The organism is Psychromonas sp. MME1 (assembly GCF_041080865.1).
GTDB lineage: Bacteria > Pseudomonadota > Gammaproteobacteria > Enterobacterales > Psychromonadaceae > Psychromonas.
Map to the genome: position 1 here is coordinate 1 of NZ_CP160906.1, position 57,671 is coordinate 57,671.

The following is a 57,671-nucleotide window of genomic DNA, read 5'->3' on the forward strand; positions in this document are numbered from 1 at the left end:
CGCATCCACGGAAACGGGCTGGCTACTGTGCCAACACTGAATCCTAGAACAATCCAAGATGCTTTTTAATGACTCGTAGAGTTGATTGAAAAGAAATTAAAATCTTGACATTGTTTGCAGGTAGCGTAATATGCGCACCTCGCCGCAAGGCACGCTCTTTAACAATTTAATCAAACAATCTGTGTGGGCACTTATTGTTGATGTGATTTCAAATAATCAAAAAGTAACGCTTCTGCTTGCAGAAAGTTACACCTAACTTGTTTAGGTAACATCAATAGAAGTGACACACGAATTAATTCATTTACATTGAAAGATTTATCTTTCAATGATTAACAGGCCAAATATTTATATTTGGTGATTAATTCAGAATAACAAGTACTTCGGTACTTAGTTTTAGTCAGTAATATTGAGCTTGGTTAAATTCTACTTCGTAGAAAATAACCTAATTAAACTTTAAATTGAAGAGTTTGATCATGGCTCAGATTGAACGCTGGCGGCAGGCTTAACACATGCAAGTCGAACGGTAACAGAGAATAGCTTGCTATTTTGCTGACGAGTGGCGGACGGGTGAGTAATGCTTGGGAATTTACCTTGTTGTGGGGGACAACAGTTGGAAACGACTGCTAATACCGCATAATGTCTTTTGACCAAAGGTGGCCTCTATTTATAAGCTATCGCGACAAGATGAGCCCAAGTGGGATTAGCTAGTTGGTAGGGTAAAGGCCTACCAAGGCGACGATCCCTAGCTGGTCTTAGAGGATGACCAGCCACACTGGAACTGAGACACGGTCCAGACTCCTACGGGAGGCAGCAGTGGGGAATATTGCACAATGGGGGAAACCCTGATGCAGCCATGCCGCGTGTGTGAAGAAGGCTTTCGGGTTGTAAAGCACTTTCAGCGAGGAGGAAAGGGTGCAGGTTAATACCCTGTATCTGTGACGTTACTCGCAGAAGAAGCACCGGCTAACTCCGTGCCAGCAGCCGCGGTAATACGGAGGGTGCGAGCGTTAATCGGAATTACTGGGCGTAAAGCGCGCGTAGGTGGTTAATTAAGTCAGATGTGAAAGCCCAGGGCTCAACCTTGGAACTGCATTTGAAACTGGTTAACTAGAGTTTTGTAGAGGGTGGTAGAATTTCAGGTGTAGCGGTGAAATGCGTAGAGATCTGAAGGAATACCAGTGGCGAAGGCGGCCACCTGGACAGAGACTGACACTGAGGCGCGAAGGCGTGGGGAGCAAACGGGATTAGATACCCCGGTAGTCCACGCAGTAAACGATGTCTATTAGAAGTTTGTGGCTATATGCCGTGGGTTTCAAAGCTAACGCATTAAATAGACCGCCTGGGGAGTACGGCCGCAAGGTTAAAACTCAAATGAATTGACGGGGGCCCGCACAAGCGGTGGAGCATGTGGTTTAATTCGATGCAACGCGAAGAACCTTACCATCCCTTGACATCCAGAGAATCACCAAGAGATTGATGAGTGCCTTCGGGAGCTCTGAGACAGGTGCTGCATGGCTGTCGTCAGCTCGTGTTGTGAAATGTTGGGTTAAGTCCCGCAACGAGCGCAACCCCTATCCTTATTTGCCAGCGGGTCATGCCGGGAACTCTAGGGAGACTGCCGGTGATAAACCGGAGGAAGGTGGGGACGACGTCAAGTCATCATGGCCCTTACGGGATGGGCTACACACGTGCTACAATGGCAAATACAAAGGGTTGCTAACCTGCGAGGGTATGCGAATCTCATAAAGTTTGTCGTAGTCCGGATCGGAGTCTGCAACTCGACTCCGTGAAGTTGGAATCGCTAGTAATCGTGGATCAGAATGCCACGGTGAATACGTTCCCGGGCCTTGTACACACCGCCCGTCACACCATGGGAGTGGGCTGCACCAGAAGTCATTAGCTTAACCTTCGGGATGGCGATGACCACGGTGTGGTTCATGACTGGGGTGAAGTCGTAACAAGGTAGCCCTAGGGGAACCTGGGGCTGGATCACCTCCTTACGTAAAGAAACACATTAACGAGCCTTTCGGTGAATTTGCTTAGGCAAATAAACCTACCGGCCACGCTAATTTGCTTAGGCAAATTACGTGTTAGTGTTCACACAGATTGTTTGATTAGACTGAAGAAGTGCAGAAGTTCTATGTCCCCATCGTCTAGAGGCCTAGGACACCGCCCTTTCACGGCGGTAACAGGGGTTCAAATCCCCTTGGGGATACCACCTACACTACGATAAAAAAAGATACTTAATCTTTTTTTACTGTTCTTTGTGAAACCAAAAGAATCACTTTATAAATGTTCTCTTTAGAATGCTTATAAAGTGTCTTTCTTTGAAATATAAGTAACACTGCTCTTTAACAATTAGGAAAGCTGATAAAGTTCTGTTTGAACGTATCGATATTAATATCAATATGTTTAAACGAAACGAAATTGTTCTCAATGATTAGAATTTATTCTAGTTATTGTAATCAAGCAAAAATAAAAAGTTCATTTTTCACGTAGTGAAATGTGAACAGTACGTATCTACTCAATCATATGATTGATAGGTGCACGAAAAACGAATGTTGTTTTTTGTATTGTAAAATATGAGAAATCGCAAGCGTCTTGGAAACGACATACAAAACAAAAATCAGTATTAAGTAGTGATGCCAAATGGTGTTGCCCACTCAGACATTGACAAAAAGACGTTAATCTCTTGTTGGGAACAACACCTAAAACGCGTCACTGCGTGACACTTTTTAGGTGTTGTATGGTTAAGTGAATAAGCGTGCACGGTGGATGCCTAGGCAATTAGAGGCGATGAAGGACGTGGTAATCTGCGATAAGTCCAGGGGAGTTGATAACAAGCGTTATATCCTGGAATTTCCGAATGGGGCAACCCGGCACTTAGTGTCATCGTTAAGTGAATACATAGCTTAACGAAGCGAACGAGGGGAACTGAAACATCTAAGTACCCTTAGGAAAAGAAATCAACCGAGATTCCGAAAGTAGCGGCGAGCGAAATTGGAACAGCCCTTAAGCTGTTTAGAAGTTAGTAGAATGGTCTGGAAAGTCCGACGATACAGGGTGATAGTCCCGTATATGACAACTTCTTTGCAGTGAAAACGAGTAAGACGGGACACGAGAAATCCTGTTTGAATATGGGGGGACCATCCTCCAAGGCTAAATACTCCTAATTGACCGATAGTGAACCAGTACCGTGAGGGAAAGGCGAAAAGAACCCCTGTGAGGGGAGTGAAATAGAACCTGAAACCGTGTACGTACAAGCAGTAGGAGCCGACTTAGTTCGGTGACTGCGTACCTTTTGTATAATGGGTCAACGACTTAATTTCAGTAGCAAGGTTAACCGTATAGGGGAGCCGTAGGGAAACCGAGTCTTAACTGGGCGAATAGTTGCTGGGATTAGACCCGAAACTTGGTGATCTAGCCATGAGCAGGTTGAAGGTTGAGTAACATCAACTGGAGGACCGAACCCACTAATGTTGAAAAATTAGGGGATGACTTGTGGCTGGGGGTGAAAGGCCAATCAAACCAAGAGATAGCTGGTTCTCCTCGAAAGCTATTTAGGTAGCGCCTCGTGTATCACTGTTGGGGGTAGAGCACTGTTTGGGCTAGGGGGTCATCCCGACTTACCAACCCCATGCAAACTCCGAATACCAACAAGTGCAATCACGGGAGACACACGGCGGGTGCTAACGTCCGTCGTGGAAAGGGAAACAACCCAGACCGCCAGCTAAGGTCCCAAAGTATATGTTAAGTGGGAAACGATGTGGGAAGGCTTAGACAGCTAGGAAGTTGGCTTAGAAGCAGCCATCTTTTAAAGAAAGCGTAATAGCTCACTAGTCGAGTCGGCCTGCGCGGAAGATTTAACGGGGCTAAACATATCACCGAAGCTGCGGATGCTTATTTATAAGCATGGTAGAGGAGCGTTCTGTAAGCCGTCGAAGGGAAAGCTGTAAGGCATCCTGGAGGTATCAGAAGTGCGAATGTTGACATGAGTAACGATAAGGGGGGTGAAAAACCTCCCCGCCGGAAGACCAAGGGTTCCTGTCCAACGTTAATCGGGGCAGGGTGAGTCGACCCCTAAGGCGAGGCCGAAAGGCGTAGTCGATGGGAAACGGGTTAATATTCCCGTACCCTTATATTTTGCGATGGGAGGACGGAGAAGGCTAGGTGGGCCTGGCGATGGTTGTCCAGGTTCAAGTATGTAGGTGGAAGACTTAGGTAAATCCGGGTTTTCTTAACACTGAGATACGATGTCGAGTCACTAAGGTGATGAAGTCATTGATGCCATGCTTCCAGGAAAAGTCTCTAAGCTTCAGAAATATAAGGATCGTACCCCAAACCGACACAGGTGGTCAGGTAGAGAATACCAAGGCGCTTGAGAGAACTCGGGTGAAGGAACTAGGCAAAATGGTACCGTAACTTCGGGAGAAGGTACGCCGCTGACGGTGAAGTCCCTTGCGGATGGAGCTATTGGCGGCCGAAGATACCAGATGGCTGCAACTGTTTATTAAAAACACAGCACTGTGCTAAATCGCAAGATGACGTATACGGTGTGACGCCTGCCCGGTGCCGGAAGGTTAATTGATGGGGTTAGACTTAGGTCGAAGCTCTTGATCGAAGCCCCGGTAAACGGCGGCCGTAACTATAACGGTCCTAAGGTAGCGAAATTCCTTGTCGGGTAAGTTCCGACCTGCACGAATGGCGTAATGATGGCCATGCTGTCTCCACCCGAGACTCAGTGAAGTTGAAATCGCTGTGAAGATGCAGTGTACCCGCGGCTAGACGGAAAGACCCCGTGAACCTTTACTACAGCTTAGCAGTGAACTTAGAGCCTACATGTGTAGGATAGGTGGGAGGCTATGAAGCGTTGTCGCCAGATGACGTGGAGCCGACCTTGAAATACCACCCTTGTATGTTTTGAGTTCTAACCATGGCCCCTGAATCGGGGTTTGGGACATTGTTTGGTGGGTAGTTTGACTGGGGCGGTCTCCTCCCAAAGAGTAACGGAGGAGTACGAAGGTTGGCTAATCACGGTCGGACATCGTGAGGTTAGTACAATGGTATAAGCCAGCTTAACTGCGAGACAGACACGTCGAGCAGGTACGAAAGTAGGTCATAGTGATCCGGTGGTTCTGAATGGAAGGGCCATCGCTCAACGGATAAAAGGTACTCCGGGGATAACAGGCTGATACCGCCCAAGAGTTCATATCGACGGCGGTGTTTGGCACCTCGATGTCGGCTCATCACATCCTGGGGCTGAAGTCGGTCCCAAGGGTATGGCTGTTCGCCATTTAAAGTGGTACGCGAGCTGGGTTTAGAACGTCGTGAGACAGTTCGGTCCCTATCTGCCGTGGGCGTTTGAGAATTGAGAGGAGCTGCTCCTAGTACGAGAGGACCGGAGTGGACGAACCGCTGGTGTTTGGGTTGTCATGCCAATGGCATTGCCCAGTAGCTACGTTCGGAATCGATAACCGCTGAAAGCATCTAAGCGGGAAGCGAGCCTCAAGATGAGTTCTCACTGGGACTTTAAGTCCCCTAAAGGGCCGTTGGAGACTACAACGTTGATAGGCAAGGTGTGTAAGTGCGGTAACGTATTGAGCTAACTTGTACTAATTACCCGTGAGGCTTAACCATACAACACCTAAAGGGTGTTGGTTTTACCAAGACGAGAGTGTGATCTCTATAAACTAGCAATGCTTGCGAAGCATATTTTACAAGATTGATTAAACGAACAATAAGTAAATTATAACGTAATTTACAGTTTCGTACTGTTTAACGAAGTTAAATAGTGGAAACAGATTAGCTTTTCTAATTAACTTTTTAGCTTGGCGAACATAGCGCTGTGGTCCCACCTGATCCCATTCCGAACTCAGAAGTGAAACGCAGCTGCGCCGATGGTAGTGTGGGGTCTCCCCATGTGAGAGTAGGTCATCGCCAAGCGCCTAATAAACGAAAAATCCCTGTTGACGATGTCAGCAGGGATTTTTTCATTTTAGGGTACTGACGACGATGACCTGCTCGAGAGTAGGGCGAGTATCGCGACAGCAATGTGTCACGAGCTGAGGAGCTCTGCATAAAGTGCCGCCATGCAGTGCAGGGCAAGTTTGTGTATGCTCGTCACTAGTAGAGTAGAGAGGGGAATTTAAATTTTAAATGGGCTGGTTGTTTTATCACTAAAAATAATGCTTATTAAACCTTCTCTTAGTGCGCCTTGGGACGGTTTTAGTTGTTGGATATTGAAAGCTTCAAATATAGCGATAAGTATAGATAAACCGCTCGCAAAAACGGGTATGCGAGATGCTTCTAGCCCTACAATTTGTAATTTATCTATGCTTTCACAGGCAATACACATCTGTTTTACTTTATTTAATAGCGGCAGTGTTAATGTACTACCTAACTGCTGAGCGGTGTTGATTTCCTGCAAGGCTTGAATAGTGCCTGATGCTCCCATTGCTAGATTCCAGCCCTGTTGTGTATAGCTTTCTATCGTTGGTTGTAAAACCACGTTAGCCATCGCGATGGCATGATTGAAATTTTCATTATTGAGTTTGTTGTCTGAAAAGTAATTAGCAAGCCAAGTAACGCAACCCATAGAGAGACTTTGTGCGACGATAATATTTTCACCTTTGCCAATGACTAACTCGGTACTTGCTCCACCTATATCAATAATGAGTAGCTGTTCATCAGTTCTTTCGGTAAAGGCAACACCACGGTAAATGGTTTCGGCTTCTTCAATGCCGGAAATTAGGTTTACAGGATGGGCTAATATACTTTCGGCTTGTGTTATAAAAATATCTCTATTATTAGCCAGTCGGAGTGCTGCAGTCGCTGTGATTATTAATTTTAACGGCTTTATATCGTTTAATACTTCTTTAAAGTAGCGTAAACAAGCTAAACCATTTTCTATCGTTTCAATATTTAAATTATGCTGCGCATCTAATCCTGATGCGAGCCTAACTTTTCTTTTATGTTTAGCCAATACGTTAAAACCATCATCTGTTTTTTCAACTGTTAGCATGTGGAAGCTATTGGAGCCAAGATCGATGATGGTATAACGGTTGTTTTGCATAATGTTAACGCTTGTGGTTGCGATGGTAATTGTCATTACGTTTATTCGGATGCGCTTTGTATTTAGTCACCTTCATAATAGGTAAGGAGTCAAGCAGCGCATCTTTATCATATTCACTGACCGGAATGGAGTGTTTAATATATTCCTCAATGGCAGGCAGATTGAATACATATTTTTCACAGGCCAAGCTGATCGCTAAACCTTTTTCGCCTGCGCGACCTGTTCGACCGATGCGATGTACATAATCTTCGCAATCATCGGGTAGGTCATAATTAAATACATGTGATACTTTAGGTATGTGTAAACCGCGAGCCGCGACATCTGTGGCGATAAGAAAGTCAATTTCACCTTTAGTAAATTGCTCTAAAATCTTAATGCGTTTATTTTGTGGTACATCACCCGTTAACAAACCAGCACGTAAACCATCTCCTGCTAGGTATCCCCAGACTTTTTCGCAGGTATGTTTTGTATTGGCAAAAACAATGGCTTTATCTGGCCACTCATCTTCTATTAATGTTAATAGCAGTAACATTTTATCTTCGTTAGAAGGATAAAATAACTCTTCTTGAATATTGGCAGATGTCATGACCTCTGGTTCGATTTGAATATGTTCAGGGTCATTCATGTGCTCAAAAGCGAGCTCTTGTACTTTATGCGACAAAGTTGCAGAAAAGAGCATATTTAAACGACTATTTGCTTCCGGCATACGTCTAAATAAGTAACGAATATCTTTGATAAAGCCAAGGTCAAACATACGATCAGCTTCATCCAAGACCACACTTTGGATTGATCCTAGGTCAACAACGCCTTGTTTAACAAAATCAATAATCCGTCCTGTTGTGCCAATTAATATATCAACACCTTTTTCTAGTTTAGTGTGTTGAATTTCTACTTTCTCGCCCCCATATGCTAAACCAAGGCGTAAGTTGGATGCTTTTGCTAATATTAGGGCATCTTTATGAATTTGAATTGCAAGCTCACGCGTCGGCGCTAAAATAATAGCCCGAGGTTGATTCTTACGGCGATTTTCAGGTTGTGCATCGCTTAACAAGTGATGAAATACTGCAGGTAAAAACGCCAGCGTTTTACCTGTACCTGTCTGGGCTTGCCCTGCTATATCCTTCCCGGTGAGGGTGATTGGCAGTGATAAAGCTTGTATAGGTGTGCAGTATTCGTAGCCTTGTGATGCTAAAGCTGAAATTAGACTATCCTGAAGAGGAAGGTCTGCAAATTTTATTTGAGTTAAGTGTGTTTTATTCATTTGCAAATGATAACAGTTTATACTTGCAATAAGTATTGAGATCGATTCAAATATCTAAAATTAATTTTTATTATGTTCCATGTTATAGTATTTATATACTTATTAGGCAATAGTTTCTGGAGAGAAATATGAGCGACAGTATCGTAACGTTAAGTGATGCAAGTTTTGAACAAGATGTAGTGAATGCAGAAGGGCCTGTTTTAGTCGATTTTTGGGCTGAATGGTGTGGGCCTTGTAAAATGATTGCCCCTATTCTTAGTGAAGTTGCCGTTGAATATGCAGGTAAAGTAACTATTGGTAAACTAAATATCGATCAAAATAGTGCTACACCACCAAAATTTGGTATCAGAGGTATCCCTACTCTATTACTATTTAAAGATGGAAAAGTTGCTGCAACTAAAGTTGGTGCCCTTTCTAAAGCACAGCTTGTTGAATTTTTAGACGCAAATATCTAAAAAATTAACTTCAGATTGGATAAGTTGTGATCTACAACACGTCCAATCTGGACTAATATTATTTTTAATGCTATCTTATGCTCAAAATGCGAGCAATTATTTCTATAGTTCAATCATCCACTTACCTCAAATCTGATTATCAATATAAATTATGAATTTAACCGAACTAAAACTAACACCTGTTTCTGAACTTGTTAAACTTGGCGAATCAATGGGGCTTGAAAGCTTAGCTCGCTTAAGAAAACAAGATATAATTTTTGCAATTCTAAAAGCTCACGCTAAAAGTGGCGAAGATATTTTCGGTGCAGGTGTACTTGAAATATTACAAGATGGCTTTGGTTTCTTGCGAAGTTCTGATAGTTCTTACCTGGCTGGTCCTGATGATATTTATATATCACCAAGCCAAATACGCCGATTTAATCTGCGTACAGGGGATAGTGTTGAAGGGAAGATTAGACCTCCTAAGGATGGCGAACGATATTTCGCGTTATTGAAAATAATCGAAGTTAACTTTAACAAACCTGAAAACTCCCGCAATAAAATCCTTTTTGAAAACTTAACACCAATTCATCCCGATGAGCGTTTCCGTTTAGAAAACGGTAATGGTAGCACAGAAGATATTACTGCTCGAATTTTGGATTTAGTCTCTCCGATTGGTAAAGGGCAGCGTGGTTTGATTGTAGCCCCACCTAAAGCGGGTAAAACAATGTTATTGCAGAATATTGCTCAGAGTTTGAGTCTTAATTTTCCTGACTCAGTACTTATTGTTTTACTAATAGATGAGCGTCCTGAAGAGGTAACTGAGATGCGCCGTCTAGTTCGCGGAGAAGTCGTTGCATCTACATTTGATGAGCCAGCAAGCCGTCACGTTCAAGTTGCTGAAATGGTCATTGAAAAAGCCAAACGTTTAGTTGAACATAAAAAAGATGTGGTCATTTTATTAGATTCGATTACGCGTTTAGCACGAGCTTATAATACGGTTGTGCCGAGTTCGGGTAAAGTATTGACTGGTGGTGTTGATGCAAATGCACTGCAACGTCCTAAGCGTTTCTTTGGTGCTGCACGTAACGTAGAAGAGGGTGGAAGTTTAACGATTCTTGCTACAGCTTTGATCGATACTGGCTCGAAAATGGATGAAGTAATTTATGAAGAGTTTAAAGGTACGGGTAACTCTGAAATTCATTTAAATCGTAAGTTAGCTGAAAAACGTGTCTATCCTGCAATTGATATTACTCGTTCAGGGACTCGACGCGAAGAGTTACTAACTGAATCTGGTGAGCTACAAAGAATGTGGATTTTACGTAAAATCGTTCATCCAATGGGTGAAGTTGGTGCAACTGAGTTCTTAATTGATAAACTCGGCTTAAGTAAAACCAATGACGATTTCTTTGATGCGATGAAAAATCAGAAATCTAAATAAATAGTTGGGTCATACCAAATAGAGAATAGAACGCTACTTTGGTAGCGTTTTTTTTTGATCTTTAAATAAATAAGTTAGGTTGCTATGAAATTTGATGATTTACGGGACTTTATTGCACAACTTGAAGAAAAGGGGCTTTTGAAACGTATTAGCCAAGAAATTGATCCGCATTTGGAAATGACGGAAATTTCTGACCGTACTTTGCGGGCAGGAGGACCCGCTCTCTTATTTGAAAACCCTAAAGGTTATGACACCCCCGTATTAACCAATTTATTTGGTACGACACAGCGCGTTGCATTGGCGATGGGGAAAGATGATGTTGCGGCTTTAAAAGAAGTGGGGCAATGGCTTGCCTACTTAAAAGAACCTGAGCCACCGAAGGGAATTAAGTCTTTGTTGGAAAGTTTGCCCATATTCAAACAAGTATTGAATATGCCGACAAAACGGGTGCGTAAACCCGCTTGCCAACAGATAATTATGCAGGGTGATGAGGTTGATTTGACCAAGCTGCCAGTGATGACCTGTTGGCCTGGTGATGTTGCTCCTTTAATTACTTGGGGATTAACTATTACCCAAGGTCCCTATAAAAAACGTCAAAACTTAGGTATTTATCGTCAACAATTGCTGGGTAAAAATAAAATGATCATGCGCTGGCTATCTCACCGAGGTGGGGCGATTGATTATCGTGAGTGGCAAGAAGCCAATCCCGGTAAGCCTTTTCCAGTCTCTGTGGCGTTAGGGGCAGATCCTGCGACCATTTTGGGGGCTGTGACTCCTATCCCCGATACGCTTTCTGAGTATGCTTTTGCAGGCTTGCTGCGTGGCTCTCGAACCAAAGTGGCAAAAAGCATCAGTAATAATTTAGATGTGCCTGCCACCGCTGAAATCATACTCGAAGGCTATTTACAGCCCGGAGAGGAAGCGCCCGAGGGACCCTATGGCGATCACACGGGTTACTATAATGAAGTCGATGATTTTCAAGTCATGACAGTGACCCATGTAACGCAACGAGAAAATCCCATTTATCATAGCACCTATACCGGGCGTCCACCCGATGAACCCGCTATATTAGGCGTCGCACTCAATGAAGTATTTGTGCCTATTTTACAAAAACAATTTCCAGAGATTGTCGATTTTTATCTTCCTCCTGAAGGTTGTTCCTATCGAATGGCGGTTGTTTCAATCAAAAAACGTTACCTGGGACACGCAAAGCGAGTGATGTTAGGCATTTGGTCATTCTTACGCCAGTTTATGTACACCAAATTCATTATTGTCTGTGATGATGATGTCAATGTACGTGATTGGAACGATGTGATTTGGGCTATTACTACGCGTATGGATCCAGCAAGAGACAGTACGATTATCGACAATACTCCCATCGATTATCTCGATTTTGCATCACCCGTGTCAGGGCTTGGTTCAAAAATGGGGTTGGATGCCACCAATAAATGGGCGGGAGAAACTGAACGAGAGTGGGGAGTTCCTATTGTTATGGATAAGGATGTAAAACAAAAAATAGATAAGCTCTGGCAAGAGTTGGATATCCTGTCATAATTGGGAATGTTATTTTTTTGTTAAATGAATTTTCACCTAATAGAATAAGAGAACTCAATGCAACCTGTTACTTGTAAAATAAATACCATCGAAAAACTCAATGACTTTTTATACCGTATATTTTTAACTCCGGAGAAAAATACCCCCTACAAAGCAGGGCAATATATATCCATCATAATGGGAGAAGGGGACAAACGTCACTTTTCCATTGCCAATGCGCCACTAAGTAATACTATTGAGCTCCACATAGGCGCAACACCAGAGAATAGCTATGCGATGCAAGTTATTGATAAAATGAAACTCGATGGTGAAATTGAAGCTGAAATTGGTAATGGAGACGCTTATCTACGCGAAGAGTCGAAAAGACCTATTATTTTAATGGCAGGGGGGACAGGGTTTTCCTATGTAAAATCACTATTAGAACAAATAGTTGCATTGCAATTAGCTAACCCAGTTTATCTCTATTGGGGGGTTAAGGAATACGCACATTTTTATTTCGAAACTGAAGCTGCTGAGTGGGCAAAAATGCACAATAATATTCACTTTAATCCGGTCATTGAATTACCAGAGAGTGAATGGCTCGGACGTCAAGGATACGTGCATCAGGCTGTGTTAGAAGAGTTTCCTGATCTAAGTTCTTTTGATATTTATATTGTAGGCCGTTTTGAAATGGCTAAAGTGGCCCGCGAAGATTTTCTCGCTCAGGGAGCGGTTGCAGAGCATATCTTTGGTGATGCCTTTGCCTTTATGTGAGGCATCATCTAATAAATTAGTTTTTAAGGATGTTAAGTATTACCTTAATTGCCATTGATTTTTTGTTATCATGGCAAATCATCCGATCAATTCATATGAATAAAGAACACGACCAATTTATGACGGCAAACAGATCACAAAAAGAGGAACATACTTTAGCTGAATCAATTGATATTTTATTTCTGCGGTTTTTAGTGGGGAAAAATAAAATAGCTAACGAAGAAAGCTATAATGATGGCTTATCAGAAAGTGAACTCGATGAGCAATGCACACCGGGTGCTGCCGATGGTTGGAATAAACGTATATTGTTAGATGTTGAAAAACAGCGAGTTAAACGTGTTGAGGCTGATAAAGCGATTAAAGAGAAGCGTAATGCCGTATTGATGCATCTCTTTCAGAAAACGCTTTTAACGGCTATTCAAAATAGATTAAGTCACCATGATGAAGTTATTACCCATCAGCTACAGTTACGAGAAAGTACCCTTGAATTATTAAAAAAATTGCTGTCGAGTGAGCCTCGTTATTCAATTTTAGCGAGTTTATTAGAATTAAATATAAGCACGCGTAATCATTTAATCTCATTGGTTTGTAGTTCTGATTTCATGGAATCATTAGGGCGAGATGCACGCAATGTCCGTGATATACAAGCCGCTATCGGTTTAATCGGTATTGATGTTTTACGCTATCTTATTCCTGCTATTATTTTTAAATATACAATTAGCAATAACGGCTTACATAATGTTTTATTTACCAAAAAATTATGGCGTTACGAATTAACCCTAGGGCAAGCTTGTACAGCTTTAATGAAAGAGAGTGATTATCGCCGCCCCCATGAAGGTATGTTGTTATCGGCAATGGTCAACTTTGCCTATGTTGCTGCTTATAAACAATACCAAATTTCATTTGAAACTGTACGGGTTGCTTGTTTGGATCAAGCGCGGGATAAAGGAGAAAAGGAGCAACATGATTTCTTCTTTGATTTGCAAACAGACCCTGCAACCTTACAACAATTATTGGTGTCACAGGCAAAATTAGCATTAAGTCTTAGCCTATCAGAAACGTTATTTAGTAAAGATTTTCCTCATCTTGTTAACGCGCTTCGAGAGCAAGTTGAGTGCGTCGAATTTACCGAAATGAGTAGTGTGGGGAAAATATTATTTAAAGCATTGCGTTTTGCAAAATATGATCAATTACGAACGGTGCGTTTATTTAAAGCGGAATGGTTAGATGATTATTTGCAAGCGTCACATATTTCGTCAGACACCTATAAAAATTTAGTACGGCAAGAGCTCTTTCGTTTTAAAACTAATTGGTCATAATAATGCGTGGTGTTGAAATTTACTGCTTTGTTTCTTAGCTGATCATGATTTATTACCCTTTTATATTGATATTAGTGGTTTTTATCAATTAAACTCGCTGCGACTTTTAAAAGAAGGTAGAATGCGCCTTCAATTTTATAGAGAGTGAAAAAATGGTTACCTCATCAGATATGTTCAGTGATATTCGCCCTTATAATGACGATGAAATTCAAGCTGCTATTCAGCGTGTTATAAATGACAATGAGTTTCTTGATGCGATAATTAGTTTTCGTTTTGCTAACCTAGCAAAATTTTTTGGCTTTTTGTTAAAGCCTCTTTTAAAGCGCTATATTTCCTATAAATGGGGCGCTATTAATAGTATTGATGAGTTACAACGAATCGTTGGTGTCTATGTACAGCATATGATTGATTCCACAACGACTCAATTTACCTATTCAGGTTTAGAGCATTTAGATCCAAGCAAAAATTACCTTTTTGTCTCAAATCATCGCGATATTGCAATGGATCCTTGTTTTGTTAATTGGGCGCTATTTACTGAAAATTTCAAAACTGTGCGTATCGCCATTGGTGATAATCTCTTAAAAAAATCCTATGTCTCAGATATTATGCGCATGAATAAAAGCTTTATTGTTAAGCGCTCTGTCTCGGGTGTACGAGAAATGATGAAATCACTATCACATTTATCGGCTTATATTTTTAGCTCATTACAAGAAGAGAGTAGCATTTGGATTGCGCAGCGTGAAGGGCGTGCGAAAGATGGTTTTGATAAAACAGAGCCCGCCATTGTGAAAATGTTTTATGTAAATGGCAAGAAAAGCGGTATTACTTTTACTGACTATATTAAACAACTAAATATTGTTCCCGTTGCTGTATCCTATGAATATGACCCCTGTGATCAACAAAAAGCGCAAGAATTGCACGATAAATCCGTCAAGGGCGAGTATCAAAAAACACAATTTGAGGACATAGAAAGTATTGTTCGTGGTATTGTCGGCAAAAAGGGGCGAGTGCATGTTGCCTTTGGTAAACCGTTAAGTGGGGATTTTAACGATGCGGATCAAGTAGCAGAAGCGATAGATACGCAAATATATCAAAATTATTACCTACATCCTTCGAATTATATTGCAGCCGATGATGAATTACAGGCTGTTACTGCGGAAGATAGAGAGGCATTTGCAAAACATATGGCGTTGATCAAGCCTGAGCTGCACGATATAGTTTTAAAGATGTATGCAAACCCTGTTTATAACCATATCGCATAATAAACAGACTAATTCGCCACTACTTTAATTTGTTATGCACATAATTTTTTTAAAATTATGTGCATTTTTTGTCATATAAGCATTTTATCTTCATGAAACTAAAGTGATCTTTTTTATGTAAATATGACAGTTTATATTTTTATTTAAACTACTAACAGAGTTATCCACAACTGCCCTGTGTTGAAAGTGAATAGCCACTCACCTTTGATTGACTCGCTAATCTTATTTATTTGCCAAATTTTCTCTCTTATTCAGGCCCGAATCGGTATAATCATTCTCTATTTTTTAAATATTGGTAATAAGCGAATGGTTACTATCCCTGAAAACCCTTTTGTACTTGTCGATGGTTCATCTTATCTTTATCGTGCTTTTTATGCGCCTCCACATCTAACCAACTCCGCTGGTGAACCAACAGGTGCGGTTTATGGCGTTGTTAATATGTTGAAAAGTCTCTTAAAGCAATTTTCACCTAGCCATATCGTGGTCGTTTTTGATGCCAAGGGAAAAACCTTTCGTGATGACCTTTATGCAGAATATAAAGCACAGCGCCCCAGTATGCCCGATGATTTACGCTGTCAAATTGAACCTTTGCACAATGTTATTAAAGCGATGGGATTGCCTATTTTAATTGTGCCGGGTGTTGAAGCCGACGACGTTATCGGTACTTTGTCTCGTCAAGCAAGTGCGCAGGGTATTCCGACCGTCATTAGCACGGGTGATAAGGATATGGCGCAACTGGTTGATGAGCATACCTTTCTTATTAATACCATGACTGATACTGTGCTCGATATTCAAGGCGTTAATGATAAATTTGGCATCCCACCTGAGCTGATTATCGATTACTTAGCCTTAATGGGCGATAAAGTTGATAACATCCCTGGTGTGCCAGGTGTTGGCGAAAAGACCGCTCTAGCGATGTTGCAGGGAATCGGTTCATTGAATGATATCTATAATGACCTTGATAAACTAGCGCCACTTGGCTTCCGTGGTAGTAAAACCATGGCAAAAAAAATGCAAGATAATGAAGAGATGGCTCGCCTCTCTTATCAATTAGCAACCATCAAAACAGATGTGGAATTAGCCGTCGCTTATGATGATTTTAAACCGCAAGCGCAAGATACTGATGAATTAGTTAAATTATTCGGTGCGCTTGAATTTAAGCGTTGGTTATCGTCTTTACTAGATGGCGAACAGGTGGTTAGCAAAGCAACATCTTCTGGTGCTGCGATAGCGATAGATGATATGGCAAAACCCGCTTCAGTTATCGATACAACGTGCTATCAAACTATTTATACTAAAGGGCAACTGAGCCAATGGCTTAAAAAGCTTGAGCAGGCTGATCTATTTGCATTTGATACAGAAACAACCAGTTTGGATTATATGCAAGCACGGGTTGTGGGATTATCTTTTGCTGTGCAAACAAATGTAGGTAGTGCAGAGCCTGCTATTATTGAAGCGGCTTACTTACCGCTTGCACATGATTATATCGATGCCCCTAAGCAATTAGATTTTGAGGAGACACTCGCACAGTTAACGCCTTTATTAGAAAGTGAGAGCCACCATAAAGTCGGGCAAAACTTAAAATATGATCGTAGTGTGTTACTTAATCATGGTATTGAATTAAAAGGGATAAAATTTGATACAATGCTGGAATCCTATGTCGTAGACAGTACGGGTAAGCATGATATGGACAGCTTAGCGCTTAAATATCTTGGGCACAAATGCATTGCATTTGAAGATATAGCAGGTAAGGGCAAAAACCAATTAACCTTTAATCAAATCAGCATTAAAGAAGCAGCCCCTTATGCCGCTGAAGATGCCGATATTACGCTACGTCTGCACCTCGATTTAATCGCACGTTTGCAAGAGACGCCGGCATTATTAAACGTATTCACGAATATTGAATTACCCTTACTCACCGTATTATCCGAAATTGAGCGTGGTGGTGTTGAAATTGATAGTGAATTGCTGGGTAAACAGAGTATTGAAATCGCTGAGCGCTTATTAGAGCTGGAATCTGCCGCCTATGAAGAGGCTGGCAAACCCTTTAATCTAAGCTCTCCTAAGCAGTTACAAACAATATTATTTGATGAACTTAACTTACCTGTCTTAAAGAAAACACCTAAAGGTGCACCTTCCACCGCAGAAGAAGTACTTCAAGAGTTGGCGCTTACTTACGCATTACCAAAAATCATTATTGAGCACCGTGGGTTGAGTAAATTGAAATCAACTTATACGGATAAACTCCCTAAAATGGTAAATCCGCAGACGGGACGGGTACACACATCCTATCATCAGGCGGTGACTGTCACCGGACGTTTATCTTCAAGCGATCCAAATTTACAGAATATTCCGATCCGCAGCGCAGAAGGGCGTCGAATTCGCCAAGCTTTTATCGCGCAGAATGGCTATAAAATAGTTGCTGCCGATTACAGTCAAATTGAATTACGTATTATGGCTCATCTTTCTCAAGATAAAGGTTTACTTGATGCGTTCTCAACGGGCAAAGATATTCATAAAGCGACGGCATCGGAAGTGTTTTCCATTCCACTTGATGAAGTTTCAACGGAACAACGTCGAAGTGCAAAGGCGATTAACTTTGGGCTTATTTATGGTATGAGTGCTTTTGGTCTTGCCAAACAGCTAAATATCGGTCGTCAAGAAGCACAAAAGTATATGGATCTTTATTTTGCCCGTTACCCTGGTGTGCTTACCTATATGGAAGATACGCGCGCCTTGGCCAACGATAAAGGTTATGTAGAAACAATTTTGGGACGTCGCTTACAATTGCCAAATATTAAATCCGTTAATGGTATGTTGAAAAAAGCAGCTGAGCGAGCAGCCATTAATGCCCCTATGCAAGGCACTGCAGCTGACATTATTAAAAAAGCAATGATTGATATGGCTGCTTGGGTGAAACAACAAGAAAAAGGAAGTATTCAGTTACTTATGCAAGTTCACGATGAATTAGTATTTGTGGTAAAGGAAGAGTTTGTTGATCTTTATAAAGGAGAAATCCAAAGCATCATGGCAAAGGCTGCTGAATTAGATGTGCCACTGATTGCTGATGTTGGCGTGGGGAATAATTGGGATGAGGCGCATTAATTAAAATATATTTTAAATTGCCATGAACTTTTTCTGAGACTCATTGACTAACCTAATGAGTTGATTGATTTCATAGTATCTTTAGCCCCTTTGTATGTTTTTTACAAAGGGGCTTTTTTATTGGGATAGTTAAAAATAAAAAATTTTAATTTAATTAAAATAATTGTGAACTTTTTTCCTTTACAGTGTACTAACTATTGAGTTTGAAAATTTTAAATTTCATAACTTTTCCTTTTCCTCTTTACACTTATTGTGTAAAGAGGCTTTTTATATCTTTATTCCCCTACCTATTATTAATCACCACACAGTTATAGTAAGTAATTTCTATCAATAGGTAAAAATTTACAGTAACTTTGTTACCTTAAAAATATATTTAAAATAGTTAGGAACTTTTTTCTATTACGATGTACTAACCCTATGAGTTAGTTAATTTCATAGTTTTTCTTTTACCTCTTTGCATTGTTTATGCAAAGAGGTTTTTTTTGGAGTATGGGTATTATGCTATTGATTTTATTGCTATATTATTTTCGATAAATAATAAATTATAGCGGAAGAGTGATACGGTTGTTGGGAATTTACTCCCTATTTTATTGATTAAAACAGATTTCAATAAAAGCATTGCCATGTTCAGAATGGAAAGGCATCAATACTTTAGAGCCATCGACTTGATGTTTAATAGTATGGTTTGGTCCCGAGACGACAATCGGGGTTGCCATATTAAATTCAAATCCCTTTTCACCCAACTGGCGTTTTGCTCCACCAGCAACCATATTAGTGATCTCACCTAGCATATCAGTAATATCATCGGATATATCATCTAAGGTTTCCCCTACCATTAAACGAAAAACATTTAGTGCTAGCTTTTTGTCTAAGCTAATGGAAAAGGAGCCTTTCGCCGTTGGGCCGACCATACCAATCAAGCCTGAGACATCGCCATGCGCAATAGCATCTTTTTTAAGGCTTGGTTTACCCGGTTTTATATCTATTTGCGCCATTGTCTGCAATACATTGATAAAGGAAGATAAAAAAGGATTTACAAATTCTGCATTCATAGTTTACACGCTTGTCTTTGATTGTAGGGTAGATATAAGCCGGTATACATTTGTTGTATACATACGCAATTATAAGGACAGTGATAATAAATACTATAGCTTTCTTCACGTTATTGTGACTTGCCAGCTTATACTATTATTTAATTATTAATTAAAGCACTCATAGAGCAAAGCTTATAATTATTTGATTGCTATCGCAAACCAATAATCTCGTAGTTTGAGCCAAAGCTAATTTTTATCATATAAAATTGAGTGTTTCTTAATTAATGGGCGATAGTTTTAGATTAATTGCTTTCCTGATAACCTTGTTCTTCTCTTGTTGAGTTAGTCAGTGCGGTTAATTGGGATGTTTTAGGCAGTACTTGTTTGTAGCTTATTCTAATTTCTTAGCATAAAAAAATCCGCTATTCGTTCAAATAGCGGATTTTTGTATTGATAGGAAATCCCATCTTTATCTAGTCATGTTCAAGTTTAACTAACCTTACTGACTGTTATTGGTAAATGCTATTTTTTCTTCCATGCCTTATGGTCGATATCGAGGTCTGAAAATTTGGCTGGATCAAATACGGGGTGTTCGATCCCTTTTTTCAATTGCTCTTTATAGTCTTTAAGAAGGCGATTTAACGTCGGAAACAGCATTAGCAATGCTAATAAGTTAACAATAGCCAATACCCCCATCATCGGATCGGAGAAGAAGAATATCGCAGTGGCGCCCGGTGCAACAGCGCCGATGAATACAATTGCAATAACAATAATACGCAGAGCATGTAGCGATTTTTTGCTCTTAGACATAAATGTTAATGCATTTTCACCCAAATAATAATTGTAAATAATTGAGCTTATTGAAAAAAGCAAAATAGCACCAGTAAGGTAATACTGAGCCCATGTACCGACATGAGACACGAGAGATTGCTGTGTCAGTACAACGCCATCGATATTTTCAGCCCCTGGAACATAAACATCGCCAAGAAGAATAATAAATGCCGTACAGCTACAAATTAATATTGTGTCGATAAATACCGAAAGAGATTGTGTAATCCCCTGACTGATTGGGTGCGTAACATCTGCTGTTGCAGCAACGTTTGGAGCAGAGCCTAGCCCTGCTTCATTGGAGAATAGTCCTCGTCGCAAACCTTGTGCTAATGCGGCCCCCATGCCTCCGCCAACGACCTCTTCGAAGCCAAAGGCGTTTGCTATTATAGAGTGGAATATAGCAGGAATTTCTGTGATATTTAACAGAATGACAATGATGGCTATTAATACATAACCAACAGCCATGATTGGCACAATCACGTCTGAGACTTTCGTAATACGCTTAATCCCACCATATACAACGAAACCAGTGATGATAGCTAATACAATACCAGTCCAGATCCTATCAATGCCCATACTATCCTGTGCAGCCCCTGCAACGGTGTTACCTTGGAATGCATTAAAACCGATGGCAAATGATGCGATCAAACAAATGGCATAGAGATATGATAGCCATCTGTAATCTTCACCAAGCCCATGAATAATAGTACGTGCAGGACCACCTCGGAACTCCCCATTTTCTTTACGCTTATATAGTTGTGCAAGAGAACATTCCACAAGACTAGTTGCCATGCCAACTAATGCAACAGCCCACATCCAGAATACCGCGCCAGGACCACCTAAGGTGATCGCAACAGCAACACCGGCAATGTTACCACCTCCAACTCGTCCACCCACGGACAATAGCAGCGCTTCTCTACCAGAAATGGCATTTTTATTAGCAGTTTGGTTTTTATTCAAAAGGACTCGAAACATACGCCCAAAGAAGGTGAATTGCACAAACCCTGTTACTAAGGTAAAGAATAAACCTAAGATAACTAAGAATGGGATAAGTGACCAACCCCAAGTAAGATCACCAATGACCCCAAAAAATGACTCTATTAATTCCATTTTTATTCCTCGAATTAATTATACTTTCTGCCTTTCAAAATGAAGATTTCCGTGGAATGTAATATTTCCCACTAAATTTGGAAAGAAACAGGCAAGCGGCAAATTATACGCAAAGAATAAAGTGGAAATAATAGAGCAGATCATTGAAAAGTGGATTAAACCGCTATAAAACTTAAAAAACAATCAAAAAACATGCCAGTTTTATCAGTAACATGAATTTATATAAATGTTTTATCTGTGCCGTAGCTATGTCGGGTTGTGGGCTGTCGAGTGAAAGTCAATGTTGCCTTGTAAACTTTCTGTTATTAGATAGACGATTAATTTATTTTACCTATTTTTCATTGTAATAAATAATGTTGTAACTCTAATACCAACTGGTGTAATCACTTTATAGGGAATCTATGTTACAGAAAATCATTATCAGCTTAGTGATGTTGGCGGTGCTTATCTCCACCTTTACCGCTGGACTTATCAGTGCAGCTTTAGCACTGTTTGCGTTTTCTCTATTAGTCTATTATGGCATCAATAAAAAAGCGTAGACTTTGCTACGCTAGTTAATGCAACTGGTTTTTTCTACATCAGGAAAACGATGTAACAGAGCGATGCAACAGATATAGTCACCCATAAAGTCACGCCCAATAATAACGGCCTCACACCAGCAGACTTAATACTATGAATTGTTAATCCCGCGCCAATCAAGAATAAGCAGAGCACCAGTAATCGCTTTGAAACGGCAAATATATCTTGGTAAAAAACATCAAATTGTGGCAAAAAATAAGCAACTGCAATCGCTACACAATAAAATAGAATAAATAGCGGTATTGGGATCTTTTTGTTATCACCTTTAAAAATCAGTGCGCTGATAAATGCAACGGGAATGATCCATAATGCACGTGCTAATTTTAAAGTCGTTGCCGTTTGTAATGCTTCATCACCATAAACTGATGCGGCCCCAACAACCGATGACGTATCATGAATTGCAATGGCGCTCCATATACCAAAATCGTGTTGACTCATCGCTAACCAATGACCGACTAATGGAAAAACGAATAACGCGACACTATTTAAAATAAATACGGTTGCTAACGCATGCGATGTTTCGGTCGCATCCGCATCAATGGCAGGGGCGACAGCCGCTATCGCACTACCACCACAAATCGCCGTACCAGACGCAATTAAATGGCCCATCTTTAGGTTGATTTTTAACGCCTTAGTTAATCCTATCCCCAATAATAAAGTCGTAAAAATTGAACAAACAATAATACCGATATTATTTGAGCTAATCGCAATCGCTTCTGGCAAGTTAATTCCAAAACCCAATCCAACGATAGAATAAGCTAATAATTTTTTGGTGATTTTACCGGTATCAATTTGCTCAGGAACAAGCCCTAACGTAGAAATAGTAAAGCCAATAACTAATGCAATAGGTGACGAGATAACAGGAAATAAACAGACGACAGCGAGTGTAAAAAAAACAAAATAACGTTTATTGAACTGTACTTTATTAATAGTGTTAAGCATTGGTTATCCTCAAATTTATAAACACAGTTTATGCGATAAATTTTATTAAGGATATTCTAAAGAATTTAATTTGAGGTTAAGTAAAATTGAACGCTTGGTTATTTTAAGAGGATAGAGGGCTCCTCAAAAATAACACCGCGAATGGTATAACTTAGTTAATTATTGTGCTGATTTAATACCGTTTTGAGTTTCTGATTTTAGTTCACGACTTTGTTGAAACCAAAAACGTTTTCTTCCCGTAGTACGAGCCATAGAAATATCCTTTTAGGAGATGTAAAAATTGAACCAATATAGTAGAGAACAATGACAATATAAAACGACATGACACAAACAGAAGTGGGTGTTAATGGAGTAAATATTTGTAGTAAGTAAACTGTATTACTGATTCAGTGAATAAAGGGGATGTAGCCTAAGCTTACATCCACCATGATTAATCGGACTAAATTATAGTGCGATTACATTTGCAGCTTGCAGACCTTTTTGGCCTTGCTCAACTGTAAAAGAAACCTTTTGGCCTTCTGCTAATGTTTTGAAGCCTTCAGATGCAATTGCACGGAAATGACAAAATACGTCAGCTCCGCCGTTATCTTGAGTTAGAAAACCGAAACCTTTTGCTTCGTCGAACCATTTTACTAGACCAGTTGTTGTATTAGACATGTTGTGTCCCTTATATAAATTCATTAAAAAATATCGCCAAAATGCGAAGCGCTGAGAACTGAATTATTGAATGTGAGGGTGAAGCTAAGGGATACACTAAGGACAACTACGATAACGCGGGAGTAACTGAGATAATAACTTGGACTTTACATTTTCATTAATAACTCTGACTTACAGAGCGAGCGCATATTAACCTACAAAATAAAGAACACCTAATTTTATTTTCAATATGTAAATAAAGATGGTGAAAGATGGAAGGGAGTGCAATTAAATTGTATCCGTGATTTTCAGCTATATTTTTTGGCGTGGCAAATAGCCAATATACGACTCTTTTTATATTAATGTTAGAAACATCATATTAAATTCATAAAATATAACGTTTTGTTTGTAGGGGGCGTACCAATATGATTCTATGCAGTTTTCCTCTAATAATTAAAAACCTATGAAAAAATCAGATATAGAACGATTCAATTATATTGAATATATAGTTTGGTGGGAGGGGCAAATTAATGCATCACATTTAATGCGCCATTTTGATTTGTCGCGTGATTCCGCATCTTCTATATTGAAAAATTATGATAGCCAATACCCCAATAATTTACAGTACGATCAATCGATAAAAGCGCGAGTTATAACAGAAAATTTCCAACCATTAAATGATGTTAGTAGCTTCGATGGGTACCTCAACTTAATTAAAAACGCTAACCACGAAGCAATATCAAATTGTATAGAAGAAGTTGCAACACCGCTTAGAAACATTAATGCGCAATTATTACGCCCTATTTTAAAAGCGATACGTGAACAATTAGCGATTGATATCGGCTATATATCCTTAACAAGTCCCGATTATTTAGATCGGATCATCGAACCCCATTCATTAATATTCGATGGGTTACGTTGGCATGTTCGAGCGTATTGTCGAAAAAATGCCGCATTTCGAGATTTTGTTTTATCGCGTTTTAATGGCATTGCCGTTTTTGAAGGTGAAGCTCAATGCAAGGTGGAACAAGATGAACTATGGCAAACTTATACAGATGTCGTCTTTATGCCAGACCCAAGGCTGGTGGATAAACAACAAGCTATTATCGCCAGCGATTTTCAAATGATAAACAATCTAAAAACAATAAAAACACGTATCGCGTTATTGAATTACCTATTAATTCGTTTGCGTCTCGATACCTATAAAAACAGACCAGAAGAACAGCAAATAGTATTAACACCCGATTGCCGAAACAGCATATCAAAATATTTACCCTAACCTGCCGAATAACTCGACATGTTTGGTTTTACAGTATTGAGTACTTGAACTTACAGGTATAACTTAGCTAAAACATCATCATGGCGGAAGCAAAATGAAAGATTTATCTCCATCTGATTTAAAAAGTATTCTTCATTCCAAACGTGCCAATATCTATTACCTTGAGCATTGCCGAGTAATGCAAAAAGATGGTCGTGTTCTCTATTTAACTGAAGCCAAAAAAGAAAATCAATATTTTAATATTCCCATTGCCAATACAACCGTTTTGCTTTTAGGCACTGGCACATCTGTCACCCAAGCTGCAATGAGGATGCTTGCCCAAGCGGGGGTATTGGTCGGTTTTTCTGGGGGAGGGGGCACTCCTCTTTATATGGCGAATGAAATTGAATGGTTAACCCCACAAAGTGAATATCGTCCGACGGAATACTTACAAGGCTGGATGCAATTCTGGTTTGATGATCAAAAACGCTTACAAGCCGCTAAGCAATTTCAACAAGCGCGTATTGAATATTTACATAAAATTTGGAATAACGATCGAGGCATTAAATCGGAAGGCTTTAGTACAGAGAGTAGTGACATCGAAAGTGCATTAGCCTGATTCAAAGAACGTATGGACAGTGCACTCAAACCTGCTGACTTATTACTTGCAGAAGCGCAACTGACCAAGACCCTTTATAAATTTGCAGCTAATGCCACAAAAACAGAAGGCTTTAAGCGTCAACATGAATCGACAGACTTAGCGAACGATTTCTTAAATCACGGTAATTATTTAGCCTACGGCTTAGCGGCTTGCACATTATGGGTATTAGGCATTCCCCATGGTTTCGCCGTGATGCATGGAAAAACACGCCGAGGGGCCTTAGTGTTTGATGTCGCCGATTTAATCAAAGATGCGCTGGTCTTACCTTGGGCGTTTATCTGCGCCAAAGAAAATGCCACAGAGCAAGAGTTTCGCCAACAAATACTGCAAGCCTTTACCGATAACAAAGCGCTGGATTTTATGTTTAACACCGTTAAAGCTGTGGCGCTTTCATTCGGCTATGCGCAAAAAGGAGATGGTCATGACCAGTTGGTGTGAACCAGATTATGCTATTGATATTGAAGAAAGCGAATTAAAAGCGCGCTTAAGCGGTTACGCTATTGAGGTAAAAATACATCGCGCTTCAAAAGCATACCCTTTGTCTGGCATGGTAATAACCAAGATAGCCTGCTTATGGGTTAACTCATTGAAGAGTAAAATAACCATCGGGGAGCCCTTAGAAATTGAGGTATTAGGATGTTGTGATCCCATGAATTTAATTGAAGGTGAACAATATCCCATCACCGAATATATTGGTCAGCGCTTAAAGGGGCAAATAACTCACGCTTTAAAAGTGATAGGACAAAATTCGCAACATATTAGCCACTTTTTAAACAGGCCAACATCATGATGGTCACTTTCGTTTCGCAATGCGAAAAAAACGCTCTCAAAAAAACACGCCGCGTGCTTGATGCTTTTGCTAACCGTATCGGCGATAACACGTGGCAAACCATTATTACCGAAGATGGGTTATTAACCGTTAAAAAAATGCTCCGCCAAACCGCCAGTAAAAGTACCGCAGTGAGTTGTCACTGGATCAGAAGTCGCTCACGTAGCCAGTTTTTGTGGGTGGTGGGTTCAAAATCAAAATTTAATGAGCAGGGAGTAGTGCCTGTGAATACAACAGCAAAAGAGGTTTTTATGGACACGAATAACAACAAACCAATTAAAGGAGTGGCTTATGCTAATACGCATTTACAGACATTGGTTGAGCATTTATTTGCTGTTGGTTATGTCGCTGAATCATTACATAAAAAATTATTTCCTAATTTAGATCAACAATACGCAACAACATGTTTTGTTGCCGGCTGTTTGCATGATTTAGGCAAGCTTGATCCTAATTTTCAAAAGTGGGTTATTGATCCTAAAAAGAAAGATGTAATTGCTGAAGACGGACAGCATATTGACACTGCTAAATTTAGCTTTGAAAAACACCCTAGACATAACGAATTATCATTATTGTTTTATCATTTACTTGATGATGTAAGCCTTAAATTTGTCAGCACAGGTAACAAGCGAACTATTCGCCATGTTATTTATTGGCATCATGCAAGAGCATACCGTAATGACAAAATAGCGCTAGAGTTTGATAGTTATAAAGGCTTGGCTAAAAAATTCTTAGCTAATAACAAAGGTGAATCACTAAACGACTTTATTGCAAAATCGCAAAATATCTTGTTAAAAGTGAGCGATATTGAACTGAAATATCGAGACAGTGAACCAAGTTTAACCAACGCATATTTAAATGGTGCAATTGATGATGCAGAAGATCTTTTACCGAACGCGCCACCATTACCGCAATATAAAGAATATGAAACAGAAGAAGAGGTGGATGATTATCAAAAAAATATCCAATTAAATGCCAATAACAATATCGCAAGAGCTTGTGTGATCACTGCTGACAGGCTGGTCTCAGCGTTAAGTACTCAAGAACTACATCAAGCGATTAAAACTAAAACACTCGATGACATTATTGCCGAAAAATTGGTAACTGATTCTACGTTATCAAGTCACATAACTAATTGTCTGAAGAACTTTGATAATAGTGATCGAACAAAAAAACAACATGAAATAGCTGCATTGTTAACAGAGGTTGAAGATGTTGGCGTGTTAGCTGGCGCGGCAGGTTGTGGAAAAACCAAAATAGCACTGGAATGGGCATTGTTGAAAAATGCGAAAAAAATTATTTGGATTTGCCCAAGAGTACAGGTTTGCCAAGGTTTATTTGCAGAATTAACATCTGATCGTTACTTGCCTGATGCCACCATAGAAATTATGACAGGCGAATTCAAGTTCCAAGATACTTGGGGTAATGAAACACCTATCGAACAGTATTTTTCAGGTGATGTGGTGATTACCACTATTGATCAAATATTGGGTTCAGTCATTAGCCATAGCAAAGCCAATACCCTGATTGACTACTTAAATGCTCATATCGTGTTTGATGAATTCCATGAGTACATCAATATGTCTGCGTTTAACTTATTATTTGCCGAATTAGTTGCCTGTAAAAAAGCTCAAGGGAAGCAAGCTAATACCTTACTCGTTTCTGCAACGCCTCATTATGTCTTTGTTGAAGAAGTCTTGGCTATTGATAAAGAAGATATTATCGAAATGCCTTCTTTTAATTCAAGTACCTATGAAATTAAATTTGAAGTGTTTAACGACGCTAATTTAAGTGATTCAAATCCATTAGTAAAAGCTCATAACAGTAAAACTTTTGTTATTAGCAATACCGCCTTATCTGCGCAAAACAGTTTTATTGCTAACCAACAAAAAGAAAATAATATTCTACTGCATTCCAAGTTCAAAAAAAGTGATAAACAAACATGGTTTAACGAAGTTTATGAATCATTTAAACAAGAAGGCACGAACAAATATGAAGTGTTGCGTAGCGGTCCTATTGTTCAAGCATCACTCAATATTAGTTGTGACTACATGGTTGCAGAAATATCAAACCCTGAAAACACCTTACAACGCTTGGGCAGGCTTGATTGTTTTGGGTTAAATAAAGCAGTAAACACTTATTGCTTAGCGGTTCCTGAAACTATAGCCAACAACAAAGGGCAAAGTGCCGCCTCTCGATTTTTAAATAAAATGTATAGCTTGGCAACCACCAGATCATGGTATCAATTTTTACTGGAAAACTATCAAGGTAAAACCTTTGTTTTGCCCGAGATTTATCAAAAGTATCGTCAATTTAGTCAACAGTCATTAACACGAAAAATGATAATAAGTGATTTAGTTTCAGCGTTAAAAAATAGTGTGGTTGAAATTAATAATAAGGTGGTTGATCCCTTTGTTATTCCCCCTAAAAAACAGCTAGAAAAATCACGCGGCAAAATAAGTAAAAATTCATTACGGGGTAATAATCGTTTTGTACAAATGGCCGTGTGCGATTTGAGCAATGCAAGTACGCCTCAATTCATTAATGAATACGCGTACACAATGCCACTTGATGATACAACTGCTATCGATAATCTCACTTATTCAACCATGGCAATTAAAGGTTATGGCAAAAGCGATCAAGATCTTCTTTCTCATATGTTTAAGCAATGCAAAGCTTTGGTTTGCTCTAAACCCTATAACGATAATGCGTTATTAAACCAAGCGCGCGATCCAGAATTACCGATATATTTAAGCTACACATCAAATGATCTCGATGCCGTTGGCGGTAAATCAGCAAGACATTCACATGCCATTTATTATATGACATGCGAAAAACAACCCATTGGCGCAATGTCGCTAAAACAACTTAATAACACAACAGAAGATGAGGAATAAATCATGGAAAAAGTAACAGGAATTAAAAGTGTAGATTTTAAAATTACCGCATTAGGTCATGGGGTGGTGAATTGGAATGGCTCTCCAAGTTTAACCATTATTAACGATAACAAATTTAAAAATATTACTAACCACTCTATGCCTAAGTTGAGAGGTTATAGCAATGTCAAAGAGTTTAACGAAGATGGAACGGCTAAATTTTATAAGCACCCTGAAGATGTTGATTTGAGCACTGTTGAGTTATATATCAGTCAAAACTGTATTAGACATCATTTGTTTAGAGGCGAACATTATAATTTAAATTCCCCTAAATTAGCTGAGAATATTATTAGTTTATTATGTTCAACCACAGGCTTAATAAGAGGTTATGTTAATCCAAAAAATGAAAATAAAAGAACAAGTCCATTATTGTTAACTGATTTTGTTGATCAGCTAGGTAATGGTAACTTCGAACAAATGGGGCGTTCGGGAAGTAAAGAAAAAGAAACTAATAAAGCAGGTAAAGATTCAAGTAATTCATTATTTTCAAAGTTTACTTTTGGTGATACTAAATATATTTCTTATGGTTCAATTAGCATTGAGCAATTACAGTTTATTCCTTTATGTGCAGATTTTGGCCGTGAATCAATGAAAATTAATAATCATAAAGAAGGGAAAGAAGTTGCAGAAAAATTAACAGATTATCTGCAAACCTTATCTGGAAATAAGAATGTTATAGCTGAATACCATGAAAATTATGTTCGTCGAGGTTCTATTTTTGATGAGGGTGAACAAGGTGTTTTGTTAAATGACGATGCTATCGATGTTTTAGTTAAACAGACAATCGAATTAATTACGGATTTGAGTATTAGGCAAGCCAAAGGCTATATGTACGTTGATGATGTATTAGTTGATTACAATAATAGTCAAACTGCTAAAGATATGTTCCGTATAAAGAAAGATGAAAGTCAAATTTTGCAGGAAAAAGGTTCAAATACTTACGCCGTTTATTATGAGGGTAAGTAATTATGAGGATTACTATTGAATATGACTCTTGTTGGCAAACAGGTTTCTTAAATGGAAATCCTAACAAACCAATTAGTAAAAAAGAAAATGATAGAGCATTTGTAGCTACCTCTAAAACTAGAGGTGAAAAATTTCAACCAATTACTTTAGATACTGTACTTGGTGTACTTAGTCGATTAATTGGTGATCAGCGAAAATTATATCAAGCCAAGAATAGTGATTTTTACTTTGATGATATTCAAAATAAAATAAATTGGCTTGAGCATGATGATCAATCGCACAAAGTTGAAGAGTTAATGTATTTAGTTAATAAATCAGATGATAGATGCGCACAATCTTCTTATTTAGGTGTGTTGGAGGATGATAATCCATGGTTTTTTTCTAAAAACTCACACTATCTTTGGTCTATTTTATTTTTAACCAAACATGAACTTATTAATTTCATTTTAAGTAAAAAAATGAATGGAATTGGTTGTGTTTCTTGTGATCCTAAAAGTTTGATTAGTCGAATTAATGCAATATCTGATTCGAAAAGCGACTTGGGTGCAGTTTTAAAAACCAATGATAGATTAATTCAAGAACATGAATTCATTATCAATAAAAAATGTGAAGCAGTAGAAAAATTTAACAACAAAGTTAAAATTAACCCACCAAAAACACCAGCACAAGAGAGTAAAAGCCAGTCTCAATTAATGAAGTTATTATCGGAATTAAATGATGCTAAAAATGATTTAAAAGTATTGGTTAATGATCCTTTGGCGAATGAAGCAGACACCAAACTAAATACTGTTATAAGTTTTTTATCTCAAAAATTTCCTGATGAAAAAAAACTGGGTGAAGAATATTGTAAAAATGGGGTTATTTATCCTACTAGTCTTTATTCAGCGGCACTGTATTTACAAGCTGAATATTTGCTGAAAAATGGTCATGAATCGTCATTTCTTCTCAATTCCAAGGGTGAAATACAAATACAAGGATTTTCTAAACGAGGGTTTAATGGTGTTAGAGATTGGCTTAATGCTATGACGGGGAAAAGAAAAAAATCGGTTGGAACCCCTGTTGTTGTAAATAAGCACACAGGTAAATTGGATGTAGAGTTATTGCTTGATAAGCAAAAAGATAAAGGCAAGCTTGATAAAAGTATAAGTAGAGCTGATGAATTAGCCCAACTAATAGAAAATGCTGGCGTTTCTTCCTTTTACCTTGGTAAAAAAGGCATTGCTTATGTCACAAAGATAAGGGCTTAATAATGAATTGTTTTATTGATATTACGCTACAACCTGATGCTGAAATGCGTGAAAACGTTTTACTAAATAAGGTTTACACTAAATTTCACAAAGCGTTATGTGATCAACAATCTACCAAGATTGGCGTTAGCTTTCCTGCCTATAAAGTTTTATTGGGTAGAGTAATCCGTATTCATGGCGAGTTAGCAACATTAACTAATTTTCAAAGCGTTAATTGGTTAGGTGGTTTGAGTGGCTATTGCAAAGTAAACGATATTTTACCAATACCTGAACAAGTGCAACATCGCGTGATTTCACGTAAACAAAGTAGCATGACAAACGCCAAACTTAATCGTCTGATCAAACGAAAAACAATATCAGCAGAGGAGGTAAAAGCTTATAAAGCGAAAATGTTTACCAAAGGTTTAGACAATCCATATCTTGAACTGGAAAGTGGTTCAAGTGGTCATTTACATCGTCGATATATTCAGTTTGGTGAGTTATCAGCTAATGCTATTGATGGTGAATTTGACCAATTTGGTTTAAGCAAAACCGCCACTGTGCCATGGTTTTAAATGTCGGTAATAATAACGTCCTTAATTACCGTTTTATAGAGGACCAAATATAGTTTATATCTGGTTCTCTTTCATCAGTAATGTAAGTATATAGAGCATGTTTTTATCAACCTAAATTTAACAGATGAAGATTGTTTAGAGTTATTAACTAAATCATTTAGGCTGATTTATCGAATAGACACAGCGAATGTGTACCATGATGATTCTTTATCAAAGCAAGTGTGGAAAAAAACGCATTTGCGCGCTTGTTACACTAACCCACTAATTTAAACACTCAGTAATTTAACCTAAAAAATTGCTCTTTAAAAATTGGTAAATAAACAATGAGTTACAAGTGTGGTGAAAATAAAGGTCAAAAAATGATTTTTATAACAACTGATTGTTGTAACTTATTTTTTGGCTGTTATTCTATTGTTCACTGCCGCACAGGCAGCTTAGAAATTCTATTTTACGCAATGGGTCAACAACAGAATGTTCACTGCCGCACAGGCAGCTTAGAAAAACAAAGCCTAGTAGCTCGCAGTTTATTACTAGTTCACTGCCGCACAGGCAGCTTAGAAACGATATGCCCTGACCATTGGCCTAGATTTAGGGTTCACTGCCGCACAGGCAGCTTAGAAAAAGTTGAGCAGGGGATGCTTGAAGATCTTAAAGTTCACTGCCGCACAGGCAGCTTAGAAAAGAAGTCGAAGAGCTATTAATGACATCCTGCAGTTCACTGCCGCACAGGCAGCTTAGAAAAAACAGTACCTGAAACACCAGCAGCAGAAACAGTTCACTGCCGCACAGGCAGCTTAGAAAAAAAATGCATGAACGCGCTTAGGATGAGTAACGTTCACTGCCGCACAGGCAGCTTAGAAACTTTAAGAGAACAAGGAGCGCTGAATGAGCCTGTTCACTGCCGCACAGGCAGCTTAGAAAGTATGTTGGTATTTCACTATTCACGGCTAGTTGTTCACTGCCGCACAGGCAGCTTAGAAAACTCGTAGCTTGATTTTTGATTAATAGTTAACGTTCACTGCCGCACAGGCAGCTTAGAAATCTTCATTACTAAAGTCATGCACTAGTCCATAGTTCACTGCCGCACAGGCAGCTTAGAAATTTGTTAGCTCTACGTTTTTACGTTGCTCTATGTTCACTGCCGCACAGGCAGCTTAGAAAGCAGCAACTTGAAGATGAAAAGAAAAGGCAACGTTCACTGCCGCACAGGCAGCTTAGAAAGCTTTACGGAGAGTATGGTGACGGATTGATTGGTTCACTGCCGCACAGGCAGCTTAGAAATTAATCGCTCATAGCTGAACATTTCTTTTTCAGTTCACTGCCGCACAGGCAGCTTAGAAATCTCAATTACAGAAATTCTATAGCGCTGACACGTTCACTGCCGCACAGGCAGCTTAGAAAAACATTATTAGACAAGCAGATCGCAATCAACTGTTCACTGCCGCACAGGCAGCTTAGAAAAACATTATTAGACAAGCAGATCGCAATCAACTGTTCACTGCCGCACAGGCAGCTTAGAAATAACTCTTGAATTAAGTATATTTGAGTTGCGCGTTCACTGCCGCACAGGCAGCTTAGAAAAGTAATGGGCGTTATTCATAGTGATAAAAGTAGCATCCATGCGGCTCACCCAGTTCGGCATCCTTGCCTCTCGCTCGTGACAATTGCTGGTGCAATACTCGCCCGCACAGGCAGCTTAGAAAAGTAATGGGCATTATTCGTAGTGATAAAAGTAGAGCGGGATCGAGAGTCAGGTCTTTAACCTTGATCATCTATAGATTGTAAGTTTATTTTCTATCTCGCATGTGCCCCAGAGCGAGTTAAAAGCCAATTCGAAAACGCCCTCAAGTGATTTAGAAACCTACAAATATCTGGTTAGTATTACTTAGCTACAACAGGTTGCTCAGTTCAGGTCGATAAAATGACAATGCCTTTTTAACGCTAAGTAATATGTGTATATCATCATATAGTTTTTTTTTACTGTGTTGTCAGCCAATATATTGGATAATATGGCAATAATGTATTATTGAAGGAAAAATGTGATGAGTAAAAAAATGACCATGGCGGAGATTTCAAGGCGACTTGGGATCTCAACAATGACCGTGTCACGTTACTTTAATGACGGTTATGTTTCGGCAGAGAATCGCCTTAAAATTGATGCTATCGTCAAAGAAAGTCATTATACCCCTAATATATTTGCTCGCTCAATTCGAAGTCAATCTAATATTATTGGTTTCGTTGCGCCTCGGATTGAATCATATACAACGAGTTTAGTGATTAAAGGGGCTCTGGCTGCGGCAAATGAATCACAAGTCCGAATGCTGTTTCATGCTACAGGGTTTAGTCATGACTCCGAATGCCAAGCAGTGAGAGAGTTTAATGGCTTAAATGCATTGGGTACAATTATTCTTGCTTCAAAGCACAGTGTTGAAGAGCCTTTTTATCAAACCTTAGATAATGTCCTATTTATTGGTAAAAACACCCCCCATCATTGCTGTTTATATTACCCTGAACAGGCTGCGATTAAAGCGCTAGTCTCACAAACCATCACTCAGTTAAAACAGCAGCAGGCACCACTCGCAGCCGTGCATTATATCTATGATGAACGTATGCTATCAAGCCGTACTAAATTGATGCAAACAACTATTACTGACGCAGCACCAGAGCTAAATTTTTCGCTGCAAGCATTGGCTGATTCGGAGCTAAAAATCGGATACCAAGAGATTCAATTACAGCCCAATAATGTCTATTTTTGTGCTACCGATAATATTGCCATTCGTTTATATCGTCGCGCCAAAGAGCAGCAATTAAAAATTGGCCATAACCTGTGGATTGTAGGCATAGGGGATTATGACTACAGTGATTTATTAGTACCAAGCCTTAGTACTGTTGCTTTTAATTACTATCAAGTGGGCTACCAAGCCGTTAAAAAATTGATTAAGCGTGATTTCAGTTCCGTTGAAGGCCAATTTAATATAAAAATGAGAGAAAGCTCACAGTTTTTAGGGTAACATGTTGCATCTAATTAAATTCAACATCACCATATATGTTAACGTTAACACATGCACAAGAAAAAACAGATGACGCGCACTAATAATATGCATTTAACACCACTCGCGTGGTGGAAGAAAGCGACTGCCTACCAAATTTATCCTCGTAGCTTTTATGATACAAACCAAGATGGTATTGGTGATATTGAGGGAATCATTGCCAAGCTGGATTACCTTGCTGATTTGGGGATTGATTTATTATGGATTTGTCCATTTTATGCATCACCGAATGATGATAACGGTTACGATATTAGTGACTATCAAGCAATTCATCCTGATTTTGGAACCCTTGAGGATGTCGATCGATTAATCAGTGCTGCTCATGAACGCGGCATTCGTATTATTATGGACTTAGTGATCAACCACACTAGTGATGAGCATCCATGGTTCATTGAGTCTCGTGAAAGTAAAGATAGCCCCAAACGTGATTGGTATATTTGGCGTGATGGTTGTGAGCCAACAGCTGAAAAGCCGTCTTGCGATCCAAATAACTGGGAAAGTATTTTTCATGGTAGTGCATGGGAATATGATGCTAAAACGGCGCAATATTACCTGCACCTATTTTCTAAAAAACAGCCCGATCTTAATTGGGAAAACCCTGAAGTTAAACAAGCATTATTTAACATGATTCATTGGTGGCTGGCTCGTGGTATTGATGGTTTCCGTGTGGATGCTATTAGCCATATTCAGAAAAAAGCTGGTTTACCCTCTTTACCCAATCCAAAGGGTGAAAATTATGTCTCTTCATTTGACTATCACATGAATGTTGAGGGTATTGATAAGCATTTATATGAACTAAGAGATCAGGCGTTTGCACCTTTTGATATTGTTACCGTTGGCGAGGCAAATGGGGTCTCTGCAGAAAATGCATTAACTTGGGTCGCTGAAGCCAGCGAACATGACCAAGGCGGTGTTTTTAATATGATTTTTCAGTTTGAGCACATGAAATTATGGGCGGAAGAGCAAAGTCTCGAGCATTTTGATTTAGTGGAATTTAAGCAAATTCTATCGCGTTGGCAAAATGCATTAGAAGGCAAAGGCTGGAACGCACTTTATTTAGAGAATCACGATCAAGCCCGTAGTATTAATACCTTTGCTCATCCAGATTATTGGTATGGCAGTGCTACGGCTTTAGCAAGTTGTTATTTTTTGATGAAAGGAACTCCGTTTATTTATCAGGGCCAAGAGATCGGCATGGTAAATAATCAGTTTACTTCTGTGAACGACTTTAATGATGTGTCTGCTAGAAATTTAAGTAAAAAGTTAGAGCAACAAGGACAAACCGACGAAAAGATCTTGGCATTGTTAAATCAAGTATCCCGTGATCATAGTCGTCTACCAATGCAATGGAATGATCGCGATTTTGCTGGTTTTTCTGAGGTGCCACCTTGGTTTGCTGTGAATCCAAATTACACCGATATCAATGTTGAACAACAACAGCAAGATCCAAACTCAATTTTGAATTTTTATAAACAGTTGATTGCCCTGCGTAAATCAAATGAAAGTTTGGTGGTTGGTCGTTATCAATTGTTGATGCCTGATGATCCTAATATCTATGCTTATCAACGCATTGCTCAAGATATGACATGGACCATTATTACCAATTTAAGTGCACAAGAGAGCATCGTTAATATCGACAGTGCGCAATTAGGGACGTTAATGCTTGATAACCAAACTATCAATAATGAACACATTCAATCGGATTTTATAACAACGCAAATAGCTCCCGCTTATGCAGCGTATATATTTGTAAGAAAACATTAAATTATATTTATGGCAGGGGCGTTGATGACGTTAACCTGCATTTCAACCAAGGAATTAATTATGAGTAAATTACTATCATTTGATTTTTGGCAACGGTTTGGGAAATCCCTTATCGTTGTTATAGCGGTGATGCCCGCAGCCGGTATTATGATTTCACTAGGTAAAGTCGTCGCAATGTATGCTGGCGGTTTCGGTGCGATTGAAACACTAGGCCATATTATGGAAAATATTGGTTGGGGGATTATTGTTAACCTTCACCTGTTATTTGCTGTCGCGATTGGTGGTTCGTGGGCAAAAGAGCGTGCAGGTGGGGCATTTGCGGCGCTTATTGCCTTCATATTAATTAACCGTATCACAGGGGTTATACTGGGCGTAGATAACGGTATGCTGAGTGATCCTCAGGCGGTTGTGATGAGTTTATTTGGAACTGAGCTGCCTGTCTCTCAATTTTTTACTAATATTTTAGGCGCTCCAGCATTAAATATGGGTGTTTTTATCGGCATTATGTCGGGCTATTTAGGTGCCAACTTATATAACCGTTACTATGACTTCTCTCGATTACCTGAAGCATTAGCATTTTTCAACGGTAAGCGTTTTGTTCCTTTTATGGTGATTTTCTATTCGGTGATCATTGCGCTTGGTTTATCGATAGTATGGCCTTTAATTCAAGGTGCTCTCAATGATTTTGGTCAATGGATTGCAACCTCTAAAGAGAGTGCGCCGATCGCCGCTCCTTTCTTGTATGGTACGTTAGAGCGTTTATTACTGCCATTTGGTTTACATCACACCTTAACAATTCCAATGAATTACACCGAGCTAGGTGGTTCTTATGAGCTTTTAACAGGGGCTAGTGCGGGTTCAAGTGTTTATGGTCAAGACCCATTATGGCTTGCTTGGATAAGTGATTTAAATAATCTTAAATTAAGCGATCCGACAACTTACCAGTATTTATTAGATACAGTACATCCAGCACGTTTTAAAGCGGGCCAAGTAATTATAGCTGCGTCATCACTGATTGGTATTGGGCTTGCGATGTATCACTGTGTTGATAAGGATAAGCTTAAGCAATATAAACCGATGTTTTTATCTGCGTGTCTTGCTGTGTTATTAACGGGCGTGACTGAACCGATTGAATTCATGTTTATGTTCATTGCTCCTGTTTTGTATGTTGCACACGCGGTGTTAACAGGTATTGCATTTGCATTAGTGGATGTGATGGACCTACGTGTACATGCCTTTGGCTTGATTGAATTACTCACGCGTATACCAATGATGGTTTCAGCGGGCATTGGCGGTGATTTAGTTCGTTTCGCATTGGTGTGTATTGTTTTCTTTGTTATTAACTATGGACTGTTCCGTGTGCTAATTGTGAAGTTTAAATTACCAACACCGGGACGTATGGGTAACTACCTAGATGAAAGTGCAGAAACCATGTCACAAGATGAGAAGCTTGAGATTATTATTCAAAATTTAGGTGGCCGTGGCAATATTGCTGAGATTGATGCTTGTATGACTCGCTTACGTATTACCGTTAATGATCCGCAATTGGTTGCTGAATATGCGTTATGGAAGCCTACTGGTGCACTTGGGTCAGTGGTTAAAGAACAGGGAGTACAAGTTATTTATGGTCCTGGGGTGGATGTTATTAAATCTAGGTTACTTGAGAAGTTTTCAGCGCAAGCAGCGTAATTCGTCCTCTACCTTAAACGAACAACCTCAACAAACGCAGCTTTAAAGCTGCGTTTTATCTCAGTACATTAAATAAGCGAATAATAGATGAAGTTAATGACGCTAAATACCCACAGTTGGCAAGAAGATAAACAGCTAGAAAAGTTGGATATAGTGGTGCAAGCCATTATCGAACAAGGGTGCGATGTGATTGCATTACAAGAGGTTAATCAACATCAAGATAGCCCGATTATTGATGTCAATATATTAAGTAATCATGCCGTGTTAGCTGATAACTATGGTTATTTATTACAGCAAAAACTGATGGAACAGGGGCATCACTACCAACTAACGTGGGATTTTGTTCACCAAAGTTATGAGGTATATCAAGAGGGGCTCGCATTTTTGACACGATTGCCCATTATTGAGCATGAGGTCATTGACCTAAGTGATAACTATGACGTGAATTTTTGGAAACATAGGCGAGCAGTGCGTATTAAAGTCGCTTCTCAACAAGGTGAACTCGATTTTTATAATTGTCATTGTGGCTGGTGGAATGACTCAGAGAACCCATTTGCTGATCAGATAAACCGTATCACGGCGACATTATCAACAGGGTTGAGCTTTCTATTAGGTGATTTCAACAACCCAACTCATATACGCAATGAAGGTTATGATTACCTATTACAGAACGGTTTAATTGATTGTTATGAAATGGCAGAGAAAAAAGATGTTGGCACCACTGTGATTAAAAATATTGATGGATGGGAGCAAAACAGCCAAGCGTTACGGATTGATTTGATTCTTAGTAATCAAGTGGTTGTGGTAAAGCAGCATCAGACCATTTTTAATAACGATTTTTATCCGATTGTATCTGATCACTTTGGGATATTGGTTGAAGTGGAAGTTGCTTAGTATTTATTAACCCATTGATTCCTTTGAAAAGCGTGTCTCTGTAGAAAAAATACAAGTAGATGAATGCAAATGCAGCCATTACTTGAAAAAACTAAGTCGCTTATAGGCTTTATTGACCCTATTTAGCGTTAAAACAGCCCATTTATTTGGGCTTTTTTGTGCCTGAAATAACGGCTCCAGTTCAATGCTGAACATACTGATTAAAACGGTATTTTCGCAAAGGGAATAACCATTTACGTCAAATTACGCCTTGAATTAAGCTGTTTTTCCTACGCAAAATTTAGATCACATACTTACTATTAGCCGTCACAGGGGCTGATGAGCTTGGCCATGATACACAGTGTGTAAGAGGTAGTTTGGTAAACCTTACACATTATTACGGTGCTACTTAGTAACTCAATCTGTCCAATTCGCTATAGGGCTGATAGTGGGGTGGTTTGCAAATAGGTTTTATTTAAGTTATTGATTTGAAGTTGGTTGTTATTTTTATTCTTTAGATTTACTTTGAATTATCATCACTTATTATGCGAATCTTTTGACCCCCAAATGCCCTCCCAATAGCCGTATTTAACGGCTGTTTTTCTGTTATAATTATTATTTCCGAAATGCCACTTAGAGTTTTAAACTATGATTTGGCTTATTTGTAGATTTTAATTCTTAATATTGGTGTTCTTATGCAAAAATTCCCTTCAAACCGTTTTTCCATTGCCCCCATGCTTGATTGGACGGTGTTTTTGTTTGTTTTTATATTAATCAGCTAGTTGTTGGTGTTGTTTGTTTCAAAGAGACTCTTTAGAGACACTGTTTTTGTGTTGTGATTATCCATAATTAAATTTTTCGCGGCAATCAGGTTGCAATGGTATTGGCTCAATGCCGTTTAAAATCATTAAGCATAAACAATTATAAGTGTATTCTCAGACTCTATGTCTTGGCCTTGCTGCTCGAGGACATGATGTTCATGTCTTTACTCGAGAAGAAGACCCATTTAGGGCTGATGGCGCGATGCGGTATGAAACCGATGCTGATGATTCGCGAATTAAACTTTATATAGCCAATAACCCAAGGCACAAAGACCGTTATCGTTTAGATGCAATTGATCAAGAATTCGCTAAAGCTTCAGACCAAGTTAAACCGGATATTGTGCATATTGGTCATCTTAACCACCTTTCTACATCATTGGTTTTTGAAGCTAAAAAGCGCAATGTTCCGATTGTTTATACATTACATGATTACTGGTTAATGTGCCCAAGAGGGCAGTTTATGCAAATGCACTCTGAGGATAATAACTTATGGGCCGCCTGCGATGGGCAAGCTAATAAAAAATGTGCAACCCAATGTTATGCTCGCTACTTTTCGGGAGCAGCTGAAGATCGGGAAATCGACATTGCATACTGGGAAAACTGGGTTGATCGAAGAATGACACATATCCGAGAGGTTGTAGATCAAGTTGACCTATTTATATCGCCCGCGAAATATTTGAAAAGCCGTTATGAAAAAGATTTTGGTCTCCCTATTGGTAAAAGTATTTACTTAGATTATGGGTTTGATCGCCAGCGAATGCAGCACCGTAAAAGAGAAGTCGAAGATACATTTGTTTTTGGTTATATAGGAACTCATATCCCAGCTAAAGGTATTCATCAATTAATTGAAGCTTTTGGAATGATTGAAGGTAATGCAACGCTCCGTATTTGGGGGAGATCTCGAGGGCAGGAGAGTAATGCGCTAAAAGAAATCGCTGATAGCTTACCTGGAGGTAAATCTAAGCAGGTCGAATGGATGACTGAATATAAAAACCAACAGATTGTTGAAGATGTATTCAATAAAGTTGACGCAATAGTAGTACCGTCTGTTTGGGTTGAAAATTCACCATTAGTCATCCATGAAGCACAGCAAGCGAGGGTACCTGTGCTTACGGCGAATACGGGGGGAATGTCAGAATACGTCCATCATGAAGTTAACGGATTGTTATTTGAACATCGTTCCGTTGATGAAATGAGTAAACAGATGCAGCGAATGGTTGATAATCACTCATGGGCTGCTGAACTGGGTGATCGAGGATACCCATTTAGTGAAAGTGGCGATATACCTGATATTGCAGATCAAATTATAGATATGGAAAACATATATAAAGGGCTATTGGCATGAAAGGAGTAAATACAATACCGTGGCGAATAACGATAGATACTAACCCTGATAGTTGTAACCTTAATTGTATTATGTGCGAAGATCATTCTGAGTATGCAGTGTCTCAAAGTGAACGTAAACGAGAAGGGACACAAAGAGCGAATATGACCAAAGAACTGCTTGAACGAGCTGTTCGTGAGTCAGCTGAAATGGGAGTTACAGAGCTTATACCTTCGACTATGGGAGAACCATTACTTTATCGGCATTTTGATTTAATTTTAGATTTGTGTGAAGAATTGAAATTAAAAATAAACCTTACAACAAATGGAACTTTCCCTAGCCCAAATAAAGAGAAAAATGTTGAGTATTGGGCTAAGCGGATAACACCTATTGGGAGTGATGTTAAAATTTCATGGAATGGAGCAACGGCTAAGACACAAGAGCAAATTATGCCTCGCTCTAGTTTTACGCAGCATATAGATAATGCTAAGCGTTTCATCGCTGTTCGTGACCAAGTTGCTGAAGAAACCAATAATTATTGCAAGATGACAATGCAATTAACATTTTTAGATACTAATGTAGCAGAAATTCCTGCTATGGTCGAAATGGCTATTGAGCTTGGTTTTAATCGTGTAAAAGGTCATCACTTATGGGCTCATTTTGAAGAAATAAAATCATTATCTTTACGTAAAAATAGTGATTCAATAAAGCTTTGGAATGAGACAGTTAAAATTTGTCATAATATTGCAGATAGGCACAATGATGCTAGCGAGCATAAATCCTTCTTGATAACTTTTTTGAATTGGATCCTACCCAAGTTGATAATATTGCACCTGAGGGGGAGTGCCCCTTTCTTGGGAAAGAGATGTGGGTTGATCCAAATGGACGCTTTAATGTTTGTTGTGCCCCTGACCAGGAACGGAAAAAATTAGGAAACTTCGGTAATTTGAATCAAAAATCTGTAAGTGATATTTGGCATAGTGTTGAATACCAGAATTTATGTAATAACTATATGTCGAATTCACTTTGTCAGAGTTGTAATATGCGTCGACCTAAATATTGATGTGTAAATCTAAAAAAGGATTGATGGCATGTTTGGTATATTCTGCCATCTATTCTATATTTTAATAATTACGTGTAAATTATCAGTTTATATAAAGACCCTATTTTGTTCCTGTAAGGTCGCACCAATTTAAAAAAAGAAGTTGAATTTAAGCCTTACTTTCGATCTATTTTCTTAACCGTACTTTCGATCTACATAACCATACTTTTGACGTGGTTTAATTGATTCGACTAACCCAGTTAAGACATAATTGATTTAACTGGAGATTGAAATGAAAACACGTAAAACCTATTCAAAAGAATTCAAACTTGATGCCATTGCGCTCATAAGAGAGCAAAATTATAGCATTGCCGAAGCAGCTAGAAATTTAGAGGTAACTCCTCAGATTCTTGGTCGCTGGATAAAAGAAGCTGAAAATGACGATGGCCATGCATTTAGAGGAAATGGTAAGTTAACGCCTGAGCAAGAAGAGATCCGTAAGTTAAAAGCACAAGTAAAACGCTTGGAAATGGAGCGTGAGATATTAAAAAACAGCCTAGCTAGCATCCTCGCCCCCATCTAAATAGAAACACGGAAAATATCCTATACTTTCACCATAATCTGGAAAGTAGTCGTTCGCCTTTTGGTGATTTTAAATCCCGTTAAAAAACCTGACTCAGGAGGATCTGCGGACCCAATTTTGGTGGCATTATGACCCCGTTTAGGAAAATGATTTATCCGAGCCTCCATCCAGATTAATTTATTGATCGGAGGAGTTATGAATAAAAAAATTAAGCAAATACAATCATTGCCTGTTTTAAATGCTTCCTCTGCTGGTATCGACATCGGCGCGAGCTTCCATGTTGTAGCAATCCCACCCGATATGTCCGATGAGCCAGTTAGAACATTTGAGGCATTTACAACTGATTTATCTGATATGGCTAATTGGCTTGTGAAAAAAGGCATCACTACAGCCGCGATGGAATCAACAGGCGTATATTGGGTTCCTGTTTATGAAATTTTACAAGATCATGGTATCAAAGTGATTCTTTGTAATGCTAGAGAAAGTCGTTCAGTACCAGGCCGGAAAACGGATGTGAATGATGCACAATGGCTTCAGCGACTGCATGCTTGCGGTTTACTTAAGGCTAGCTTTAGGCCTGAAGAAAAAATAGTCGAGTTGCGTAGCTACTTAAGAGTTCGTGAGCGCTTATCCGATTATGCAGCTGCTCATATTCAGCATATGCAAAAAGCATTAACGTTTATGAATATCCAACTGAATTTAGTTGTATCTGATATAACAGGCGTCACAGGCATGAATATAATCAGATCAATTGTGAAAGGAGTTAAGTCTCCAGAAGAGTTGGCGGAATATCGTGATCCTCGCTGTAAAGCGAGTAAAGAAAAGATAAGAAAAGCTCTAACCGGAAATTATCAAGTTGAGCATGTTTTTGCATTAAAGCAAGCTTTAGCTATGTACGATGCTTATCAAATCAGTATTCATGAATGTGATGGTGAGGTAGAAAAAGTATTGGCTGAGTTAGCTATTAATAAGGAAGTGCCTGAAGAACCCTTGCCAAAACCTAAGCACAAAACAAGGCAACCAAATCAACTTAACTTTGATGTAAGAAAGGCAATATACCAAATAGTTGGGAATGATATCACTCAAATTCATGGATTCGGACCATATCTTGCGCTAAGAATGATGTCAGAATGTGGCTTAGATATGAGTAAATGGCCGAGTGCTAACCATTTCACATCATGGTTAACTTTATGCCCGGGATCTAAGATCAGCGGGGGAAAAATATTATCCGCCCGATCACGAAAGAGCAATAACCGTTTAGTTGCCCAGTTAAGATTAGCAGCGACAACCGTTGGGAGATCAGATACTGCTTTAGGTGCATTTTATCGAAGACTATCAGCAAGAATAGGTAAGTCAAAAGCAGTAACGGCGACAGCAAGAAAGATCGCTATTTTATATTACAATGCTATGAGGTATGGCATGAAATATAAAGATCCAGGCGCAGAGCAATACGAAAGAAATTATAAAGATAGGGTTATTAAAAATCTTAAACAAAGGGCTGCTAAGTTTGGTTTTGAGCTTCAACCAGTAGAAGAAAGTGTTTCTTAGGAAAGCGACGGTCTTCTTTGCCAAAGAAACGAAGTAAAATACGCGTTTATTGCCCAAAATAAGAAGATCTGGCCTGTGATATTGATGTGTCACGTGTTGGGTGTGAAAAACAATAATTACTACAGCTATCAAAAGCGGAAGTCTCAGAAACCAGCAAATACAGAGCACCAAGAGATGTTGCAATGGGTTAAAAATATTGCCGAGTTTAGCGATAATACCTATGGTGAAAGACGCATTCAGAAGGCATTAAATGCGCTTGATTTTCCTGTAGGACGTAGGAAAACAGCGCAACTGATGAAAGAAGCACACGTTTGGGTACGTTATAAGAAGAAGTATAAAGCAACAACCAATAGCGATCACAAGAAGCCTGTATATGATAATGAACTTAAACAGGATTTCGATGTTCAACGTCCCAATCAAGCATGGGTGCAAGATATTACGTACATATGGACTTCTGAAGGATGGCTGTATTTAGCTGTCGTAATAGACCTATATTCTCGTAAAGTTGTTGGTTGGAGTATGGGTAGCAGGATGAAAGCACAACTTGTTTGTGATGCCCTAACAATGGCTATATGGCAACGAAAACCTAAAGCCGGGTTGATAATACACTCAGATCAAGGCGTTCAATATGCGAGCCATCAATATAGGCGGATACTGAGGTTGCATAAATTTATAGGCAGCATGAGCAAAAAAGGATGTTGTTGGGATAATGCAGTAGCAGAAAGCTTTTTCGGTAGCTTGAAACAGGAACGAGTCCACTGGCGTAATTACCGAACGCGTTATGCAGCCCAGCAAGATGTATTGAATTACATCACGATGTGGTACAACAGCCAACGAATGCATTCATATCTAAATTATCAGAGCCCCAATGAATTTGAGCGTATGAATAAATCATTAAAAGAAGTAGCTTAACGAACTTAACTAGGGTGGCCGAATTGAGTTGACCAGGTCATTTTGATCTATTTTCTTAACCGTACTTTCAGTCTTTTTATTAATTTAAGACTTACTTTCAATCTATTTTCTTAACCGTACTTTCGATCTACATAACCATACTTTTGATCTATTTTCTTAACCGTACTTTCAGTCTTTTTATTAATTTAAGACTTACTTTCGATCTGTTTTCTTAACCGTACTTTCGATCTACATAACCATACTTTTGATCTATTTTCTTAACCGTACTTTCAGTCTTTTTATTAATTTAAGACTTACTTTCGATCTATTTTCTTAACCGTACTTTCGATCTACATAACCATACTTTTGATCTATTTTCTTAACCGCACTTTCAGTCTTTTTATTAATTTAAGACTTACTTTCGATCTGTTTTCTTAACCGTACTTTCGATCTACATAACCATACTTTTGATCTATTTTCTTAACCGCACTTTCAGTCTTTTTATTAATTTAAGACTTACTTTCGATCTATTTTCTTAACCGTACTTTCGATCTACATTGTTTATTGATTACTTTATAGAAAATTTTATGCAGGGTGTAGAAAAAAAGCCTATTGAATTGTTTTTAGTACTCAGCTTTTACCCTTTAATTTTAGGGGGGTGGTTACAAGGCGCATGTTTAGGAGTTGGGATGAAAGTGTGGAGAACTCCAATAGGTAAAAGGTAGGACAGCCATACATTTTTCTTGATTTTAAAGTTTTTTTGATGGCAAAGAGAGCTGGAACCGGTTTTAATTTTGAATGTTAGCTAACTATTCAAAGCCCTGCTTAGGTAACTAAGCAGGGCTTTTTCTAACCTTCACTTTATGATAATTTCCTGCTTTCCTGCTTTCCTGCTGGTTGTTGGCTGCAAGTTGTAACCAAAAATATCAACGGAACGAATAAATTTACGAATTGAACGAGTGTCAATAAGGCTTGTGGAGTTAGATTTTTAATATTGATTAGAAATAAAATTTTCAGTAAATATAAAAAGTTAAAAGATTAAGCCAGAGCTAAATTTTCTATTAGCTTGATCAAAATTTAAAGCCACTACCTAAGAGCTTAGGCAATGACTTTAAATAATTTGGAGTTCGGTCATAAGTAGAAGTGTCGCGTAAAATATTAATTTTTTCACTTTTCATTCTTATTGAAATGTTGAACTATTTGCTCAATCCAATCAAGTTCATGCTCATCTTCCTCAACGTATCTAGAAGAAATATTATATTTTACACTTGGGTTTTGAAGGTATTTTTTAAGCAGACTTTTACTTTCAACACCAAGCATTGATTTGGGTTTAAAGCACGATGAGTCATAGTTTATATCCGAGAAGTCCCCATTTACTGCGAATTCGTACTCATTAAACAAGTCTTTTATGTCCTGTGGAGCATGTGTACTAATAACATCAGTTTGTAATGGTCAATAAAAACCGGACACTTTCTTAGCGACTTTATTTTCATATTGAATCGGTGATAAATACCCATTAACCGAGTGTGGGCGTTTACCGTTGTAATAAGCAAGATAATCTAAAATGCTTAGCTCTGCTGCTTTCTTTGTTTTGAATGTTTCATAGTTTAATTGCTCATGCTTTAAACTGCGGAAAAATCGCTCTGTAGGGGCATTGTCCCAGCATTCCCCTTTACCGCTCATGCTCACATCCATTTTCATGCTGCTAAGTAATTTCCTATAATCATCGCTGGTATATTGGCTTCCCCTGTCGGAATGATGCATTAACCCCGATGCTGGTTTTCTCTGCCAATAAGCCATGTTAAGGGCTGAACTGCATAGTTCAGTACGCATATTGTCTGCAATAGACCAACCCACTATACGGCGAGAATATAAGTCCATGACAATCGCCAAATAGATAAACCCTTGATGCGTAGCGATATAAGTAATGTCTGTCGTCCAATAACGATTAGCCTCATCAACAGTGAATTTCCTATTTAATTTATTCGGTTCAATTCGATTATTGTGATTACTATCAGTTGTCGTTTTATATTTCTTGGGATAGCGAGCCACAAGCCCTAATTTACGCATCATTGAGCGGGCTTTGTAACGGCCAATCGTAATGTCTTGCTTTGCCAACTCTGTCACCATGCGCCGACTACCCAAGGTCATTTTGTGACTGTTAAAGGTATTTTGCACCGCACTGTCTATATTAAAACCCAAAGCATCAAAAGGTTTAGTAGGCGCATTTTGCCAAGCATAAAACGCACTTGAACTTACTTGCATGACGCGACACATTACTTTAATTGGCCAGTCTTCTTTATGATGCTGAATAAACTGAAATCTTATTCTTTTTCGTTCGCAAAGAAGACTGCGGCCTTTTTTAAAATATCACGCTCCATTTTTAACCGGTTGTTTTCTTTGCGTAATATCTCCAGCTCAGCTCGCTCAGATATGTTTAATGTTGATTGCTTTGAGCCTGCTTTTGAGTCAACTTGCGTTTCGGCTCTTACCCAGCGAGTAATTGCGCTCAGCGATACACCAAGATTATTAGCGGCTTCTTGGCGTGTATACCCCTGCTCAGTAATTAACTTTACTGCACTTTGTTTAAACTCAACTGTAAAAATTGGACGTACTTTTTTCTTATTCATAATCTACCTCTACTAGACATATTAACTGAAGTCTTTAGTAGTGTCCGGTAGTATTGAACCACATCAGACCATATAGTCGATGCAATATGCAAGGCTTGGAATGATTTTATTAGTCTTCCTGAAAGAGTAAAAAAAATGTGCTTTAGGGATTGGATGAACCTGACCAGTTAATTTTCCAGATTGGTATAACTGCTTCTGACACTTACTCATACTATATCGAGACACAATGCTCTCCATATAAAATACGCCCTGGCGACACACCCACAAGCATCTAAAGGTGACTCTACTTTCATAAGGCAGCTGGCGATATACTGGTCGGAACTTACGTAGCATACACCCAATTAATTACTATTCGAGAAGAAAAGACAGGGCAAACTACAGCGTCCAAAGAGTTTAAAATTATGTACTTCAAACTTAAAAAACTAAGAGGGGAAGAAACATAGTCCCCACCTACTCCTAAAAAAAGCAAATTATAAAAGGTTAATTATTTTACGTGGTAATTTTATTAGCTTGAAATTGCTAATACCATTCGTCGATTCTCTGAATGTATCATCACTTTCATCAAATGAAGCCGCAACAATACTTTGCAGGCAGGGAGTACTAGAAAGTACAGAAAGCATCGCATTAACACTTTTAGTTCCCATCGAATGCTGAGCGGGCTCATCAAAGAGTAAAAAATTGGGGTGATTCCCACCAAGTGAAAAAGATGTGCGGTGTAAAGAGATTAGCTAAGCCCAAATCAACCTAACGAACTAGCTGCAATGTAAGGTGTTGTTGGAATTGTTTTATCTTGTTTTTTATGTATGAGGTTAGAATTTAAGAAGCTAAAATATTGTTAATCCTTTTGATATGATTTATGCAAACATTAACCCGCTTTCAGTATTAACAACTACATTTTAATGATTCTTGTCAATATAATGTCATATTTTATATGTAACCTAACCATACTACCCGAGTAGGTAGTTGCTATTTTACATTTATATCCCTAGTATTCGCAACTTTATAATTTATAAGTGCTTTATTCAGGAGCTAAGACGGGTTGCTTTTAGTTTTTATCTACATTCACTTTAACCACTAATAAAACTAAAAGGATTTAGTATGCGCACTACCTCTATTTTTTCAAAACAGTGGCAGTATTTTTTGATGTTTATTTTAATTACACTATGTGCCCATTCCTATGCATCTCCCATGATTTATATTGCCGAAGTAAAAGGCCAGACAGCAGAATTTGATAGCTATCAAAAAGCTTACAATTTTGTTTTATCACTTTATCCAACCAGCTCCCCTACGTCAAAAGCTAGCGACAAAGAAGAGGAGATAGTTTATTTCTTTTCAGATTACTGCTTTGCTAATGATAGTGGTTTTAATAGCTATGGGTATGGTTGGTTTGGGGCACAAAATCCTCAATACTGTGGTTTTAGTAGTGCTCAAGCTGTCGTTGATTGGATTGTTCCAGATAGCCAAGAAAGGTGTCCGCTTAATGTCAGAATGAATCCAGAATTCTTTGGGGCATCTTTAGCTTCTGGCTATAGAGAAACAACAAGAGATTATTCTTTGCGCCTTGAAGTTGACGCTTATGCTGGTTGTGGAACTATTCAAGGTGATTTACGTATAAGCTACGACAGAATAATTGTAAAAGGAGAGTCTGCCAAAATAACAATGAAAAAGATTTGTTACGCACCATATTTGTTTGACCAATTAGACGTTTTAGGTGAAGACCTGAAAACAGGTTGTGTAAAGCGCTGCCCAACCGACAAGCCTGATTTAGTAAATGGTGTATGTACTGGCCCTGAAGTTATTCAGCAGTGTAAAGGCAATCCTGTCATTGTTTCTAATGGCACTAAGATTCAAACTGAAGCCCCCGACATGCTAACAACAGGCGCTTATCCACTTTATTTTGCGCGTAATTACAATAGCCAACGTAGTCTAGAATCACAGGAACTTCGCCAACAATCGATTCAAATACTGCCCACAACCAATAAATCTAAGTGGATGAAACACATTCAACCAGCTGGTTATAAAGGGGAAAATATTGGTTATGTCGAAATGCTTGTTCCACCGACGGATGGCATTCGTTTAGCGGGTTACAAAAGTTGGACGCATAACTACTTTGGTTTGCTCGAAGTACTTGGCAATACAGTTCGCTTAAATAGCAGTCAGTTTGCTGACCGCCGATTTACTCAGCAAGAAGATGGCAGTTATAAACCAACCAATATCACTTCAGACTCTCTTACTCGTATTGAAGATGAAGTGGGTACCTTACTACATTGGGTTTACCGCTCTGCAAGCAACCAAACTGAGCAGTACAATACACAAGGGCAGTTAATTCGCCGAACTAACTCCGCAGGGTTATCGCATCACCTAACCTATGATGCAAACGGCAATATTGAAGTGGTTAAAGACGATGCCAATAACCAACTGCTATTTGCCTACGATGATAAAAACAAGTTAACTACCCTCACTTCCTCTAATGGTGAAGTGGTAACTTATGGTTACGACCAATTTGCTAACCTTGAAACGGTCACTAAAAAGTTAGCATCGGGCAAAGAAACCGTGCGCCGTTACCATTATGAAGACAGCCGTCATCCATATGCGTTGACGGGCATCACCGATGAAAACGGTGCCCGTTATGCCTCATGGGAATATGACGCATTCGGTCGTGCGGTTGTCTCCAAGCATGCCAATGACACGGATAAAACCACTTTTGAGTTTGACGTTAATAAAACCATTGTTACTAACCCGTTGGGTAAACAAACCATCTATAACTACAACACCATTGCTGGCGCTAAACGGTTAGAGACCGTTGAAGGTGTGGCAACAACATCCTGCCTCGCCGCCAACCAAAACTACGAATACTACCCAGATGGTCAGCTTAAATCTAAAACTGATCATAAAGGCAATATTACCGAGTTTGTCTATAACGAACGTGGTTTAGAAGTTCAACGAACAGAAGCGGTTGGTACAGCGCAGCAGCGCATTATTAGCACTACCTGGCATCCGCAGTTTAACCTGCCGATCAGTGTCACCGTAGGGAATCAGGTAACGACGTATGACTATGATAGTAATGGGTTATTGACCTCTCAAAGCAAAAGTCACTTATAAATTTAAAACAGGGAAGTTGGATTGAAAATGATAAATAAAGAGTTTAAAAAACACCGAAAAGGAAAGTATGGAGATGCTTGCATAAGGTATCAAGGTTTTAGTTTTGACATCAAGATTAAAGACGTGACCCAATTTCCCTTCAGAAAGGGGCCATTGCTTTGAATAATAAAAGGAAATATATGATTCCATTGGTTTTGTTTGTACTTTCAATTGTACTTATGAGCGCAAGCTCACTTGCATCAGAAACTTTCCATCTAGGGTTTTCATGCTATCGAGGAGGGCCAATATCTCAAGATATTTTAGAGTGTGGTGATCGTGAAAAATATGAGCTGCATAAACAGCAAGGGCTTATACGTCAAGAAGTTTTACAAGGCTGGGCTTATACTTATGAAGGGTATGAATATCGATTTGCCTACTATATTAGTGGTGGGGCCTTTGGTGCTCCAATTTGGTTTTATTTTATAGGGTATGATGTATGCATTCCTCCCTATTCTTGGGATAGCGAAGCCCAAGACTGCCTCAAATCCTGCCCCCCCGAAACCCCTTTTCTTGATCTGACTAAAAACAGCAGCGGCAGCTATTCCGGCAGTGGTGCTTGTCTTGCGCCTGAAAATAAAAAAGAGCCCATTCAGCAATGTGCAGGTAACCCTGTACTGATCTCCAACGGCACTAAAGTGCAATATGAAACACCTGAAATTAAGGGAACTGGTGCATTTCCTTTGAATTTTTCACGAAACTACAGCAGCCAACGCAGTTTGGAAGCGCAGGAACTGCACCAAATAACAATACAAACGCTACCGCCAGAGCAGAAATTGACATGGACGAAATATGTACAGCCTAATGATTACACTGGATTAGAATCGCAGTTAGTCATGCAATTAGAGCCTCAGTTAATTAACAATACACGGGTTGCAGGCTTTAAAAACTGGTCACATAACTACAGTGGTCAATTAGAATCATTCAACAGCGGCGCTAGCGTACGCTTAACCAGCAGTGCGTTTGCTAATCGTGCTTTCAACAAACAAGCCGATGGCAGTTATAAACCTGTCAATATCACTTCTGATAGTTTAACGCGTATTGAAGATGCAACGGGGGAGTTATTACATTGGATTTACCGCTCGGCTGATAACCAGCTGGAATATTACAATGCCCTAGGCTTATTAACCCGCCGCGTTAATCGTGCCGGGTTATCCCACCACCTTACTTATGATGAAAACAACCAGTTAGACCTAGTGAAAGATGATGCTGGTAATCAGCTGGACTTTAACTTTGATGGGCAGGGTAAGTTATTAACCCTAGGAACTTCCAAAGGCGAGTTAATCACCTACGGTTATGACCAGTACGCCAACCTGGAAACCATGACTAAGAAGTTAGTTTCGGGTAAAGAAACAGTACGTACTTATCATTATGAAGATACCCGCCACCCTTATGCATTAACGGGTATTACCGATGAAAATGGTGCTCGCTATGCAACATGGGAATACGATGAATTTGGCCGCGCGGTTGTCTCAAAGCATGCCAATGAAACTAACAAAACCAGTTTTGAGTTTGCCACTAATAAAACTACGGTGACTAACCCACTGGGCAAGCAAACCATTTACAACTACAACATGATTGCAGGTGCTAAACGCTTAGAAACTGTTGAAGGTGTTGCTACTGCATCCTGTTTAGGTGCCAATCAGAACTACGCGTATTACCCGGATGGACAGCTTAAATCTAAAACTGATTGGAAGGGCATTAAAACCGAGTTTGTTTATAACGACCGAGGTTTAGAAACTCAGCGCATTGAAGCAGTTGGCACACCTGAACAGCGTGTGGTAACCACCACTTGGCATGTGACCTTCAACCTACCAAAAACAGTGACTATTGGTGATCAAAAAACAACTTACAGCTATGATGGCAATGGGTTATTAACAGGTAAAAACGTTTCAAAAAATTAATTTTATATCTATTACACATACTTTAATAAGGATAAACAAAGACAATGAAAGCGAACTTACGAACAAGCATTCAATTTTTTGTTTGGATTGCTTTAATGATGACATCATCTATCGTTATTTCTGAAACACAATGGAATCGGGGATACTTTCAAAATGATGTAGAAGCAAAAAAAGCCTGTATGTCAATATATGCTTCTATACCTAAAAGCCAGTATGCAGGTGGTAGTTGTAATGAATGGACAACAGGGCTTTTCTATGTTTGGCAAAATATTGGCAGCATTAATTGGCATCATGATATGTTTGGAAAATGTCGAGGGAACCAAGTACCTAGAAATGGTCAATGCGTTAAAGAATGTGAGTCACCGTTTACGTGGGATGAGAAGGCTGGAGATTGCACCAAATACTGCCCCCCCGACAAACCTGATTTAGAAAGTGGTGTTTGCACTGGCCCTGAAGTTGTTCAACAGTGTGCAGGCAATCCTGTCATTGTTTCTAATGGCACAAAAGTACAAGCTGAAACACCTGACATACTTGTAACTGGCTCTTACCCGCTTTACTTTGCGCGTAGTTATAACAGTCAACGTAGCTTGGAGGCGCAGGAGCTTCGTCAACATGCAATTCAAACTCAAACCAATACAGCTGAGTGGGCAACACACTTTCAACCAGTTGGCTATAAAAGTACAGACGCTGGTTATGTGAGGTTGCTTGTGAACGAAATTCATGGAGAAACCCGCTTAGCAGGTTATAAAAACTGGACCCATAACTACTTTGGTTTACTTGAAGAGCTTGGCAATACGGTTCGTTTAAACAGCAGCCAGTTTGCTGACCGTCGATTTGCGTTGCAAGAAGATGGTAGTTATAAACCAACTAACATCACTTCCGACAGTTTAATACGTGTCGAAGATGAAGCGGGTGAGTTATTACACTGGATTTACCGCTCTGCAAGCAACCAAACTGAGCATTACAATGCACAGGGGCAGTTAATTCGCCGAACTAACTCCGCAGGGCTATCACATCATCTCACATATGATGCAAGCGGAAACCTTGAAGTCGTTAAAGACGATGCCAATAACCAGCTGCTGTTTGCCTACGATGACAAAAACAAGTTAACTACCCTCACTTCCTCTAATGGTGAAGTGGTAACTTATGGTTACGACCAATACGCGAACCTTGAAACAGTCACTAAGAAGCTAGTTTCGGGTAAAGAAACTGTGCGCCGTTACCATTATGAAGACAGTCGTCATCCATATGCGTTGACGGGCATCACCGATGAAAACGGTGCCCGTTATGCCACATGGGAATATGATGCGCTCGGTCGTGCGGTGGTCTCCAAGCATGCCAATGACACTGATAAAACCACCTTTGAGTTTGACGTTAATAAAACTACGGTTACTAACCCGCTGGGCAAACAAACCATTTATAACTACAACACCATCGCCGGGGCAAAACGCCTGGAAACCGTTGAAGGTGTCAGCACGGCAAGCTGCTTAGGTGCCAACCAAAATTACGAATACTATCCGGACGGTCAGCTTAAATCAAAAACCGATTGGAAAGGGGTTACTACCGAGTTTATCTATAACGCACGCGGATTAGAAATTCAACGTACAGAAGCCGCAGGCACGCCAGAGCAGCGTATTATCACTACCACTTGGCATCCCATTTTTAACCTGCCGACCAGTGTCACGATAGGTAATCAGATAACAATTTATGACTACGATGCGAATGGCTTATTAACGGCTAAAAGCATTGCAAAAATTTAACCAATAAAAACAGAGAAACAGTTTACGCCTTATTAGGCAGTCAGGATTTAACCTGTTTTATTTAATAAAACAGAAAACAAGGATTATGAAATGAACAACACAGCTAAAAACATCATCACTCTGGTCTCTTTGATGGGATGTTTAACGTACGCGGGAGGCGTTGCAGCCGATACCCCGTCAGCATATTTATTAAACGAATCACGGTTAACGGTCGCTTCGTTTAATATTGATTTTAATCAGTTAGCACCGAAAAGTTTTACATCTCAAGATGTAGCTGCATCTGGCGCGGTGAACGTGAGTGTTGATGGTAAAACACTCAATATTTCAGGCAATCGCTGGCAATATCTGCTTGCTGATTATGATGTGACCGTAAATACGGTGATGGAGTTTGATGTCAATATTGCATCTATGGCTGAAATTCAGGGAATTGGATTTGATAATGACACTTACGCCTCTAGCGAAACGAGCTTTAAACTCACAGGAACTCAAAACTGGGGGCTTAATACCTATAGTTACAGTGCTTTTGGCAGCTCACAACATCTGAAAATTAATGTTGGCGACCATTTTACAGGTTATTTTAAGAATCTAGTTTTTATCGGTGACAACGATGCTGGATTAGAAACAGAGATTGAATTTAGCAATATTGTTTTGTATGAAAAAGGTAACTTAGAAGGGGCTTTTTATGAGGTGCCAGCGGGGGCAACTTGGGAAAGTGTTGCGCTTGATTTATACGGCGATGCACAAGCAGCACTGTCATTAAAAGCGCTGTTAATAAATGATCACAGCTTAATCAGCGGTGAAAAAATTGCTATCACCGCGCTCCCTTCTGAGCTGACAGCACTAAATATTGTCGACATAGATAATGACGGATTAGCAGATAGTTGGGAAATAACTTATTTTGGTGGCCCGCTGCAAACAGCTGATGGCGATTTTGATAATGATGGCAAATCCAATTTTCAGGAATGGGTTAATGGTAGTGACCCGACATTAAAAAATTATTCATTAAATCAAAATTCATTAACGCTAGACTCACCGGCCTTAATAAATTTCAATCAGGCTCCACTGCAAGCCTTCCCCGGGCAAGATGATGCAACAACAGGGGCTGTCACTGTCTCAGCTGATGGCACCAGCGTACAGTTGCTTGGCAATCGCTGGCAAGCATTACCCTTTAATTATGCAATAACAGCGCAAACAATGATTGAGTTTGACCTTACCATTAATAAACAAGCAGAGATTCAAGGAATAGGCTTTGATAATGATACTTCACCGAGTCTCGAAACAACGTTTCAGTTAGCAGGCACTCAAAATTGGGGCGTTAGTGACTACCGCTATAATGGTACAGGCCAGTCACAGCACTTCAAAATTAACGTGGGAAGTTATTACTCTGGCGATTATCAATATTTGGTATTGGTCGGTGATGATGATGCGAATGTTGGTGGTGATCTGATCATCAGTAACCTATCTGTTTATGAAAAAGAGTCGCTTGCTGAAAGTTATTATCAAGTAACAGAAAGTGATACGTGGGAAACCATAGCCTTAAAAATATATGGTGATGCTTCAGTTGCAAGTGCATTAGAGCAAGCGCTCAGCAGCCAATATGAGCTTGCAGATATGCCGCAGATAGTTGCAAGTAGCATACCTTTGCAGTTAACCGAGGTAGATGCCACTCCAACAGACCCAGTAGATCCAACAGACCCTGTAGATCCAGTAGTACCAATTGATCCACCTGTTTTAGGTACAGGCGGTATAGGCGTTAGCTATAAATACGACAATCCATTTGGTTTGATTTCTGAAATCGATGGCCCGCGCACAGATGTGCAGGATATTACCTCGTTTTTTTACCAGGATGTGACCGGGTATTTAACCTCAGTGAACAACGCGTTAGGGCAAACTACTTATTACGAAAACTACAATCTTCATGGAAAACCTGAAACCATTATTGATATAAATGGTCATAGCACACAGCTAACCTATAGCGATGAAGGTTGGCTAGCATCAAGCAGTAAAGGCGGATTAACCACCTCTTATCAATACGATAACTTAGGACAGGTACGTTTTGTTACCTCGCCGGGCAATAATACTACTGAATTTATTTATGATGATGCGCGTCGTTTACAGTCTATTCGCTACCCGAACGGTGATTACAAAGATTTAGAATATGATGCCATGGGTAATATCACCTCGGCTATTTTGAGTCGTTCCGGCACACCTGCACTGGTGCAAAATTATAACTACGATGAGTTAGGCCGTTTAATTGAGGTGTTACATGCAGGTAGCAGCACATCGCAGCAATATGATTTAAACGATAATCTGGAAACAGAAGCCAATGGTTATAACGCCACATCAAGCAAGCAATACGACAGCTTAAATCGTTTAACGCAATATATGGACGAGTTAGGTAAGGTCATTAACTACAGCTACAATGCGCAAAACCAACTGACCACAGTAAGCGATGATAATGGCGCTACAACCGTTTATGATTATGATGGTTTAGGACGTTTACAAACATTAATCAGTCCTGATACAGGTCGCACTAGCTATCAATATGATGATGCAGGTAATCCAACCGAGATAATTGATGCACGCGGTCAACGTGTTGGGCAACGTTATGATCCATTAAATCGCCTCACTGAAAAGCAATATGACGCTGCGCGTGATGAAGATGTCCGCTTTGGCTATGACTCAGGTAGTAACGCTATTGGTAAGCTTAGTTCAGTTAACAATGACAATAGCAGCATTGACTTTGCCTATGATTCACTTGGCCGTTTAATCGAGCAAACTAATACATTATTAACCAGCACAAGTGGTGATATTGTTGCCAGCACTCGCTATGGTTACGATGGGGTGACGGGGGTATTAAACAGTATTACTTA

Annotated in this window: 35 protein-coding genes, 1 tRNA gene, 3 rRNA genes, 3 pseudogenes and 1 CRISPR repeat array (1 of these 43 running past the window's edge); of the genes and pseudogenes, 33 read left to right on the forward strand and 9 right to left on the reverse strand. The window is 39.3% G+C overall.

What is annotated here, in order from left to right; genetic code table 11:
* Positions 1 to 455: 455 nt before the first annotated feature.
* The 4 genes from AB2N10_RS00005 (at position 456) to rrf (ending at position 5,943) form a co-directional block, all read left to right on the forward strand.
* Positions 456 to 2,000: ribosomal RNA gene (locus tag AB2N10_RS00005) — 16S ribosomal RNA — on the forward strand.
* A 142-nt stretch (positions 2,001 to 2,142) separates the two neighbouring features.
* Positions 2,143 to 2,218, forward strand: a tRNA-Glu gene (locus AB2N10_RS00010).
* 530 nt (positions 2,219 to 2,748) lie between these two features.
* A 23S ribosomal RNA gene (locus AB2N10_RS00015) occupies positions 2,749 to 5,637 on the forward strand.
* A gap of 190 nt (positions 5,638 to 5,827) precedes the next feature.
* Positions 5,828 to 5,943, forward strand: a 5S ribosomal RNA gene (gene rrf, locus AB2N10_RS00020).
* Together the 16S, 23S and 5S rRNA genes with 1 tRNA gene alongside form the textbook arrangement of a ribosomal RNA operon.
* A gap of 202 nt (positions 5,944 to 6,145) precedes the next feature.
* Here the strand turns inward: rrf and AB2N10_RS00025 are convergent.
* Both AB2N10_RS00025 and rhlB read right to left on the reverse strand, forming a co-directional pair.
* The gene (locus tag AB2N10_RS00025; RefSeq protein WP_354622562.1) at positions 6,146 to 7,072 is read right to left on the reverse strand and encodes a guanosine pentaphosphatase; all 927 of its coding nucleotides are present in this window, start codon (positions 7,070 to 7,072) and stop codon (positions 6,146 to 6,148) included.
* Between the two features lie 4 nt (positions 7,073 to 7,076).
* On the reverse strand, positions 7,077 to 8,333 hold the full coding sequence (gene rhlB, locus AB2N10_RS00030; protein WP_369434131.1) for an ATP-dependent RNA helicase RhlB: 1,257 nt from the start codon (positions 8,331 to 8,333) through the stop codon (positions 7,077 to 7,079).
* 128 nt (positions 8,334 to 8,461) lie between these two features.
* Here rhlB and trxA point away from each other — a divergent pair, with 128 nt between their 5' ends.
* The 7 genes from trxA to polA all read left to right on the forward strand — a co-directional run bounded on the left by trxA (position 8,462) and on the right by polA (position 18,201).
* The gene (trxA, locus tag AB2N10_RS00035; RefSeq protein ID WP_369434132.1) at positions 8,462 to 8,788 is read left to right on the forward strand and encodes a thioredoxin TrxA; all 327 of its coding nucleotides are present in this window, start codon (positions 8,462 to 8,464) and stop codon (positions 8,786 to 8,788) included.
* A gap of 151 nt (positions 8,789 to 8,939) precedes the next feature.
* Positions 8,940 to 10,208 carry a transcription termination factor Rho gene (rho, locus tag AB2N10_RS00040; protein ID WP_354622565.1) on the forward strand — a complete coding sequence of 423 codons (1,269 nt, stop codon included), beginning with the start codon at positions 8,940 to 8,942 and terminating at the stop codon, positions 10,206 to 10,208.
* 84 nt (positions 10,209 to 10,292) lie between these two features.
* Positions 10,293 to 11,762, forward strand: coding sequence for a 4-hydroxy-3-polyprenylbenzoate decarboxylase (gene ubiD / locus AB2N10_RS00045; protein WP_354622566.1), 1,470 nt, complete (start codon positions 10,293 to 10,295; stop codon positions 11,760 to 11,762).
* A gap of 57 nt (positions 11,763 to 11,819) precedes the next feature.
* Positions 11,820 to 12,515: an NAD(P)H-flavin reductase gene (fre, locus tag AB2N10_RS00050; RefSeq protein WP_354622567.1), complete on the forward strand. Its 696-nt coding sequence runs from the start codon at positions 11,820 to 11,822 to the stop codon at positions 12,513 to 12,515.
* A gap of 95 nt (positions 12,516 to 12,610) precedes the next feature.
* Entirely contained in the window at positions 12,611 to 13,834 is a 1,224-nt protein-coding gene (locus AB2N10_RS00055; protein WP_369434133.1) for an HDOD domain-containing protein, read from the forward strand.
* 152 nt (positions 13,835 to 13,986) lie between these two features.
* The gene (locus AB2N10_RS00060) at positions 13,987 to 15,096 is read left to right on the forward strand and encodes a 1-acyl-sn-glycerol-3-phosphate acyltransferase (RefSeq protein WP_354622569.1); all 1,110 of its coding nucleotides are present in this window, start codon (positions 13,987 to 13,989) and stop codon (positions 15,094 to 15,096) included.
* A gap of 306 nt (positions 15,097 to 15,402) precedes the next feature.
* Entirely contained in the window at positions 15,403 to 18,201 is a 2,799-nt protein-coding gene (gene polA / locus AB2N10_RS00065; protein ID WP_369434134.1) for a DNA polymerase I, read from the forward strand.
* 587 nt (positions 18,202 to 18,788) lie between these two features.
* Here the strand turns inward: polA and AB2N10_RS00070 are convergent.
* Both AB2N10_RS00070 and AB2N10_RS00075 read right to left on the reverse strand, forming a co-directional pair.
* Complete coding sequence (locus AB2N10_RS00070) at positions 18,789 to 19,253, reverse strand: chemotaxis protein CheX (protein WP_354622571.1); 465 nt, start codon at positions 19,251 to 19,253, stop codon at positions 18,789 to 18,791.
* Positions 19,254 to 19,757: 504 nt separating this feature from the next.
* A complete protein-coding gene (locus AB2N10_RS00075) occupies positions 19,758 to 21,176 on the reverse strand; it encodes an alanine/glycine:cation symporter family protein (RefSeq protein WP_369434135.1) in 1,419 nt (472 codons plus the stop codon).
* Positions 21,177 to 21,577: 401 nt separating this feature from the next.
* Here AB2N10_RS00075 and AB2N10_RS00080 point away from each other — a divergent pair, with 401 nt between their 5' ends.
* Positions 21,578 to 21,715: a hypothetical protein gene (locus AB2N10_RS00080; protein ID WP_354622574.1), complete on the forward strand. Its 138-nt coding sequence runs from the start codon at positions 21,578 to 21,580 to the stop codon at positions 21,713 to 21,715.
* Between the two features lie 34 nt (positions 21,716 to 21,749).
* Here AB2N10_RS00080 and AB2N10_RS00085 read toward each other — a convergent pair whose 3' ends face one another.
* Both AB2N10_RS00085 and AB2N10_RS00090 read right to left on the reverse strand, forming a co-directional pair.
* Complete coding sequence (locus AB2N10_RS00085; RefSeq protein WP_354622575.1) at positions 21,750 to 22,697, reverse strand: putative sulfate exporter family transporter; 948 nt, start codon at positions 22,695 to 22,697, stop codon at positions 21,750 to 21,752.
* A 444-nt stretch (positions 22,698 to 23,141) separates the two neighbouring features.
* Entirely contained in the window at positions 23,142 to 23,354 is a 213-nt protein-coding gene (locus tag AB2N10_RS00090) for a cold-shock protein (protein ID WP_354622576.1), read from the reverse strand.
* A gap of 442 nt (positions 23,355 to 23,796) precedes the next feature.
* Between AB2N10_RS00090 and AB2N10_RS00095 the strand changes: the two genes are divergently transcribed.
* The 17 genes and pseudogenes from AB2N10_RS00095 to AB2N10_RS00175 form a co-directional block, all read left to right on the forward strand.
* Positions 23,797 to 24,612: a WYL domain-containing protein gene (locus AB2N10_RS00095; RefSeq protein ID WP_369434136.1), complete on the forward strand. Its 816-nt coding sequence runs from the start codon at positions 23,797 to 23,799 to the stop codon at positions 24,610 to 24,612.
* Positions 24,613 to 24,706: 94 nt separating this feature from the next.
* Positions 24,707 to 25,690, forward strand: a pseudogene (gene cas1f / locus AB2N10_RS00100) (type I-F CRISPR-associated endonuclease Cas1f).
* Positions 25,674 to 26,042 carry a hypothetical protein gene (locus tag AB2N10_RS00105; protein WP_354622579.1) on the forward strand — a complete coding sequence of 123 codons (369 nt, stop codon included), beginning with the start codon at positions 25,674 to 25,676 and terminating at the stop codon, positions 26,040 to 26,042. The pseudogene cas1f and the gene AB2N10_RS00105 overlap by 17 nt, the downstream one beginning before the upstream one ends.
* A complete protein-coding gene (locus AB2N10_RS00110; RefSeq protein ID WP_354622580.1) occupies positions 26,039 to 28,975 on the forward strand; it encodes a CRISPR-associated endonuclease Cas3'' in 2,937 nt (978 codons plus the stop codon). The genes AB2N10_RS00105 and AB2N10_RS00110 overlap by 4 nt, the downstream gene beginning before the upstream one ends.
* Before the next feature lie 3 nt (positions 28,976 to 28,978).
* On the forward strand, positions 28,979 to 29,980 hold the full coding sequence (gene cas7fv / locus AB2N10_RS00115) for a type I-Fv CRISPR-associated protein Cas7fv (protein WP_369434137.1): 1,002 nt from the start codon (positions 28,979 to 28,981) through the stop codon (positions 29,978 to 29,980).
* 2 nt (positions 29,981 to 29,982) lie between these two features.
* Complete coding sequence (cas5fv, locus tag AB2N10_RS00120) at positions 29,983 to 31,227, forward strand: type I-Fv CRISPR-associated protein Cas5fv (RefSeq protein ID WP_369434138.1); 1,245 nt, start codon at positions 29,983 to 29,985, stop codon at positions 31,225 to 31,227.
* 2 nt (positions 31,228 to 31,229) lie between these two features.
* Positions 31,230 to 31,781, forward strand: a complete 552-nt coding sequence (gene cas6f / locus AB2N10_RS00125; RefSeq protein WP_354622584.1) for a type I-F CRISPR-associated endoribonuclease Cas6/Csy4 — start codon at positions 31,230 to 31,232, stop codon at positions 31,779 to 31,781.
* Positions 31,782 to 32,194: 413 nt separating this feature from the next.
* Positions 32,195 to 33,362: a CRISPR direct-repeat array (repeat unit 28 nt; unit sequence GTTCACTGCCGCACAGGCAGCTTAGAAA).
* 461 nt (positions 33,363 to 33,823) lie between these two features.
* A complete protein-coding gene (locus tag AB2N10_RS00130; protein WP_354622585.1) occupies positions 33,824 to 34,792 on the forward strand; it encodes a LacI family DNA-binding transcriptional regulator in 969 nt (322 codons plus the stop codon).
* A 51-nt stretch (positions 34,793 to 34,843) separates the two neighbouring features.
* Complete coding sequence (locus AB2N10_RS00135) at positions 34,844 to 36,595, forward strand: alpha-glucosidase (protein ID WP_369434139.1); 1,752 nt, start codon at positions 34,844 to 34,846, stop codon at positions 36,593 to 36,595.
* Between the two features lie 60 nt (positions 36,596 to 36,655).
* A complete protein-coding gene (locus AB2N10_RS00140; protein WP_354622588.1) occupies positions 36,656 to 38,284 on the forward strand; it encodes a PTS transporter subunit IIBC in 1,629 nt (542 codons plus the stop codon).
* An 87-nt stretch (positions 38,285 to 38,371) separates the two neighbouring features.
* The gene (locus AB2N10_RS00145) at positions 38,372 to 39,178 is read left to right on the forward strand and encodes an endonuclease/exonuclease/phosphatase family protein (protein ID WP_369434140.1); all 807 of its coding nucleotides are present in this window, start codon (positions 38,372 to 38,374) and stop codon (positions 39,176 to 39,178) included.
* Between the two features lie 906 nt (positions 39,179 to 40,084).
* Positions 40,085 to 41,323, forward strand: coding sequence for a glycosyltransferase (locus AB2N10_RS00150; RefSeq protein ID WP_369434141.1), 1,239 nt, complete (start codon positions 40,085 to 40,087; stop codon positions 41,321 to 41,323).
* Positions 41,320 to 42,234, forward strand: coding sequence for a radical SAM protein (locus AB2N10_RS00155; protein ID WP_369434142.1), 915 nt, complete (start codon positions 41,320 to 41,322; stop codon positions 42,232 to 42,234). The genes AB2N10_RS00150 and AB2N10_RS00155 overlap by 4 nt, the downstream gene beginning before the upstream one ends.
* Complete coding sequence (locus AB2N10_RS00160) at positions 42,168 to 42,365, forward strand: SPASM domain-containing protein (RefSeq protein WP_369434143.1); 198 nt, start codon at positions 42,168 to 42,170, stop codon at positions 42,363 to 42,365. Before AB2N10_RS00155 ends, AB2N10_RS00160 begins: the two co-directional genes overlap by 67 nt.
* A 271-nt stretch (positions 42,366 to 42,636) precedes the next feature.
* Positions 42,637 to 42,894 (forward strand): annotated as a pseudogene (locus AB2N10_RS00165) (transposase); the annotation flags it as partial.
* Between the two features lie 228 nt (positions 42,895 to 43,122).
* Positions 43,123 to 44,475, forward strand: a complete 1,353-nt coding sequence (locus AB2N10_RS00170; protein ID WP_369434144.1) for an IS110 family transposase — start codon at positions 43,123 to 43,125, stop codon at positions 44,473 to 44,475.
* Positions 44,476 to 45,387 (forward strand): annotated as a pseudogene (locus AB2N10_RS00175) (IS3 family transposase); the annotation flags it as partial.
* A gap of 1,431 nt (positions 45,388 to 46,818) precedes the next feature.
* Here AB2N10_RS00175 and AB2N10_RS00180 read toward each other — a convergent pair.
* From AB2N10_RS00180 to AB2N10_RS00190, 3 genes are all read right to left on the reverse strand, one after another.
* Entirely contained in the window at positions 46,819 to 47,694 is an 876-nt protein-coding gene (locus AB2N10_RS00180; protein ID WP_369434638.1) for an IS3 family transposase, read from the reverse strand.
* On the reverse strand, positions 47,691 to 47,996 hold the full coding sequence (locus AB2N10_RS00185) for a transposase (RefSeq protein ID WP_354622597.1): 306 nt from the start codon (positions 47,994 to 47,996) through the stop codon (positions 47,691 to 47,693). The genes AB2N10_RS00180 and AB2N10_RS00185 overlap by 4 nt, the downstream gene beginning before the upstream one ends.
* 470 nt (positions 47,997 to 48,466) lie before the next feature.
* Positions 48,467 to 48,640 (reverse strand): hypothetical protein, encoded by a 174-nt coding sequence (locus AB2N10_RS00190; RefSeq protein WP_354622598.1) that lies wholly within the window; start codon positions 48,638 to 48,640, stop codon positions 48,467 to 48,469.
* A gap of 454 nt (positions 48,641 to 49,094) precedes the next feature.
* On the opposite strand from AB2N10_RS00190, the gene AB2N10_RS00195 reads away from it, so the two are divergent.
* From AB2N10_RS00195 to AB2N10_RS00210, 4 genes are all read left to right on the forward strand, one after another.
* On the forward strand, positions 49,095 to 51,098 hold the full coding sequence (locus AB2N10_RS00195; protein WP_354622599.1) for a hypothetical protein: 2,004 nt from the start codon (positions 49,095 to 49,097) through the stop codon (positions 51,096 to 51,098).
* A 179-nt stretch (positions 51,099 to 51,277) separates the two neighbouring features.
* A complete protein-coding gene (locus AB2N10_RS00200) occupies positions 51,278 to 53,038 on the forward strand; it encodes a hypothetical protein (RefSeq protein ID WP_369434145.1) in 1,761 nt (586 codons plus the stop codon).
* Positions 53,039 to 53,082: 44 nt separating this feature from the next.
* Positions 53,083 to 54,798 carry a DUF6531 domain-containing protein gene (locus AB2N10_RS00205; RefSeq protein WP_354622601.1) on the forward strand — a complete coding sequence of 572 codons (1,716 nt, stop codon included), beginning with the start codon at positions 53,083 to 53,085 and terminating at the stop codon, positions 54,796 to 54,798.
* Between the two features lie 90 nt (positions 54,799 to 54,888).
* Positions 54,889 to 57,671, forward strand: the 5' portion of a protein-coding gene (locus AB2N10_RS00210) for an RHS repeat-associated core domain-containing protein (protein ID WP_354622602.1). It continues 1,528 nt past the right edge of the window; only the first 2,783 of its 4,311 coding nucleotides appear in the window; it begins with the start codon at positions 54,889 to 54,891; its stop codon lies off the right edge, out of view.

Excerpts from the sequence above, each read along its gene's own strand:
- AB2N10_RS00025 (WP_354622562.1), bottom strand. The coding sequence starts at position 7,072 with ATGCAAAACAACCGTTATACCATCATCGATCTTGGCTCCAATAGCTTC.
- rhlB (WP_369434131.1), bottom strand. The coding sequence starts at position 8,333 with ATGAATAAAACACACTTAACTCAAATAAAATTTGCAGACCTTCCTCTT.
- trxA (WP_369434132.1), top strand. The coding sequence starts at position 8,462 with ATGAGCGACAGTATCGTAACGTTAAGTGATGCAAGTTTTGAACAAGAT.
- rho (WP_354622565.1), top strand. The coding sequence starts at position 8,940 with ATGAATTTAACCGAACTAAAACTAACACCTGTTTCTGAACTTGTTAAA.
- ubiD (WP_354622566.1), top strand. The coding sequence starts at position 10,293 with ATGAAATTTGATGATTTACGGGACTTTATTGCACAACTTGAAGAAAAG.
- fre (WP_354622567.1), top strand. The coding sequence starts at position 11,820 with ATGCAACCTGTTACTTGTAAAATAAATACCATCGAAAAACTCAATGAC.
- AB2N10_RS00055 (WP_369434133.1), top strand. The coding sequence starts at position 12,611 with ATGAATAAAGAACACGACCAATTTATGACGGCAAACAGATCACAAAAA.
- AB2N10_RS00060 (WP_354622569.1), top strand. The coding sequence starts at position 13,987 with ATGGTTACCTCATCAGATATGTTCAGTGATATTCGCCCTTATAATGAC.
- polA (WP_369434134.1), top strand. The coding sequence starts at position 15,403 with ATGGTTACTATCCCTGAAAACCCTTTTGTACTTGTCGATGGTTCATCT.
- AB2N10_RS00070 (WP_354622571.1), bottom strand. The coding sequence starts at position 19,253 with ATGAATGCAGAATTTGTAAATCCTTTTTTATCTTCCTTTATCAATGTA.
- AB2N10_RS00075 (WP_369434135.1), bottom strand. The coding sequence starts at position 21,176 with ATGGAATTAATAGAGTCATTTTTTGGGGTCATTGGTGATCTTACTTGG.
- AB2N10_RS00080 (WP_354622574.1), top strand. The coding sequence starts at position 21,578 with ATGTTACAGAAAATCATTATCAGCTTAGTGATGTTGGCGGTGCTTATC.
- AB2N10_RS00085 (WP_354622575.1), bottom strand. The coding sequence starts at position 22,697 with ATGCTTAACACTATTAATAAAGTACAGTTCAATAAACGTTATTTTGTT.
- AB2N10_RS00090 (WP_354622576.1), bottom strand. The coding sequence starts at position 23,354 with ATGTCTAATACAACAACTGGTCTAGTAAAATGGTTCGACGAAGCAAAA.
- AB2N10_RS00095 (WP_369434136.1), top strand. The coding sequence starts at position 23,797 with ATGAAAAAATCAGATATAGAACGATTCAATTATATTGAATATATAGTT.
- AB2N10_RS00105 (WP_354622579.1), top strand. The coding sequence starts at position 25,674 with ATGACCAGTTGGTGTGAACCAGATTATGCTATTGATATTGAAGAAAGC.
- AB2N10_RS00110 (WP_354622580.1), top strand. The coding sequence starts at position 26,039 with ATGATGGTCACTTTCGTTTCGCAATGCGAAAAAAACGCTCTCAAAAAA.
- cas7fv (WP_369434137.1), top strand. The coding sequence starts at position 28,979 with ATGGAAAAAGTAACAGGAATTAAAAGTGTAGATTTTAAAATTACCGCA.
- cas5fv (WP_369434138.1), top strand. The coding sequence starts at position 29,983 with ATGAGGATTACTATTGAATATGACTCTTGTTGGCAAACAGGTTTCTTA.
- cas6f (WP_354622584.1), top strand. The coding sequence starts at position 31,230 with ATGAATTGTTTTATTGATATTACGCTACAACCTGATGCTGAAATGCGT.
- AB2N10_RS00130 (WP_354622585.1), top strand. The coding sequence starts at position 33,824 with ATGAGTAAAAAAATGACCATGGCGGAGATTTCAAGGCGACTTGGGATC.
- AB2N10_RS00135 (WP_369434139.1), top strand. The coding sequence starts at position 34,844 with ATGCACAAGAAAAAACAGATGACGCGCACTAATAATATGCATTTAACA.
- AB2N10_RS00140 (WP_354622588.1), top strand. The coding sequence starts at position 36,656 with ATGAGTAAATTACTATCATTTGATTTTTGGCAACGGTTTGGGAAATCC.
- AB2N10_RS00145 (WP_369434140.1), top strand. The coding sequence starts at position 38,372 with ATGAAGTTAATGACGCTAAATACCCACAGTTGGCAAGAAGATAAACAG.
- AB2N10_RS00155 (WP_369434142.1), top strand. The coding sequence starts at position 41,320 with ATGAAAGGAGTAAATACAATACCGTGGCGAATAACGATAGATACTAAC.
- AB2N10_RS00160 (WP_369434143.1), top strand. The coding sequence starts at position 42,168 with ATGTGGGTTGATCCAAATGGACGCTTTAATGTTTGTTGTGCCCCTGAC.
- AB2N10_RS00170 (WP_369434144.1), top strand. The coding sequence starts at position 43,123 with ATGAATAAAAAAATTAAGCAAATACAATCATTGCCTGTTTTAAATGCT.
- AB2N10_RS00185 (WP_354622597.1), bottom strand. The coding sequence starts at position 47,996 with ATGAATAAGAAAAAAGTACGTCCAATTTTTACAGTTGAGTTTAAACAA.
- AB2N10_RS00190 (WP_354622598.1), bottom strand. The coding sequence starts at position 48,640 with ATGGGAACTAAAAGTGTTAATGCGATGCTTTCTGTACTTTCTAGTACT.
- AB2N10_RS00195 (WP_354622599.1), top strand. The coding sequence starts at position 49,095 with ATGCGCACTACCTCTATTTTTTCAAAACAGTGGCAGTATTTTTTGATG.
- AB2N10_RS00200 (WP_369434145.1), top strand. The coding sequence starts at position 51,278 with ATGATTCCATTGGTTTTGTTTGTACTTTCAATTGTACTTATGAGCGCA.
- AB2N10_RS00205 (WP_354622601.1), top strand. The coding sequence starts at position 53,083 with ATGAAAGCGAACTTACGAACAAGCATTCAATTTTTTGTTTGGATTGCT.